The sequence below is a fragment of the Ruminococcus sp. AF17-12 genome, from assembly GCF_003479245.1.
Lineage (GTDB): Bacteria > Bacillota > Clostridia > Lachnospirales > Lachnospiraceae > Blautia_A > Blautia_A fusiformis.
The window spans coordinates 1-57,671 of sequence record NZ_QUGY01000015.1; the positions used below are offsets into that span (position 1 = coordinate 1).

Consider the following 57,671-nt stretch of genomic DNA (forward strand, 5'->3'; position numbering starts at 1 on the left):
GGGAATAGTCCCTTATAGGGACAGAGCAAGCCACCCGCTAAGCGGGTGGTCTTGACTTTTCTCTTTATTTTTATTATCCTGTCTTTTTTACCGGAAAATTTTGATCTGGCACATCTCCATGGCTTTCAGTGCATTCTCATGACTCTCCGGTGTAACGCCTGCACAGCATGCGGCATCTACACAAATCGGAACTTCAGGAAGAGAAGCCTTGATCAGAAGTGCATTGGAAATCACACAGATATCTGTACAAAGTCCTACCAGGGTAATGCTTCCAATTTCTTCATCCTCATTAATCGTAACCAGCTCCCCTGCAAGATCTGTAGAACCGAAAGTTTCTTTATCAATTGGCTCTGTTTTTCTCAGAACATCCAGTTCTTTCCGAATCTGCCAGCCATCTGTCCCCCGGATACAATGAGGAACCGGAAGATTTTTCCCCTCCTGTGTTTCCAGATAATATGTCTCATGGGTATCTCTCGTGAAGAATACTTTTCCGTCAAAATTTCGGATCTTCTCCTCCACCTTCGGAACAATGGCCACAGCCTCCTTCGTGCCAAGTGTGCCGTCAATAAAATCATTTTGCATGTCTACTACGATGAGAATGTTCTGCATGTTTGTCACCCCATTATTTTTATAACTTATTTCTGCCCGACAAATCTGTAATATCTTTATTGTGCATACTCTACCGGAAGATGTCAAGCGAAAGAACTTCATAAAAAATCTCTGTCACATCAGCTTTCTGCCAACATGCCAGACAGTTTCCTCCACTTACTGCAAAATTTCAATCCTTTCTGAAATAAGTTCCTTTACGTTTTCCTTCTGCTCCTCAGACAGATATGCTTCCTCTATTTGCTTCAGAAATTTATCTTTCTTAGAACATATTTTTTTCAGCATATGTTCTGCTGCATTCGATGGTATCCCACAGGCTTCTGCCAACAACCGGAATTCTTTTTTATGAATATTTCGTTTTTTTCCATTAATCGTAAGTGCAAGCTGTTCTTTATCTTCCGGCATGATTATATTTACAGGCAACATATCATATGCTTTTGACAGCTGAAACTTCCTGTTTCCAGGTTCCGTCTCTTTCAATGAAAAATTTTTCAAATGCATATCTGAATTTCCCATGACAAAAGAGCCCAATACACGTAAAAACAATTCTGACATATCCAGTCCCGGTGTCGTCGAATATTTCTTAATAATCCTGCCACATTGTTCATAAGAACCTTTGTACTTATCTTGCGTTAATCTACAGGATAACTGACAAAAATCTTCCATTGCATATAACTTGATTTCTTTTTCCGTTATCTCCCGATCAATCCGTTTTGTAATATATGCATACTCTCCATTCATTTTTATAAGTGCATGTGGCACTGTCTGTATCCCCATGATCTCAGCAAGTCGCATGGCAAGATCTTCAAATTCCGGCATATTTTCAAATTCTTCTGTCTGCGGCTTTAATATATAACCCGTCGGATAATCTACAATTGTAAGTCTTGCATCTATATCACTTGATAAATGAAGTGATAATTTCTTTTGAACACCTGGCACAGTTAATCCTTCATTAACCGTTTCATTTACAAGAAATTCCAGTTGTTCTTTTGTTATATCCAAAACAGGCATTTCTTTTGTATGAAAAAAATTTACCACACATTTTTTATGCCACTGCCACTTTTTTTCTGATTCTGCTGCATTTTGATTGATCGTTTTTCCACAACATAAACATTTCATGTTATTTCTCCTCTGATACAAACGTCTCCGATACAGTCTCTGCATGCCGCCAGTAAAAGACCAAATCTGTCCTTCTGATTAATTTTCCAGTTTCGACTGACTACGCCAAGAAGCCAGCCCTCAGGAATCAGTCCATCAAAAAATGGAAACAAAATGGTTGTTTCATATGGGGCTTCACGTAAAGGTAGAGTAAGGCTTACCGCCACCGCATCCTCTCTTTTTAAATATTTTTTATCATACGAAAAAATATATCCTTCTTCTGTTTCAGCAATTATTCCGGCAAAACAATTTTGAATATATACATAACCTTTTCTATATTCCGACTCCACCTGCTATTCCTCCCTTTCACCCGGTACAGCTTCTTTTCCGAACATTGCCAATGCCTGATTTACTTTATCCAGACGCACAGTTTCTTTTCCCTGCTCCAGCTCTCTTACAAATCTGAGCCCCAGGCCAGCACGCATTGCAAACTCTTCCTGTGTAAGTCCAGCTTTTTTTCTTTCTTCTTTTATATAATTACCAATCCTGTTCATAATAAACATATTAATCCCTATCGGGTATAATTTCAAGTTAAAATTTACAAATCAATCCCGATCGGGTATATTTATACTGATCACAGTTTACTTCATGAAAAAATCTCTGTCACATCAGCTTTCTGCCAACATGCCAGAGATTTTCTCTCATTTATATTTCTTCTTTATCTTAAGCCTCAATAATCCGCACATCCCAGGCAGGAATCTTCAGCTCTGTACCAGCCTTAATTTCCTTGCCGGTAATTACATCTTCTGCATCACCATATTTGTACGTAACAGCCTGTTCTGATCCTGAGTAATTCAGGAAATACCTGATCGTTTTTCCAAGATCATTCGTTCCTTTACGTACAATCACCGGATAGCTGTAACCGGATAACTCAACGCCTGCACTTCCAAGAGCATCTTTTATTACATTCTGAAGGGTGGCATCATCTGTCATACATCCCAGATAATATGCCGTACCTTTCCCATATTTATTTCTGGTTATGGCTGCATATCCCTTCCAATTATAATGCTCATATCCGGCAAGTACCTCTGCGCCTTCCGGTTTCAAAAGCTCCATAAATACCCTTGCTTCGCCATACAGCTTTCCGGCCAGCTTGACATCCCGCGGAAATGTAAACTGATTATAACTGATCCCCAGCGCATTTTTCAGAATATGCGGCTGTGCATCCACATGAACCTTCACATTCTCATTGGCAAAACTGCTCTTAAATGTCACAACCAGCGTACCGCCTTCTTCCACATAACGGTTCAGCCTCTGAAGCGTACTGTCCGGAACCGCATAAAGCGCCGGTACAAAAATCGCCTTATACTGAGAAAGCTCCTCAGATTCCGGCCATACAAAATCACACTCCACGTTCATCTGATACAGCGCATCATAAATCCAGCGAACCACATCATTGTAGCGGATTTCACCATTATCCCCGGAAGTCGCCTGAATGCCAAACCAGTTCAATGCAGTCAGAGCCTCATTGCTCACCATCACAGCCACATCATTTTTCTTCTTAAGATTCACCAGACGGCTGCCTTTTTCCCGAAATTCTTTTCCAATAATACAAGCCTCACGGTAAGTATCATTCTCCGCAAAATCATGGCTCAGAAGCCCCTTCCAGTAAGTCTCAAACGAATTATGGATAGAATGCCAGTGCCAGTACATCACACTGTTGGCCCCGGATGCCAGATGACTGTAGGCACAGAGACGAAGCTGACCTTTATACGGCGTCCAGCACGGAAATCCCTGAGCTTCCGTCTCTAGAACCAGATAGTTATCATGCTTCAGACTGCGGATCATATCCCCTCCAAAAGCAATCTCCGTACCGGTCAGATCATCCTGAGACGGATGATAAATATCCGTTCCCGCAATGGTCAGAGCCTGTGATGCATGAAGATGATTCACATCCGGCTGTACACCGTAAGAATATCCTCTCCACTCAAAATCCAGGTTGTGGGTAATAAACTGATCTTCCCTCTTATACTCGCTGACGATCCCGGCCTGCCAGCTTAAGAATTGATCCACCAGGGTCCGCTGGAACTTCTCAAACTCCGCACCCAGACTGCCATTAATCGTTCCCCTCACATCCGGAAAGTCTTCCCAGGCATCAATCCGGTTACTCCAGTAATCCAGCCCAAATTCATGGTTCATGGCATCCAGATCATCCTGAAATTTTTTTCTTAAATATTTTACAAAAGCCAGCTGCACATTTTTGCCCGCTGTGCCGTAATACTTGGTCTCATTATCCACCTGAAAACCAATGACACACTTCCTTCCTGCACTGACTTCCATCAGTTTCCGGATCACACGCTCCGCATAAAAAAGATACACCGGATTGGTAATATCCATAATCTGTCTGGCACCATAGATCCCCGCCCCATTTTTCGTCGTGGCAATCACATCCGGATGGGCCTTCACCATCCAGGCAGGAACCGCATACGTAGGCGTACCGATGATCACATGGATCCCGGCCTCCTCCATAGCATCCATCACACGCTCCACATGAGAAAAATCAAACACCCCATCCTGCGGCTCACAGGTACTCCACGTAGACTCCGCAATACGCACCGTATTGATCCCCGCTTTTTTCATCATTTCTATATCTTTATCAAGTCTGTCATACGGCATGTATTCATCGTAGTATGCCGCGCCAAAAAGAAGTTTTTTCATATCTTCCTCCCATGGTATATTTTGATAAATTTATCTTAACAGAAGTTTCCGATACAGGATATCATTTATTTGAATATTTTTTACAGATTATACCAACGTCCTCATTAACAGAAAAACCGCTCTTTTCTTTCATATTAAAATACGAGAAAAGAGCGGTCTTCCATTTATTTTTTACAGTTATTTATTTTATCTTATTTACCCTCAGCGATCTCCTTGGTGATCTTCAGGAACTTATCAATATCGTCTGTTCCATGGCAGTGAAGCGGAGAAACACGAAGCGCACCCTCAAGACCAAGAGTTTCTACGATACGTTTGGAATACGGGCTGCTCTTTACACGCTCGAACAGAGTAACACCATGCTCCAGATATCTTCTTGCACACTCTGCAAATTCAATACCCTCGATACCCATGGCAACAATGAGATCTTTGTATGTAAGATCCTCCATATCCACATAAACCTGAACACCCGGGATATGACGAAGACCCGGAACCTTATCGGTACCTTCCAGCATACGGTACAGAAGCGCTCTCTCCTGAAGATGAATGTGATTCATACCCTCAACAAAAAGCTCACGCTTATTATATTTATGTGCGGAATCGCCCAGGAAATGTTTACCGATACTGCAAACATAATCAATAACAGCCATCATAGCCGCAAAGTTAGCCGGAGCCGGAGTACCAAGAGCCCAGACATTATCATCCTTGCAGGTCAGTTTGATATGCGGCATCACAGCAACACGGTCAGAAACATAAGCATAACCACAGCCACGAACACCAAAGAACTTATACGGAGCAAAGTTGCAGACATCCACACCCCAGTCCTCAACATCGATCACTGCATGAGGAGCATGCTGAACCGCATCACTGACAATATAAATATCCGGATTGATCTCTTTTGCACGGCGTGCAATTTCCTTGATATCCATGATATTACCGGAAATATTGGAAGCAGCCATAATGCTGAGAAGAACCGTATCCTTATCCACATACTTCATAATCTCATCCGGATCAAGACCACCCGTCACCTTATTAGCCGGAACCTCACGGAACTCCCTGCCAGTCTTCTTGCAATAATACTCAACCGCATCATGAGCAGACGGATGCTCCAGAGCAGAAGTAACTGCATTCTTACCCCAGTCAACACCTTCCATAATTGTACCAACTGCATGGAACATAGTCTGGGAAGCAGTCAGTTCCGTAATCAGAGCACCACTCTTCGCACCAAAAATAACCTCCAGGATCTCCTGAGTACCATCCTTAACATAATCAGCCAGATCAAACCCTCTGCCACGGGCACGCTCCGGACAATCCGGAAACTCCTCAATCGCAGCCTTAGCCTCAACCGCCTTCTTCAGTCTCAGAGAACCACCAGAGTTCTCAAAGAAAAGACGCGCACCATACTGCGGATCCTTATCTGCATAACAAAACTGAGATTTCAGCTTCTTCTGATATGTATCTGAAAATAAAACTCCATGATTAAATTCCATAATGATATCCTCTCCTTCATCACACAAAGCCCCGGTCTCCCGGATAGCCATCAATTCATGAACACCCTCGTTTCACGACTGCGTTCATTATATCTCTTTCATCAGAAGATAGCATAACACATTTATAAATAGTTATAAAATGAATAATGTGAGTGTATTATATTAATATTGTTTATATTTTAACACAGCATAACAGCCATGTAATACTGCAAAAAAGTTGCTGTTGATACTTCCGTCAAACCACAAACAAACTCAGCCTTTCCTCCCAGCCGTCCAGCGCAGCGCTGACGGCTCATCCAACTCCCGGAAAACCACTCAACCTATCACCCTAAACCAACCTACCGAGCAGCCACCCTACCCTCCCGCCCTGAAAAGCCAGCCCGTGAGGCGTGTGCTGCCTGTCGCCGGACTCTGCAGGAGAGGTGCTGATTCTTGGCTGGCGGAAATCTGCGTTGTTTTTCAAAAGTTCGCTGTTTGAGCGAAGCGAGTTCGGACTTTTGGAAAACGCTTTTAGCAGATTCCCGGCAGCCTAGAAGCCAGCCCCCGACGAAGCCCCGGCGACAGGCAGCACACGCCTCGCGGGCGTCCCTTTCATGTGCGTCCCTTTTCCCACAAAAAAAGCCGAACCAGCCACACCACAGCCAGTTCAGCTTCCTCCCAGAAACTCACTCCCCATCAACCCAGGCAAGCAACTTCCCAGTAAAAACTCTATTAAAGAAATGGATCACCGGCCCCAAACCAAAAGCCGTCACCAGCGTACCAATTCCCACAACACCACCAGTCAGATAACAGATCAGTGCACAAAGCACATCATTAGACATCCTGTGCCAGAAATAAGGAATCCTCGGCCACTTCTCCGTCATGATCAAAGAAAGACTATCATAAGGCGCAACCCCCTCATCCGGCATCTGATACATCGACAACCCCAGACAGCAGATCACAACCCCAATACACAGCGCAACCAATCTCACCGGCAGCGCCACAAGCTCCAATCCCATAACTCCATGAAAAATATTATAAAAAAACGTAATAATATAAGCCAGGCACACCGCATTTACAACTGTACCAATCCCCAGAAACTTCCTTCCAAAAGCAATCTCAATAATCAACAGCACAATATTCACAATCAGCTGAAAATTACCATAAGCCATACCAAGCATATCCGCAACCGCCATATTCATTCCACTAAACGGATCCGTACCAAGCCCGGCCAGCTTAAAAATTCCAATCCCCATACCTGCAAAAACATTTCCGATGCACATGATCAGAACATGCTTCCAGTTAATATTCCTCAAATACTCCCCCATAGCATCAATTCCTCTCTCTTTCAAAACAATCATAATCAATATACACAACTTTTTTCATTTTACCACACCCAACCACCCCTGTAAAACACAAAAAGACACAAAAAGACACAAAAAGCCAAAAAAATCAACAAAAAAAGACATCCTGCAGACCGTTTAACCGAATCCACAGGATATCCTCTTTTTCATATCACGCCATTATTTTACGATCACCATTCAATCCCGACCCCCTCATGGCAGAGCTCCGGCACCTCAGATATCACGAAAACTTTTTTCAATATTATCCAAATATTATTTAATAAACTTAACCTCTGGATAAATCGCCTGCTTAGCAGCCTCTTTGCGCTCATTAAATACAACCTTATTCTCCTCAAACAGGTTGCGGCCCTGAGCATCGATAGACACGATCAGCGGACCAAACTCCTTAACCTTATTGCACCATAAAGTCTCAGGCATACCAAGCTCATCCCAGTGATGCTCAACGATCTTCTCAACCTCTGTAGCAGCCACAACTGCACATCCAGCCGGGAAAACACAGTGGATCGCACCGAACTCTTTGCAGGCACGCTCCGTATTCGGGCCCATACCACCTTTACCAACGATCACTCTGACACCAGTCAGTTTTGTAAACTCATACTCGAACTTCTCCATACGCATGGAAGTTGTCGGTCCTACAGAAACCATCTCATAATCATCCTCTGTACCCTCGATCTTACGAACGATCGGGCCGGCATGGAAAATCGCTTTGTTGCGGATATCATACGGAAGCTCTCTTCCATACTCAACCAGACGGCGGTGAGCAACGTCACGACAGGTCATCAGATCTCCGTCCAGCCATACAATATCGCCGATTTTGATATCAGCCAGGTCTTCTGCGCTTATAGGTGTAATAAGAACTTTTTTATCTCCTCTGATTTCGATCATGATTTTTCCCTCCGTTTATATTAAGCATTAAATTTCCATGTGGAATGAGTATCACAGGTTACTGTAAGATCCGGATTTACAACCAAATGTCCACGACGGTGAGACCAGCATCCAACGTTTACTGCAACACCGATGGTAGATGGATGACGCGCGGTATTCTCGATGTTAACACCCATTACAGAATACTTTCCGCCCATACCCTGCGGTCCAAGGCCGATCGCATTGATACCGTCCTCAAGAAGCTTCTCCATTTTTGCCGCGTTTGCGTTGTCATTGTGAGAACCGATCGGACGCATCAGCGCTTTCTTGGAGTTCAGGGCAGCTGTCTCTACAGATGTACCTACACCAACACCAACAAGAAGTGGAGGACACGCATTCAGTCCATAAGTTGTCATCTGATCCAGAACGAAATCTGTAACACCCTCATAACCGGCACCTGGCATCAGAACCATTGCTTTTCCAGGAAGGGTACATCCGCCGCCTGCCATGTATGCGTAGATCTCACATTTATCGCTGTTCGGAACAATATCCCACCATACAGTCGGAGTTCCTTTACCAACGTTTTTCTTTGTGTTGTACTCATCAAAAGTCTCAACGGAATTATGTCTTAACGGTGCTGCAAAAGTAGCCTGAACAACAGCATCTTTCAGAAGTGCTTCCAGCTCATTGATATACGGGAAATTTGTTCCGCATTTCAGCCAGAACTGAAGAACACCTGTATCCTGACAGCTTGGACGGTTCAGCTCTACAGCAAGACCCTGGTTCTTTGTCATTGTCTCATAGAGAACTTTTGGAAGTGCAGCTGTTTCCTGGGAACCAAGCTCTTCCAGTTTCTTAACTACGTCATCCGGTAATTTTTTTCCAATATGGGCAACAAAATCTGCTACCATGTCTGTTAATACTTTAACTCCATTTTCCTTAGTCATGATTTACCTCCTGATATGGTTCGATGGTTTAATGTTTTTTAGTTACATAGGTTTACATAAATTTGGTTGGTTGTTTCATCATTAATTTGGCTGATTAATGGTTAAGATGGCTTTTTAGGTTATTTATTGACTTATTTATTTCTTCCCCTGCGCTTTATGATCGGCACAGAGAGAACTAACTTAATTGATCAAAAGTTTCTCCCTTTATCCTCTTACGGATAAAACGGGAACAGGATCGGTAACAGGATCATACAGATCACAAAAGATACCAGGATCAGCGGCAGACCGGATTTTACGTAGTCTTTGAATTTGTATCCTCCAAGACCAACTACCATGGTGTTTGCCGGCATACCGATCGGTGTTGCATATGCACAGGAACCTGCGATAACCGTTGCGATAACAACAGCTCTCGGATCTGCTCCCAGGTTGTTCGCAAGAGATACCGCGATCGGGATCATCAGTGCTGTGGTTGCTGTATTTGACATAAAATTTGTCAGTACACAGGTTACAATAAAGATCACCAGAAGAAGAAGGATCGGACTTGGATCAGATCCAAGAAGTCCCACGATTTTATCTGCGATCAGCTCTCCGGCTCCGGTTGTATCCAGCGCTTTTGCAAGTGTCAGAGAACCGCCGAAAAGAAATACAACTTTCAGATCAATGGATTTCAGTGCTTCCTTCTCGGAAATAACTCCTGTCAGAACCAGGATGATCGCTCCGATACATGCAGAAACCTCAATGCTGATACCTATCTCTTTCTCAAAGATCATTGCAAGGATCACAAGGATCAGAACTACCAGAGAAACGGTCTGTTTCCACTTCGGTACATGGCTGAAATCCTGCTGATCTTCAAGCGCTTCCCCGGATGCATTCTTTCCGTCCGGAAGAAATTTATATCCGATAAGGATAAAGTAGAGGATTCCGATCAGAAGCATTGGAACTCCAACCGGTGCATACATAAAGAAGCTTGTGGAAAGCCCCATCTCCTGAAGTGCATTCACACCCATCAGGTTTCCCGGTGCACCAATGATAGAAAGGTTTCCACCAAGAGCAGCGGCAAATACCAGCGGCATCAGAAGACGGCTTCTGGAATAACCGGACTCATCAGCGATTCCACAGACTACCGGGATCAGCACTGCTGCGGTACCTGTGTTGGATAAGAATCCGGACATTACACCTACAATTACCATGATCGCGATGATCAGTGTTTTTTCTGTTCTGGCAAATTTTGTGACCAGTCCTCCGATCTTATTTGCCATTCCTGTTTCAAACAATGCCTGGCCAACTACAAACATGCCAACGCAAAGGATTACGTTACTGTTTACATACTGTGAAAACGTTGTTGTCGCATCCACAACTCCTGTAAGGGTCAGGCCGATCGCACAGATCGAAGCCGTCAGACCAAGAGGAATTTTTTCAAGGATGAAACTGATAATGGTGAACACAAGAAACAGCAATGTGATAGTTGTCTGAGACATTTCTGTACTCTCCTTCCATTAAGTTTTGGTTTTCTCCTGAAAAGTATAGGCCGTACACGTTTCTTTTGATGGTTCCATTATAACCGGTGTACATATAAAAAAACAAATTAATGAAACACATATCCCCATAAAAAATTTTTATACTCTCAATTTTTAATGATAATTTTTATGCACTATTACCACAAAACTTTCTCGTTTTCAAATGAATATGGAATTTTTCACATGTCCATGATATCTTTATAATGACAGTCAGCTCCAAAGAGCATGTCCTGTTCCGAATTTCTTTCGATAAAAAACAGCGAAATCTGTCAAAAATTTCATCTGATCATACACGGAGAGAAGGTATATTATGACACTGAATCAACTACGCTATTTCTGCACAGCCAGCCGCTGCCACAGCATCACAAAAGCAGCCGAAGAATTATATGTGACCCAACCAACCATTTCCATGGCCATTCGCGACCTGGAAATCGAATTCGGAATCAGTCTTTTTTCCAGAAAAGGAAATCAGCTGAGTCTGACCCAGGAGGGAGAATCCTTCTACAAAAAAGCTACTTATATTCTTCAATATTGTAATGAACTTCAGGCTGACTACTCCAGCATGTCCAGGGTAAAACCCCCTCTTCGCATTGGAATCCCGCCCATGCTGAGTACTGTATTTTTCCCGGAGCTGCTTATGGCATTTCATGAAAAACACCCGGAGATCGCCGTGGTCCTGGAGGAATATGGATCTGTCCGTGCCTGCAACCTGGTGCAGGATGACACCCTGGATGTAGCTCTGGTCAATATGGAACAGTATAATATTGATAAATTCCACAACGCTGTCCTGGCCAACGACCAGGTAGTTTTCTGCGTAAGCAATGACCATAAACTGGCAGAAAAAGAATCTGTCACAACAAAAGAAATGTCAAAAGAACAGCTGATCTTTTTTAACGCGGATTCTGTCCAGAATCAGATCTTGAAAATGCGTTTTGAAATGGACGGCTACAAGCCCAATATCGTGATGCGAAGTAGCCAGATCTACACTACTTTGCAGTTTGTAAAAACCGGAAAATACGGCTGTTTTCTCTATTCCAGCATGACCGATAAATTTTCCTCTTCCAATATTACCGGCATCCCTCTCAATCCACCTGTCCGCATAAAAATCGGCATGGTATGGAAAAAAAGTAAATACATCAGCGGCGATATGCTGACATTTCTGCATTTCACCCGCATGTATTACAAAGAACATCCGCTGATAGAAAAATAACAATTTACCAGATCCTGATTATATGTCGATTAATATTTCTAATAAATGGAATTTTTTTAATAAAACCCATTGAAATCCGTCAATTCATGTGATACTCTGTGTTACAGTGTATTTCTACACAAAACGAATGACCGCTACCACCGTACACAAAAAGGTCCTGGCATCATTCAAAAATAAAAAAACTCAGGAGAGTCTCTTCTGAAAAGAAGAGCGCCGAAGGTGTACGCAGCACACAAAATGCTGTAAATCTCTCAGGCAAAAGGATGGAGGAAAGAGTAATGTTTACACAAATCAACAACTTTATCACATGGTTTGACGGAGTCGTTTGGGGACTTCCGCTGATCATTCTGATCCTGTTCACAGGAATTCTGTTAACCTCTCGGTTAGGTCTTTTACAGGTAAGGCACCTCGGAAAGGCACTGAAATTCATGGTAAAAAATGAAGAAGGCGGCGATGGTGAGGTCACAAGCTTCGGAGCTCTGTGTACTGCACTTTCAGCAACCATCGGAACCGGAAATATCGTAGGTGTCGCAACTGCTATCGCAGCCGGCGGACCTGGAGCACTTTTCTGGATGATCGTAGCCGCATTTTTCGGAATGGCAACCAAATACGCAGAAGGACTTCTGGCGATCAAGTATCGTACCATTGACAAAGAAGGTCATGTTCTCGGCGGACCATTCTACTACATCGAAAACGGTATGGGAAAACAGTGGAGATGGCTTGCCAAGATCTTCGCATTTTTCGGAGCAGGTGTAGGACTTTTCGGTATCGGAACCTTCACACAGGTAAACGGTATCGCATCTGCAGTTACCAATTTCTTTGACCCGGATAAAGCACACACAGTAGCACTTTTCGGAAATACATATTCCTGGGCAACTGTAGTTGCATGTCTGGTACTTACCGTATGCGTAGGACTTGTCGTTCTCGGCGGAATCCGGAGAATCGCAAAGGTATCCCAGGTCGTTGTACCGTTTATGGCAGTTCTCTATGTTGCACTGGCACTGATCATCGTGATCACAAACATCACAGCAGTTCCTGCAGCGATCGTAACTATCGTAAAATCTGCTTTCACAGGAAGTGCACTTGCAGGTGGCGCAATGGGAACCATGGTCGTAGCTATGCAGAAAGGTATCGCCCGCGGTATCTTCTCCAATGAGTCCGGTCTTGGTAGTGCCCCGATCGCAGCTGCTGCAGCTCAGACAAAAGAGCCGGTACGTCAGGGTCTTGTATCCATGACAGGTACTTTCATTGATACCATCGTCATCTGTACCATGACAGGTCTTTCCATCGTCATTACAGAAACATGGAACACAGGTCTTGAGGGTGTTGCCATCACAACAGCCGCATTCCAGAAAGGACTTCCTTTCCCGCCGGTTGTAGCATCCTTCTCACTGATGCTGTGCCTGGTATTCTTCGCATTCACAACGATTCTTGGATGGGATTACTACGGTGAAAGATGTCTGGAATACCTGTTCAACAGAAACAAAGCCGCAGTTACAACATACCGCTGGCTGTACATCATCTGCGTATTCATCGGACCATATATGACTGTAGCAGCTGTATGGAACATCGCAGATATCTTCAATGCCCTGATGGCGTTCCCGAACCTGATCGCTCTTCTTGCCCTGAGCGGTGTGGTTGTAAAAGAAACAAAAGATTTCTTTAAAAGACATAAAAATTACGAATAAGAAACTGCAAACACGCACAAACCCATAAAAATCCCCCCTAATATCATACAAAAAAGACGCGTACCTCTTTATCATCCGATAAAAGGCCGCGTCTTTTTCATTATAAAACTCCTACGCCAACGTCAGGATTTCCATCTGATGTGTAAGCTCTGCCGCATCCAGAGACACATCACTTCGTATATCTTTTTTCTCAATCCGGATACACATTTCCTCTCCACCTGTCATATGGAAAAAATTATCCTCAAGAATTACATCCGCATCAGTAAATCCAACAGCTGTAAACGGGCTGAAGCAGCTGCTCTTCAAATGGATCACAAACGCATCCTCCTGCTCCTCCACCTCAGCGGCGATCTCCGGTTTATCCAGTTCCAGATATTTATATGGAACAAGAGTCTCCACATCACGGAGCACTTTTCCATCAGCAAGTGTCACTTCTGCCTCAAGGAAAATCTTATACTTCCTGTCTTCCCATTTGGAAACATCCACCGCCAGGATCTGCCCGGACTCCTGCACACCCACAGTGCCCTTTCCGGTAATCTTCTCAAGGATCTCGCATTCCATATTTTTCACATAAAAGACAACCTGATATGACTGTGCTTCCATACTTTCATTTGCCAGATACACCTGCATGGTATCCCCATCCATGCACATACTCACCGCCTGTGGCCCATAGAATTTTTTTGCCATATAATGAAGTGCCTTCCAGCGACCAAAATAGTCGATACTTGCCCAGGACGCCACCGGCCAGTTATCATTGATCTGCCAGTAAAGAGTTCCCATACAGCGGCCTCTGTGACGTCTCCAGTGATCTACGCCATACTTCATGGCCATTCCCTGAAGGATCTGGCTCACATAGAGAAGCTTGCGGAAATTCTCCGGATAACGGAAATTCTCCGAAAGGTAATACAGGATCTTTCCGTTGGCTGCCGGATTCTTCTGGTGTTTCTCCATCACCCTGGAAAAAATATTCCGGTCTTTTTCTTCCGTAAAGCTCTCTACTGTTTTCAGACACGGGAAGGACTGGAAACCAAATTCCGAACAGAACCGGAAATAATGCTTCTGATAATCCGTAAAAGGCTTCTGGCCATGCCATACATCCCAGTAGTGACAGTCCCCCCGGTTCTCATCATCCGGCTCATCAAAACAACCCCCGGAACTCGGAGAAGACTGCCAGAAAAAGGTCTCGCTGTCTGCCGCTTTCACTGCTTTTGGCACCACATGCTCAAACATTTTTATGTAGTCCGCACGAAGATATTTCGACTCACTCTGCACCTCCGGCCAGTGATCCCAGGCAGATTCCATCTCGTTATTTCCGCACCACAGTCCCAGAGATGCATGATGACGGAGACGTTTTACATTTTCTGTAATTTCCTTCGTGATATTCTCTTCAAATTCTTCTGTAAGATCATAAACATTACAAGCAAACATCAGATCCTGCCATACGATCAACCCCATCTCGTCACAGAGATCATAGAAATGATCCGAAGGATAATAACCGCCACCCCACACACGGACGCAGTTAAAATTGGCACGTTTACAGGATTCCAGAAGGTACTCCTGAAGCTCCGGCGTGATCCTGGAATAAATACAGTCCTCCGGAATATAATTTCCGCCCATGGCAAAAATCTTCACGCCATTGACACAGAACGCGAACTCTTTTCCCCAGAGATCTTTTTCCTGGCTGATGGTAAGGGTACGGAGACCAATGCGCTTCGTTATAGTTTCCAGAACTTCGCCATCCTCATCCAGAAGTTCCACCTTAACTTTATATAACGGCTGATCGCCGTAGCCGTTTGGCCACCAGAGTTTCGGGTTGTGGATCGAGGATGTCAGCACTGCTGGATTATTATTCGCTGATACAGTCTCCCCCACTTTGCATACATGGGCTTCCGTTTTTCGGTCGTTAGCACCTGTTCTATGTCCACAGACGCTCTCTGCATCCTCCTGGATCGTCACCCTCACCTGACACTTATCCACAGCATCTCCGCTTACAGCCACAGTTGTACACACATCCACAGCATTATCCCCATGCACCTGTATGATCTTCACATCCTCAATTCTCGGATGACTGTATGCTTCCAGATAAATATCCCGAAAAATCCCGGCATCAATGGTCTGGGGGCCCCAGTCCCATCCAAACATACAATGAGCCTTCCGGATCAGCTGGTTTCCTTTCATTCCACCGCAGGGAACATAGTGGATCTCTTTATTATCTTCATACTCATAAGCTTCGATATACTTGAATACCGACCGGAATACGATCCGGATCTGATTCTCCCCGGAATGAAGAAATTCTTTCACATCCAGCTTCCAGGTACGATGCATGTTATCTGCAGATCCGGCTTTTTGCCCATTGATATAAATATCTGCAAGAGTATCCAGCCCCTCACAGACCAGTATTATTTTTTCTTCTTTCAGGATATCCTCTGCAGCCACAAATGTTCTGCTGAATTCATAATCCTTCCGGAACAGTTCCCTTGTCACATCCTCATTTGTCCGGTAAAAAGGATCTTCGATCTTCCCGGCACCATAGAGCCCGGAAAGCACAGATCCCGGAACCTGTACCTCACATAATCTGTCATTTCCTGCTTCTGCCAGCTCCCACTGGCCATTTAACATTATTTTCCTCATAAAATATATCTTCTCCTGTAAAAATCCCCTTCGCACGATCTTATATACAGGGCTGTTGTATTAGCCGTACTGTATTTTATTTATAGCCTTCCCCCATAATTCCGGTAATTCTCAATATAATCCAGGATCTCCTCCGGGTCTTTCATGAACCGGCACATACCCACAACATCTCTGGACATAAATTTTTCCCCTGCTGTGTATTCCAGGAGTGCCTGCATGCTGTCGTAATATCCCTGAATATTATAAAGAACGATCGGCCTGTCGATCCGTCCCAGACTCTTCAATGTCAGAATCTCAAAAAACTCCTCATAAGTACCAATTCCCCCAGGTACCACGATAGTCGCATCCGAGCGGCTTTCCAGCAGGTGCTTCCTCTCACGCATATTTTCAGTAAAAATGAACTCTGTACAATGCTCATACAACACTCCCGGCTGGTCAAAAAATCTCGGTGCGATACCTAGGATATAACCTTTTTCTCTGTCAACACCCCGGGCTGCCGCCCCCATCAGCCCCTCTTTTCCACCTCCGAAAACAAGGCCGTGGCCACGTTTCCCCATCAGCTGTCCCAGCTCTTCCGTTTTCTCATAATAGATCTTTTTCAGCTCTGCGCTGGACGCTCCATAGATACAAATATTCATGCTTCCGTCTCCTTCCCTGCTGCCTCCGCAAATGCCCGGAGAAGCTTCAGCTGTTCTGAAGAATCATACATCATCTCCGGATGCCACTGCACAGCTACTGCAAATGGATGATCGTTTATCTCTGAATATAACTTTTGCCGGCCTCTGCACATGATACTGGCAAAGACCGGCTTTCCGTCATTTCCGATACATCTGGAATGCATCCGGAAATGCCTGTTATTTTATTATAATCTGACATACACATGGGGTCAAGCAATTGCCGCTGCCTAAAGCTCCCGTTTTATTATACGAGAACTTTTTCTACTGCGTTTTTCCATCCGCTGTATTTCTGGTTTCTTTCCTGCGGATTCATGGAGGGGATGAACTGATTGCGGTTCTTCACCTCGAAAATGCTCTCCATCTATAATTTAGGACTGATCAGTCATACAAGCCATTCTGCTCAAAATCTCTAAACAGGCTGGCTTCTCCATCATCAGCAAATGCATCTGCATCCCCCTGATCGGAATCATCCTGTCCTCCCTGGATATCTGGGATATCTGCATCCTGGGAATCCTGGGACGTGCTATCCTCAGAGCTGTCCTTGCTATCCTTGCTGGAACTGTCATCTTTACCAAGTTTTACAGTGAGTGTCTTCTCCTTATACTCATTGCCATCCAGAACTGCAACCGTCACATCGATCTTTTCCTTCGGCTCATAATACTGAAGCAGCTCAACCAGCTGATCGATACTGGTGATCGTTTTACCATCAAACTCTGTAATGACCATATTCTTGGTAATACCTGCATCATCGGCAGGGCCGCCCTCGGTTACCTTCGAAACAAATACACCCTGCGGGATACCATAAATCTGTACTGCCTCCGTACTTACTGTACTGCCTGTGATACCAAGGATACCATGATTATCCACTTTATCTCTTGCCTTGGCATTCATCATGTTCTCAAGAGAATCCGCAACATCAGAAATTGCAATGGCATACCCCATACCTTCAACCTCAGTAGAAGCAAGCTTGGAAGAGTTAATACCAACAACCTCACCATCCATATTCAGAAGCGCACCGCCACTGTTACCGGGATTGATAGCCGCATCTGTCTGGATCAGGTTCACGCCCTTGTTGATACTGCTGCTGTTATCTGTAGAATCACCCTCGATCTGTCCTGATGCATCTGTCTTACGGTTCTTAGCACTGACAATACCAGTAGTAACGGACTGGCCATAGCCAAGTGCATTACCGATGGCAACAACCTGCTCACCGATCTTCAGATCATCAGAGCTTCCGATCTTTGCAACAGAAATTGCATCCATTGTATCATCCGAAACATCCTTCGTTGCAACAGAAACAACTGCAAGATCCTCGCTTTCATCAAAGCCCTTTACCGTAGCCTCATAAGCATTACCATCTGCAAAGGCAACTGACAAGGTATCGGCACCATCCACAACATGATAGTTTGTGGCGATCAGTAGCTCAGAATCTGTTTTTCCGATGATAATACCGGAACCGCTTCCTTCAACTTCCTGCTCCTGGCTCGGCGCATACTGGGAACCAAACATGCTGTAATAATCCTGAACCTCCTGAACGGACTTGGTTGTGATGGCAACTACAGAAGGCATTGCCTTCTCAGCAACATCTGATACATCCAGACTGCCCTTTGTATCGGAGGATTTTGTAGCCTCTGTATCTTCGCTGTCTTTATTTGATTTTTTATCAGACTTCATAAGAGTCAGATTCTCGGAGCTATCGGTTGCCGCCTGTACGGACTGTGCACCGGAGAAATAATTTATACCTTCATATGCACCAACTCCAATGCCGCCGGCAAGTACTGCACACAGGCTGATGGTTGCACCCTTTTTCATCATTTTCTTTATTTTTAATTTTCTGTTGTTGTTCATGGTTAAGTCCTCCCTGGGAAAAAATTCTTCTCTGTTTCCTTTTGATGCTTCAAAGTATATGGGTTAATTGTGTTTACTTTGTGGGAAAAATGTGTTTTATTTGTTAAAACTTTTCACTGTCATCACAACTACAAACCACGCAACCTCAAGAAGAACGATCATTCCACCTGGTTTCAGTCCGGCATAATAGGAAAGAAACAGTCCGGCAATGGTGGTACATACCGCCACGATAATGGCACAGATCAGTGTACCCTTATAGCTTTTTGCCATCTGCATCCCACACGCCACCGGAACTACCAGCATGGAGGAAACGATCAGGGTTCCTACTGTTCGGGACGCAATGGAAACTGTCAGAGCCGTCAGAATAGTAAAAAGAAAATTAATATTCCGCACGGAAACACCGGAGATCCTTGCCGCATTTTCATCAAATCCGATATAAAACAGTTCCCTGTAAAAAAACAGCACTGCTGCCAGTACCAGCACACTGATCACAACTACCAGTGCCAGCTCTCCTTCACTGATGGACACAATACTTCCGAACAAAAAGCTGTTCAGACTGGCACCGTTTTCCACAAAGCCGGACAGCACACCAGCCAGTCCGATCCCGGCAGACATGACGATGGAGATCGCCACCTCCGAATAACGCGGGATTTTTTTGCGGATAGCCTCAATTCCAAGAGCAGCTACGATGCACATCACTACTGCACCGGCTACCGGATTCACTCCAAGTATCAGTCCCAGCACAACACCAGCCAGTGAAGAATGGGAAAGCGCATCTCCGATCATGGACATCCGTTTCAGAACAATGGTGATCCCGATGCAGGGCGTAATCACAGCCAGAAGGATTCCCACCAGAAAAGCCCTCTGCATAAATCCATACTGTAAAATACTCATACTTCGTCGATCCTCCCCTCTTCCGCTTTAAAGAACCGGTTTGCTCCTTTAAACTCACCGGAATTTCCATGAGTAACCATAAGAATCGTCAGCCCCTGTTCCTCATTCCGCTTCCTCAGAACTTCTGCAAGTGTTTTCACAGAAACCATATCCATTCCTGTGGTAGGCTCATCCAGGATCAGGATCTTCGGTTTTCCTGCCAGTGCACGTGCCAGCATAACCCTCTGCTGCTGTCCTCCGGAAAGATCTCCGATCCTTCTTTTCCAGAACTCTTCCATTTCCATTTCCGCAAGTGCGGCTTTCAAACGCGGGATCTCTTTTTTTGCCCGGAAACGTGCCTTCCAGGAAGAGGAATACACACCTGTCATCATGATCTCTTCCACAGTCGCCGGAAAATTCTGGTTTCTGCTGATACTGTTCTGTGGAACATATCCCAGATCTCCCTTTCCGAATGTGGCAGAAATATCTTTTCCATTTACAGTGATACTTCCCTCCTGCGCCTTCAGTTCGCCCAGAAGAAGCTTCAGAAATGTACTTTTTCCACTTCCGTTTTCACCGGTAAGGATGGCATAATCGCCATCCTTCACCTCCAGGTTCACCTGATCCAGCACAGGTGTCCCTGTATAGTGAAACGAAAGATTTTCTATCAAAATTCCCATAATTTCTCCTTTTTTGTTACAGCTGCTGTCCTGCACCTTCAGTTCAATGCCTTCCTGAGTGCCTCCAGATTCTTCCTCATCACAGAAAAATAATCCTCTCCGGCCTCTATATCCTCCTCACTTAATCCCTCGATCGGATTCAACACAGCAGTCACCGCATCCACTTCCTTCGCCACTGTCTTCGCCACCTTGGGACTTGCCAGCTCCTCAAAAAATATGGTATGGATGTCGTATTTTTTCGCATACTCGATCACTTCCTGCATCTTGGCAGGATCAGGCTCTGAATCCGGTGTCAGCCCTTCAATAGCCAGCTGCTTCAGATCATAGGCATTGCACAGATATCCAAAAGCCTCATGCGCCACTATGATATCCCGGCTCTTCGTACCTTTCAGACCATCTCTGAACTCCTGATCCAGCTCATCAAATTCACCGGCATATTTCTCATAATTTGCTTCATAATAATCACCGTTCCCAGGATCAGCCTTTACCAAAGCATCCCTGATATTCTTCATTTCCTGCTTTGCACGCATAGGATCAAGCCAGACATGAGGATCTTTTCCTTCATCACCATGAGCATGATCATGTCCTCCATCCAGAAGCTCCACACCATCCGATGCCTCAGACACAACCAGATCCTGATTCTCCAGAGTATCCAGTACATCCTCCGCCCAGTGCTCCAGATCCGCACCATTATAGACAAACACATCTGCATCCTCAAGATTCCGGATATCCGTTGCCGCCGGCTCCCAGTCATGAGGCTCCGTTCCCGCCGGAACCATATCCTTTACCTGGATCCTGTCGCCTCCTACCTTCCGGGCAAAATCATACATGGGATAAAAGCTGGCCATCACCTTCAGTCGGCCATCCTCCACAAATGGCTGTCCCACCGTTCCGGCCCTGTGCAAACCATATCCAGTCACACCGCCCACAACAAGAAGCGTCACCGCCAGAACTGCTGCCGCTGTCATCTTCCCTCTGTTAACATTCATTTTTTAAGCCTCCTGCAGCTGTCACAATATCCATAAAAGATCGTCCGGCTCTGATCGATCTCAAATCCGTGTTCATCCAGCACATGTCCCACAAAATGATCGATACATCCACACTGCAGAGGAATCGTATGCCCACATTCCAGACACACAAGCTTACCGTAATTCTTCCGCTCCTCATCACGTATAAAACGATACTGGGCAGGCGCTCCCTCCACAGACGGAACCTTCAGCACCGCTCCCTCCTTCTGCAGCCGCTCCAGTCCTCTGTATACCGTTGTCCTTCCGATCTGGATCTCTTTTCCACGAAGGAGCTCCATAAACTGATCTATGGTATAAAATGTATCTCCATATTCCTGCAGGCATTCCAGAATTATTTTCTGCTGCCTGGTGCTGTATTTCATTTTTTCTTCCATTATATTTCCTACTCTCTTCTATCGACTGCACCTTACATGGCAGATTTGAATTTGAAAACCGTTTTCATATTACATTCAAATAAGAATTTCGTCAAGATATTTTTGAAGGGAAATAATTTTTGGTATGTTCTTATAAAAGCACTTTATCTCTACCTTCTTTTATGATAAAATATAACCAAGACTTAACCAATAGAAAGAAGGTAGACCTCTATGAAATCACAGCGACTGGACATGATCGAAGAATATGTGCTGGAGCATAAGAACGCTTCTCTCGATACATTATGTGAGAAATTCAACGTATCCAAAAACACCATCAGAAGAGATGTCGATATCCTTCTGAAACGTGGCAGTATCATGAAAGTATATGGCGGTGTCGCAGCACTCGAAACTCCACAGACTCTTCCCCTTCTGTCTTACGAAGAGCGTGGCGGACGTTTTCCTGACGAAAAGAAAGAAATCTGCCGCCGTGCCGCAGAGCTTGTGGCAGAAGACGATACCATCTATATCGATACAGGTACAACCTGCCTGAACCTGGTTGATTTTATTGCAGATAAGCACTGTACGATCCTGACCAACAGCCTGCTTATTTTCAACAAGGCAGCATCCTATCCGAACCTGGATATCATTTCCGTTCCCGGAAAGCTGAACCGCAAGACCCTGTCCTTCACAGGACCGGATATCAATGATTATCTGCAGACCTACAACATTTCCATGGCTTTTATGGCCTGCACAGGTGTAACCATGAAGAGCGGACTTACCAATGCCAGCGCCGAGGAATACATCACCAAAAAAGCCATTGCAGAGAATGCCAACAGCATGATCCTTCTTGCAGACCATTCCAAATTCGGCCGGATCTCGCTTATGACCTATTCTTCCATGGAAAAGCTGGACGCCATCGTAACCGACCAGCCACTTCCCGAAGAATACGACAGCTTCTGCCAGGAGCACGGCATCCGTGTTATGACGATCGATTAAATCGGATATTGGCCCTAAAAAACGGTGCATCTGCCGGAAATCCAGCAGATGCACCGTTTTTGAATATGCTCATTTCATTAGAGGATTTTATCTGAAAGGCAGATCTTACCCGATCTGCCTTACAGTGTCATAAATTTATTTATGAAGCTTTCTTAAGCCTCAGTACTTCCTTCCCATGTGCCGACCTTTCTCTTTCCGGCAGCTTCATCGAACCAGTGTGTTGTAACTGTTTTTGCTCTTGTGAAGAAACGATAGCCATCTTTTCCGAGAACGTGCAGATCACCGAAAAAGGAATCCTTGTTTCCGGAGAATGGGAAGTATGCTGTCGGAACCGGGATACCTACATTGATTCCTACCATACCGCCATCTGTCTCCATAGCGAATTTACGGCTGTAATATCCGCTCTGTGTAAAGATACAGGAACCATTTGCAAATGGATTGGCATTCATGACTGCGATGCCTTCCTCGTAATCCTTTACTCGTTTGATACAGGTTACCGGTCCGAAGATCTCACGGTTTCCAACTGTCATCTCAGGTGTTACATGATCAAGAATTGTCGGTCCTACGAAGAATCCGTTCTCATATCCCGGAACTACTACATTACGTCCGTCAAGTACAAGCTCCGCACCCTCATCGATACCCTTCTGGATCCAGTTGCAGATCTTCTCCTTATGGCCTGCATTTACAACCGGGCCGAGATCGGTATCTTCATCATATGCACAGCCAAGTTTCATAGCCTCTGCTTTTTTCTTAAGAAGTGAAACAAATTCGTCTGCGATACTATCCTGTACGCATACAACCGGAAGAGCCATACATCTCATACCTGCGCATCCGTATGTAGAGTTGATGATCGCATTAACAGTAGCCTCAAGGTTGCAGTCCTCAAGTACAAGTGCATGGTTCTTTGCCTCACACTGTGCCTGAACTCGTTTGCCATGAGCTGCTGCCTTGGAATATACCTGTTTACCAACACCTGTTGTTCCTACGAATGTAACAGCCTTTACTCTCTCATCTGTAAGAAGGATATCAGCCTCTACACGGCTGCAGGTCACAAGGTTTACAACACCCTTCGGGAATCCTCCCTCTGTATAAAAGAGCTCCATGATCCTCATAGCTGTAAGTGGTGTCTGGGAGCTTGCTTTCAGTACTACTGTATTTCCACATGCAATGGAAAGCGGAACCATCCAGCCCCATGGGATCATTGCCGGGAAGTTCATCGGAACAATACCAGCAGTTACTCCAAGTGGTTTGCGATATGTAGCTGTATCATATCCTGTAGTTACCTGCATTGCAGCATCGCCCTGGATCATTGTCGGAAGTGCACATGCCTCTTCTGTAGGCTCAATTGCTTTCTGAACATCTCCTCTTGCCTCTTTGATGTTCTTTCCGAGCTCTTTTGCACAAAATACGGAAAGTTCTTCCTTATGAGCATAAAGAACATCTCTCCATCTGAACATATACTGCTGTCTCTTTGCAAGAGAAAGCGAGGACCATTCCGGGAATGCAGCCTGTGCGGAAGCGATCGCCTCTTCTACCTCATCCGGTGTACAGCAGGGAACCTGCGCGATCACCTCACCTGTACTGGAATCTGTAACATCCATGTATTTCTCTGCCTTTGACTCTTTCCACTCACCGTTTACACAGTAACCCATTTTTTTGATCTCAGCCATTTTAGGATACTCCTTTCGTGCTTACCTTTTTATTCTTAACTTCATAAAAATTTTAGTCATTCTCGTTTTGTTCTGGTCACAGATTATCATTTATTTTTAATTTTGTCAATATAGTATGGTTATATTTTGAGTATATTTTTCAAAATTATGTGTTAATTTATTCACATTTCATGATATTTCATGTTCCCTGTATAAACTCTTGAAACGTATGCATTTACAGCCATAAAACCGCATAGTGTCTTGTCGTTTTTTATTCCATTGTGAGAGCAAAAGTTACTCATTTTTGTTATTTTCATAACACACCATTCCACACACACTATTTATTGCCTCCAGCTACGCTGAGGCTTTTAGACCTGCGCAATCGGATTCACAGACAAGTAAGGGGTATCGTTGTTCTGTTACAATTACAGATTCCTCTGATCCCGGCATATTTCCTCTGTATTTTCCAGGAATAAAGAAATACATCTGTACGTCCCTTACGGACACGCTCATTTTTGCGATCGCTCACTTCTTTTCACGGCTTATTGCACCTTTACATACAATCCTGCGCCTGCTTATCTGATCTACAGCATTTTCATAAATTACTGCTGCAATCAAAAAACAGGATACGGTTATCGTATCCTGCCTTAGCTTTTCATTTTCTGTTTTTCGCATATTTCTGCCTAACCAAATATGGTCTGCACCAGCACCATATAAAACACCGTTCCCCCTCCTATGCTGAGCAATGTACTCTTCTTCCATTTATGTAATACCACAATGAACAGTATTGCGATCAGCTCTGGCAGTCAGTAATAAGTACTTTCCGGCACATCCTTCAGACAGAATACCACCAGCAATCCGATCACTGCACAGGGCAGCACTTTTCCCAGATAGGTGATCACAGCCGGCGGTTCCTTTCCTTCCGGAAATATGATAAAGGGCAAAAATCGCGTTGTCATAGTTCCCAGGACCACTACCACAACCGTTATGATCTGCTGTGTTATTGTCATAGTCATTCCTTATCCCTCCTGTCCGGCTATATATATCCCAACTGTCATGCCTGATATTCTCCTGACTTCTGTATACGTTCTTTTTTTCTCTTCTCCTCATGCTTCTTCATTCCCAGAAAGCATAAAACGATCGATGCCATTGACGGAAGGATAAACTTCCCTCTTCCAAAGATCACCAGGCAGATTACAGAGCATACAATTCCGACCAGCGCCGGCTTATGATCTTGTGCATCTTCCCACTGATCAATGAACATAACCACAAACAGTGCGGTCATGACAAAATCCAATGATGTACGTCCCTTTCTGTTTTACAATTTCCACAGCTGATGCTGCCCGTCCATGGTAACAAGATCTCCCTCATTGATATCTCTTTCATACAGAAGTCCGTCATCATGTCGCAGACTTGTTTCATTTCCATTCTCATCTTCCACCAGCACTACTGACATAAGTGCTTCACCCGGCTGCCGCTCTTCACAGCCGAAATCCATGTCTTCTTCTATCTTCAGAACCTTGTACTGCATGATCAGATTTCCTCCAGCAGCACATCGTTAACGGCCTCATAAGCGTCCTCAAGCGCATCCAGTGCCTCTGTCAGCGTGTCCATCTTCCGGCTGTCCGCATTTTCTTCCTCATAGGCTTCTATCACTTCAGCCATTACATCCTTCAGCTCTTCCAGTGAATTTGCAATGTCCTGCAACTTCTGATCTTTATCCTCTTTTGATGTGATATTTACGATCTTACTCATGATCCTTCCTCCTGTCGCTTTACTCTCATTCTTTATTCTGATCCTTTATCCTGCATATATCATGCTTTACATGTCATACTCCACATTTACCCATTGTACCATATCCTGCACGCAGATGCATCGGATATGTTTTCTATCTGCTTTATATAATACCACCAAAATCATAAAAAATTTGGTAAAATCTTACCAAATTACCCGTCTTAGTCTGTTTATACTGATTTTTCCACTCCGGTCTGGTATAATCGATCTAAAGGAGTTTTTCAATTTACAAACCACTCCTTTCCCATTACAAGGAGGCATATTGCCATGAAAGAAAAAACCGAAACCTTTAACCAGGGAAAAAGATATTTCTTTTATATTCTGATGTTCGCCATCCTTGGCTGGTTCATTTTTATGCAGATCTTTGGTGCGGATGAACGTTCTTCCGACACCTCAGCAGCCTCTGTGATCTATTCCGGTACCGTTACCTGGCAGAAACCGGATGGAACCACCCAGGAAATCTCCGTTCCGGGCACCTACAAGGTTCCCGTCGGTGACACGATGGTCCTCACCATCCAGCTTCCCGATGATCTTACAGATACCTGCTTTGCCATCCGTTCTTCCTTGCAGGATGTGGATTTTTATGTAGGGGACAACCTCAGGACCAGCTACTCCACGCATAAAACAAGGCTTGTGGGCAAAAACTCCGCCAGCCGTTATGTTTTCTGCCCGGTTTATGCTTCCGATGCCGGCAAAGAGCTCCGTATTGAACTGACCACCTACACCTCCAATTACACCGGAGTTGTCAATCCTGTTTACTGCGGAAACAAGGCAGATATCTGGATATATATTTTCAGCAGATACGGACTGGAAACCTACATTGCTTTTTTTATCCTGTTTGCCGGAATCGTCACGATCCTATTCAGTTTCGCTCTGGGATTGGTCTATCATACACGATTTGACACGGAATATCTTGGATGGTGCATGGTTATGGGCGCCGTCTGGATGCTGGGTGAATCCAAGCTCCGTCAGTTCCTGGTCCCCAACGCTTCCGCTCTCGGATCTCTGTGCTTTGTTATGATCCTTTTGTGTCCGCTCCCGATCCTGTTTTTTGCGGACAGTCTCCAGAAAGGGCTGCATCACAGATTTTATGTCTGTCTTGGAAGCATCGCAATGATAAACTTTGCAGTCTGTACGATCCTCACTGCTGCAGGTATCGCAGATTATATCGAAACCATGCCTGTAAGCCACGGAATCCTGGCGATCACCGTTGCCACAATATTTGTACACCTTTTCCAATATATACGCACCGAAAAAAACAAGGCCGACCGGCTTTTGCTCATTGGTCTGCTGGCAGCGATCCTGTGTATTGCCGTTGAAGCAACCTCCGTATACTTTGTCACATTGATGTCCGGACTGTTTGTGGGCGCCGGCATGCTGATCCTGCTCTTTGTCAATATTGTAAGAGCCATCAAAAATGTCCAGGATATAGAACTGAAACGCCAGCAAAGCGAAATCCGCAAAAACCAGGAACAGAATGAAAAAATGTCTCTGCAGATGATACAGACCCTTTCCACCACCATTGAGGCAAAGGATGCGTACACCCGCGGTCATTCCTACCGGGTTGCACAATATGCGGCCCTGATCGCAGAGGAGCTGGGCTGGACACCGGAGGAGATCCTGAATCTGAAACGGGCTACTCACCTTCACGACATCGGAAAGATCGGTATCCCGGATCCGTTCCTGAACAAACCGGCACAGCTGACCGATGATGAATACAACCTTATAAAAAAACACACCGTCATCGGTGCCGAGATCCTGAAGGATATAACCCTGATCCCGCATGCGGCAGAAATCGCAAGAAGTCACCATGAGCGTTATGACGGAAAAGGCTATCCGGATGGGCTGGCCGGAACAGAAATCCCCATCCATGCCCGGATCGTGGCTGTTGCCGACTGCTACGATGCCATGAACTCCCGCCGAATCTACCGTAATGCGCTTCCACCGGAGGTTGTTTACGAAGAATTCCGCAAAAACCGTGGTACACAGTTCGACCCGGAGATCACAGACATTTTTCTGAAACTGTTAAAGGAAAAGCAGCTGCCTCAGTGGGATCCTTCCCAGGAAGAACCGGACACCTATAACCTTCCGGATATGCAGCTTACCGTCAGCAAATTCATCTCGGACATAATGGCCACCACAAAAAGTCAGGAAGACGCAAAAAGCTATGATTTCCTTACCGGTCTTCCCATGCGTAACCTGGGCGAACGTCTTACCGCGGAATTTATGCAGACACATGATGGATGTCTGGTATTCCTTGATATGGACAACCTGAAAAAGATCAACGACATCTATGGCCACAAAGCCGGCGACCGTGCACTGAAATGTCTTGGAAAGCTGCTTCAGAAACGGGCAGATCAGGGAATTTCCTGCAGACTTGGCGGAGATGAATTCCTGATGTTCCTTCCGGACACAGATCCTGATTCCCTGTCTCTGCAGATGGACGATCTGTTCCAGAAATTTCACAACATCACTACCGATGATCCGGAACTCCGGTTTGCCACACTGTCCGCAGGCCTGTGTCTGTGCAGCACCGATGATTCCTTTGAAGACTGCTATTCCAAAGCAGATAAAGCTCTGTATTACGTAAAACAAAACGGCAAAAACCAGTTCTTTTTCTACCAGCAGATCGACCGCAGCACTCTTGCGGCATCCGGTTCCGGAAAGGATCTGGAGCTTGTGGCAGAGTCCCTTCAGAAAAGCGGCATCTATGTAGGTGCTCTTGATCTGAATTACCGGGATTTCGCACGCCAGTATGAATACATGAGTCAGCTTGTCACACGCAGCCAGTGCAGATGTTATCTGGCGATGATCACCCTCGAAACACTTGTGGATACAGTTCCTGATATCGAATCCATTGAGCAGGCTCTGGAGTATATGGAACAGGCCATTCGGCAGAATATCCGCCGTGTGGATATCTGTACACGCTACAGCTCCCTGCAGTATCTCATCATACTGTTTGAGCCTGACGAAACGCATATCCCGGACATCATAGAACGTATTTTTACCCAATATTACCGTCAGTGTGACAGCAATGATTTCCAGCCATCCTATGAATACCTGGAAATATCTCCACAGGAGTTATAAATACTCCCATGACATGATAAAGCCATAACAAAAAAGAGGTCGTACTTGACGGCCTCTTTTTTGTTAAAGTTTTGCAAAATATCATTAAGACGTGGCTCTGGAATTTTCCTGCATGAAACTTTTTCCGTATGTTCGATACAGATAAACCGCCATGAAAATAGTCACGGCTTCTGCCAGCGGCATCGTCATCCAGATGCCTGCAACCCCTATAAGCTTTGGCAGGATCAATATGAACACAGCCACCAGGATCAAAGAACGCATTGATGAGATCAATGCCGAAATAAAACCTTTTCCCAGGGCAGTAAAATATCCGGAAAGAAATACATTTAAACCAATAAACAGGAAAACCAGACTAAACAGCTTCAAGCCATCCCATGTCAATGTAAATACATTTCCCTCCCCAACGAATAAATGGATGATCTGTTTTCCAAATACAAGTGATACCGTGAGGATCAATACTGAACTGATGGCAATCGTAATAAAACTATATCGTGTTATCTCTCTAATCTTGTCATGATTTTCAGAGCCGTAATTATAGCTTATGATCGGAGCCGCTGCAACGGCAATTCCCATATAAAAAGCGATGAAGAAATAGTAAATATACATAATGATCGTCACAGCCGCAACTCCATCTTCACCAAAATATTGCATGATAATAAGATTAAATAAAAATGTAGTGATCCCGGTAGACATCTCCGTCAGCATTTCACTGCTTCCATTGGTGCAGGATTTCAGAAGAACACTCATGTCGGTCTTCGGTCTGCAAAACCTTATATGGCTGTATTTCAGAAAATAGATAAAGCCGATCAACATGCTTACTGTAATGGAGAGAAATGTTCCCCATGCAGCTCCAAGCGTTCCCAGTCTGAATACAGCCACAAAAATATAGTCGAAAACAATATTAAAAGCCAAACCTGTCAGAGACATGATCATTCCGATGTACGATCGCCCATCCGTCCTCACAAGATATTCGAAAAACAGCTTGAATGACATCGGGACCGATCCTAAAAATATGACAAATGCATATGGCACCACATGCTCCATCAGGCGCTCACTGCTTCCTAAAAAAATACAGATCGGTTTCAGAAAAAAGATTCCCGCAGCTGTAAAAGCAATCGAAAGCGCCAGCAGCACGATCGCGATAAAAGAAAATATCTCGTTTGCTTCCTGATCCCTTTTTTGTCCCATCCTCTCTCCTATGATAGCACCTGATCCCGTTGCAAGCATAACAGATGTTCCGAAAATAACACAGGTGATCGGAATAACAATATTAATTCCTGCAAGCGCGTCAGAGCCTGCATACCGGGATACAAAAAATCCATCTATCGTTGTATAAAATGATAAAAAGATCATGGTCAGCACTGATGGGACCAGGTATTTTAAAAATTGAGGATAAGACATTTTTGCCTCAAAGTATTTCATTTCTATAAGCCTCCTGCTTAGTTACATGATCAGTCAAAATCTCTGGTAATGTTCGTAAGCCATTTATTTCTGAAATAGTGGATGAACACCACAGGCATTTTTTCGAACTCATCCAGGGTCATTATAAAATATACCCAGACAGGCGGCAGTTTTAAAACATATGCTGCAAGGAAGGTGAGAGGAACTGCAACAAGCCACATAAATATGGAATCTACGATCATTCCGAACCTGGAATCGCCACCTCCTCTGAAGCATCCGCATATAAGACAGGTATTGATACCCTCTCCTACAAGACGCCAGGTTGTCATGATTATAAAAATACCAAGATAATAAATGGCTGTCTCTGTCAGTTTATCCCGGTAGAAGTCCAGTATCATAGGGCGGACTGCCAGAATAATGGCACATCCGATGAGACTTACGATAATTGTTATTCTCAGCATACGTTTTCCATATTCTCTGGCTGTATCCTTGTGATCTTTACCAAGCTCCTGGCTGATAATGATGGTAGTAGCGTTGGCAAAACCGCGACAGGCGATGGCACCAATGTTTACCACCATAACAGCAACGGCATTTGCGGCAACCATATCATCGCCAATGTGGCCAAGGATCGCTGCGAACGCCGAACTGGCAAAGCTCCAGACAACATCATTTATCACAGCCGGAGAAGCAATTTTCATAAAGTCCCTGAACAGAATACCGGATTTCGCACAGAAATATTTTATCCGGAATCTGACATCGGAGCTGTTTAATGAATAGATGAGACAGATCAATACCTCTGCGATCCTGGCAATAACAGTACCAAGGGCAACACCGGTAACACCAAGCTTTGGAAGTCCAAACAGGCCAAAGATAAAGGTGGCATTACAAAATACATTGACGCAAAGCGATACAATGTATGTAACAGAAGGCAGCATTATTTTTCCGACACTTCGAAGGGCACTCATGAAAACCTGAGAGAATCCCATAAACATAAAGGAAAATGAGATCACCTTCAAATACTCGCTGCCGGCAGCAATCGTATCCGGACTGTTTGTAAAAATCTTCATGATCGTAGTCGGCATGGAAAAGGAGATAACGAAAAATACAAGAGAAACGATCAGTGAGATCCGCTCCGCCAGGCCGAGAATCTTTTCTACTGTCTTTTTATCACCCTTTCCCCAGTACTGGGCACATAAAACCGAAGTACCTGTAGCCATACCATAATACAAACAGAAAAGAATAAATGTGTACTGGTTGGCAAGAGATGAAGCTGACATGGCAGTCTGGCTTACATATCCCAGCATTACAGTATCCGCAACATTTACTAATGTTCCGATCAGATTTTGGATCATGATCGGAAATGCTAATTTTGATGCATATTTAAAAAAATCTTTTTTATTCAGCATCGGTCAGATCCTCCGTGAATTCCGATAAGATATTTACTTATAAAGAACAGTATATCATATACCCTACAAAACCGCGAGGTTTTTTCAGTATTCTTTCCAATATAATCCTCAATTGTATACTATATTTCACCCTCTGGTCATATTTCCATTGTACATAAAAAAACAATATCACTTTAACACAAAAAATCATTCTATTTTTTTACTTCTATGATATAATATTTTATTGTGAAACTAATAAAACGAGGTGAACCAGGTGAAGAAAAAAACAATTGTACCTCTTATCGTTTTTTTACTGGGCATATGCCTTGTTGGTTTAATTGTATACAAAATAGACTCACATGAAACTGAACAACGACACATAACAGCACAATTAAATGCAACAACCTACGGCGAACGTATAAAAAATGAAATTACAAATGGAATTGCGATCACAGATACGCTAAAGCAGGTCCTGATCAGTGAAAACGGAAAGATCAGTCAGTTTGACACAATTGCGGAAAATATTATGTCTGACGTTATTGAAAGCATACAGCTTGCTCCGGATGGTAATGTAACAGATATTTATCCTTCTGAGGGAACGGAAGCGAGTAAGATCGATCTGCTCCAGGATAAAGATTGCAGCAAAATTTCCTGTTACGCAAGAGACAATCACGTGATCATTACACAAGGTCCTTTCGATTTAAAACAGGACGGCTGTGGAATTGCTGTCCGCAATCCAGTCTACCTGAAAGATGAAAACAACCAGGAATATTTCTGGGGATTTACCATTGTTATCCTGCGTGTTCCTGACATTTTTTCAGATGCGATCAGTGCACTTTCGGATTTCGGATATGAATACAGACTCTCAAAAACCGACGCTCCCTGGAGCGATACTTATAAAGTTGTTTATCAGTCAGACGACCAATTAACTCATGCTGTTTCTTATGGTTTTACGATAGGGGAAGAGAACTGGACATTAGAAGTAGCTCCTGAAAGCGGATGGAGAGACCTTAGATTACTGGTAATCGTCGGCGGAATGTTTACTACTGTCGTTTTACTTTTCTCAGGTCTTACCCGGGTATGGTTAGTATCGAAAGAAAATAAAAACAAATTTCAAATACTGGCACACACAGATTCTCTCACCGATATTTACAACCGCTATGGATTTGATGAATTAGCCGAAAGGATGATCACTAAAAATCCAAAAACGCATTTTGTGGCCGCACTCCTTGATATTGATGACTTTAAGTTTATTAATGATATTTACGGACATGTCTATGGAGACAGGGCACTAAAGAGTCTTACAGATAGCATGAAGGCTTTTTTCCCAAAAAACACATTACTGGGAAGAAACGGTGGCGATGAGTTCTGCATTCTTCTGCCGGATCATACCTATAAAGAAGCGGGAGAACTGCTGCTGCAATTTACCAAGCTTCCAAAGACATTTTCATGCAAGGGAAAAGAATATCCGTTTTTTATTTCTCTCGGATATGCAGAATATCCAACCTTTGCATCCAGCCGCTCACAGCTCATGCGCTGTGCAGATGCAGCACTTTATGAAATAAAGCTTCACGGAAAAAACGGATGTATGGCTTACAGGGAGGGGCTCCGGTCAGGAGTCCGCAAACAGCTCGGATTTGCATTCAAGGATATCTCTGAACACCTTCCGGGTGCATTTATCATATACAGAGCGGACAAAGATGATGATGAACTCCTGTATGCAAACCATGAGTTCCTTCAAATGACCGGATATAAAACTATAGATAACCTCTTCAGCCTTACAAATAAAAGCTTCCACAACCTGATCCGTGAGGATGAACAGCAGCAGATAGAAGCAAGCATCTGGAAACAGATCGATGCCGGCAATAAAAATGATTACATCCACTTTCATCTTCGAAAAGCGGACGGCACTTACCTTTCTGTTCTTGATCACGGAAGGATTGTAGACAGCCAGCAATACGGAAGAGTATTTTATGTATTGTTTATGGACTGGGAAGCTATGCATATTCATTACAGTGATAAATTTTCCGGCTAAGGTACAGACATCTCAGTCTGTATCTTAGCCGGCTGTTTTTTTCCTAAACAATTCAACATCTTATAATATGTATTCCATCTGCCTTTCTTTTGTCCGCATTCCCATTTTTTCATAAAATTTTTCTGCTGAAGTATTTCCTGCCCACACATTCAATGTCACTTCATAGCATCCCAGCTGCTTTGCTTCTTTTTTTACATATTCAAACAGGCTTTCCCCAATATGCTGTCCTCGTGTCTCCTGATCGACACACAGGTCATCTATAAAAAGAGATTTAAACGGTACCATATTGTTTGAAAAAGGCTGCTCCTTTAATTGACAAAATGCATACCCCACACAAACATCAGCCTCATCCGCTGCAACATATACTGGCTTTTCTTCATTTTTCAAAAGCTCTGTCAATTCGTCTGTCGTATATTTTGTTGTGCCCGGAATAAAAATATCAGGCCTTATATCTGCATGGATCTGCAGCACCTGTCCTAACAATTCCAGGATCCTCGGAATATCTTTTTCTTCTGCTTTTCTGATGAACATTTTTTTCCTCCTATTTTTCAATAACTGATTTCATAGATTCTTTATACATACACCATAATACCATCGTGTGAACGCTTATAACAATAGAATCACTTTAAGCAGTCTCACTTTCCTTTTGTATTATAATGAAAAAGTTTATCGTTTTCCGTAATGTATATCACATTTTTATTCCTGAATCCGTATCATTACAGACAGTCAGCTCAAAATGGTTTCTGTTTGTTTTTATAAGTCCTTCTTTTTGCAGCTTTGATATCTCCGAAGACATTGCCGCACGGTCAATGCAAAGATAATCTGCCAGCTGCTGCCGGTCAAAAGGAATATCAAAGGATAACGATGCCTGTCTGATAGATACCGACGACAGATAGGACAACAGCTTATCCCTTGTCGTTCGCTTGCCCACATGTGTGATCTTATCGTTGAGGATCAGGATCTTATTTGCCAGGACACCGACCAGGTTACGGATCAGCTTCTGATGATGCTCACATACTATTGGGCAGGAAACCAGAAGCCTTTGAACATTTAATAAAATAATCTCACAATCTTCGTCTGCTACCACACTGACATTCAGAACAGCTCCCGGACTTGCTGCATATGGTTCACCAAAAAAATCTCCCGCATGACATTTTGACAGAATATTCCGATGTCCCCACAGGTCTTCCTGAATAACAAGAACACAGCCTGCCACCACAAGTCCCATTACTTCGGTAGAGTCTCCGGCTCTGAAAATATAAGAATCCCGTTTTCTTGAGATCGTTGCTGCATTTACACAATGCAGTATGGATAATATTTCATTGTCAGTAAGACCTTTAAAGAAAGGACTGGTTCTTAAAATGGGTAAATATTTTTTCAAAATTAATCCTCCTGTTGGAAATCAAACATACACGTTGTAATTATTATACTATACTCCTAACAGAAACCAAGGATAAATACTACTAGTCGAGGATAAAATAATAAGAAAGATCCTTCGAAAAAATCACAGAATAAAAGGAGAATACAATAATGGATAAAAAAATGTTTTGTTTTCAGTGTGAACAGACAGTCGGATGTACCGGCTGTACCGGAAATGCCGGTGTCTGTGGAAAAAAAGCAGATACAGCGAAATTACAGGACGAACTGACAGGTGCATTAATCAGTCTGGCTAAAGCTGCCGACAGCACGGAAACTATTTCAAAAAGAACCGGACAGATCATAATCGAAGGACTGTTTACTACAGTTACAAATGTAAGTTTTGACAATGCAGCAATCGAAAACATGATACAAAAAGTCAGAGCTGAAAAAGAAAGACTGGCTCCTGACTGCAGAACAGAGGAATATGATCTTCAGCAGCTGTGGAATGCCAATGAAGATATCCGCTCCTTGAAATCTCTTATTCTCTTTGGTATCCGCGGAATGGCTGCCTATGCCTATCATGCAAATGTTCTGAATTATGAAGATGCCGAAGTGAATCAGTTCTTCTGCGAGGCATTATCTAAGATCGGTTATGAAGAAAGCACAGAAGCACTGCTTTCCACAGTACTCAAAACAGGAGAGATCAATCTGAAGTGCATGGCACTTCTTGATAAGGCAAATACAGAAACCTATGGAACACCAGAGCCAACTGATGTTACACTTACGGTAGAAAAAGGGCCTTTTATTGTCGTGACCGGACATGATCTGAAAGATCTGCAGCTTTTGCTTGAACAGACTGAGGGAAAAGGAATCAATATCTATACACATGGTGAAATGCTCCCTGCCCATGCCTATCCATTCTTAAAGAAATACGCTCACCTGAAGGGCAATTTCGGAACTGCATGGCAGAATCAGCAGAAAGAATTTGACCATCTTCCGGCCCCGATCCTCTACACTACCAACTGTCTGATGCCTCCAAAAAGCAGCTACGCTGACAGAGTATTTACAACAGAAGTGGTTGCCTTCCCGGGAGCTGTCCATATTGACGAGAAGAAAGATTTCACACCGCTTATTGAAAAAGCACTGGAGCTGGGCGGTTACAAAGAAGATCGTATGTTCTCCGGTATCAACGGCGGAAAAAAAGTGACAACCGGTTTTGGTCATGCAGCCATCCTGTCCCATGCAGGTACTGTAGTAGAGGCTGTAAAATCAGGTGCGATCCGCCATTTCTTCCTGGTTGCCGGCTGTGATGGTGCCAAGCCAGGTCGAAACTATTATACGGAATTTGTAAAGCAGACACCTTCTGACAGTATCGTTCTCACCCTGGCATGTGGAAAATTCCGTTTCAATGATCTCGATCTGGGAGAGATCGGTGGTCTTCCACGACTGATGGATATGGGTCAGTGTAATGATGCTTATGGTGCAATCCAGGTTGCTGTGGCACTTGCAGATGCATTTGGATGTTCTGTAAATGAGCTTCCGCTTTCCTTCGTACTCTCCTGGTATGAACAGAAAGCAGTCTGTATCCTGTTAACCCTCCTGCATCTGGGTATCAAAAATATCCGTCTTGGTCCTTCTCTTCCGGCGTTCCTTTCTCCTAATATTCTGAACTTTCTGGTTGAAAATTATGGTATTGCACCTATCACCACACCGGAAGAAGATATCAAAGCACTGATGAACCAGTAAAAGTAAATTTCTCAAAGCCTTTACAAAATCAACAAAGCCGATACAGGATTCCAAAAGTCCTGCATCGGCTTTATTTACAGGTCTGAAGACTCGGATCAGCCGACAACACTTTTAAACATGTGCAGCGATATTCTGATGGAGTTAAATGATAACGTTTTTTAAACAATCTGCAAAAATAATCAACGTTATGAAATCCGCTTTCATAAGCGATCGTTTTTACTTTTTTATTCGTATTTTTCAATAACCAGGAAGCTGCCTGAAGTCGATATCCTATCAGATAATTAACCGGTGTAGTATGTAAAAAACGGTGGAACAAATTAAGTGCAGTACTTTTGCTGATTCCTATATGCGAAGCAATTTCATCCAGAGACAAATTGCGATTATAGTTTTCATGTATATATTGCATGATCAACTGCACTCTTTTCTGTGCAACTTCATCCACTGTCTGTACATCTCCTTTATCAGATAACTTTACATTTTCATAAAAAGTCAGCCATAAATCCTGCAGCAATGCCAAAGTAGCAAGTTCTCTTATTTTCTCATTCCTCTGTATTTCCATTATTTTTATCATAGTTTGTATGATCTTTGTTTGCCATAGTTCATCAGGCTGAAAACGCTGGAAATATATATTCGATGAAATGATTGGCAAGATATATTTCTTATAGATCAGGCTGTTCTCCGGCGCAATAAATTCCGGCATACATACAAAGTTAGGAATGATACCACCTGATGATGCGTAAAAGCGGTGCAATATTTTAGAATTAATAAAAATTGCTTCTCCTTCTGACAATATAATCTGTTTTTCTCCTATTCCGCATGTAACTTGTCCGGACTCGACATATAAAAACTCAAATTCTCTGTGCCAGTGCCACTCAATACAATGAAAATCAAACAATTCCAGATTATCATAATAATACTGGAATGGATAATCACTGCTTCCATGCTGTTTAATTTCCATGAACTCCTCGTCTGTAAGTATTTTATTATAATCCATCCCATATCACGTTCTTTCTTTTTTTACGATATTATACAGTATTTCTATAATTTAATTCAATGTATATATCTGATATTTGCTATATAATCAAGTAAAAAAAAGAAAAGAGGTATTCTTATGATTTTTAAATGGATGAATGAAAGTGAGATCAACATTGAGGGCGACAAAATTGAAATAACCGCACCACCCAGAACAGACTTTTTTGTGGAAGTATTGATGAATGTGAAGATTGAACATAAAACTGTTAAAAACATTCGGAGAGGAAAATAAAAAATGAATGCTATAAAAAAAACTAACTACCATAAGACAAAAATAGCCTGTTATATGGGATTTATCACACAGGCTATTGCGGCAAACTTCGCACCGCTTCTTTTTTTGAAATTTCATAGTGACTACCATATTTCTCTCGGTAACATTGCTCTGATATCCACTTTCTTCTTTTTCACACAGCTTCTGGTTGATCTGTTCTGTGCCAAATTCGTAGATCATATCGGATATCGTGTGTGCATTGTTGCATCAGAAATATTTGCTGCATTGGGTCTTCTTGGACTGGCATTTTTACCTGATTTTTTACCTGATCCTTTTATTGGAATTATATGTAGTGTTATTGTTTATGCCATCGGAAGCGGTTTAATAGAAGTACTTTGCAGTCCTATTATCGAGGCCTGTCCGTTTGAAAACAAAGAAGCAACTATGAGTCTGCTCCATTCGTTTTACTGTTGGGGAGCTGTTGGGACAATTTTGATTTCCAGCTTATTTTTCCTGATATTTGGAATAGACAGTTGGAAGTGGCTCGCCGTAATATGGGCAATCATTCCTGCAATTAATACTTATAACTTCATGACCTGTCCCATTGAATCTCTGGTTGACAATGGTTCTGGAATGGAAATTAAGGATCTGTTTTCCAAGCCATTTTTCTGGGTTGCAATATGTCTGATGATCTGTTCCGGAGCTTCTGAACTTGCAATGGCTCAATGGGCATCTGCTTATGCAGAATCAGCACTGGGATTATCAAAAGCTCTGGGAGATCTAACAGGTCCATGTATGTTTGCAGTAACAATGGGAATCAGCCGTATAATTTTTGGTAAATATGGAGAGCAGTTAGATTTAATGAAGTTTATGAGTGGTTCAGGCATATTATGCGTTGTCTGTTATCTGCTTACTGCTTTGTCATCCAACCCGATCATCGGACTGATCGGTTGTATTGCATGTGGATTTTCAGTTGGAATCATGTGGCCTGGAACCATCAGTATTTCCTCAAAAACTTTTCCAACAGGTGGAACGGCTATGTTCTCTCTTCTTGCCATGGCAGGAGATTTAGGTGGCAGCATTGGACCTGGAATTGTTGGTCGTATCACTCAGAATGCTGGAAATAATATTAAGATCGGCATGGGATTCGGACTTATTTTTCCAGTAATTCTATTGTTTATGTTATTCCTGCTGTATCGGAAGAAGATATCAAAGCACTGACTTATTGATTGTAATTATATTTTTTCACTCTGCAAACCCGGAAGCTGTATCATCACTTGTTGCCAGATACTATAGACCTGATACAGCATTGAGCGGAACCTGAAGATTTCTGGTAAAATTGTCATGATTTCCGCATGCCAGCATCTTCATCTGTACCCGCATTGCAAAACTCAGATTTAATATCATCATGATCGCAGTACGTGCCACACGTTCTGTGCTGTATGCCAGGATATTACAAACTGTAATCCCCTTCTTCCGTGCTGCTATCAGTCGGCCATGATCTCCGAAGAGCCACATAGGATATTAAAAAGTTCGCAAACCAACCGGCTGGTACAGCAAGCCAGACAAATACAATGCCAAAACGCGGTGCACAGATCAATGCAACAGACAGGCGGATCGCCAGGTTCACCATATTTGCAATGAGGAATGGGCGCATGATCCCAAGACCACGAAGAACCCCATCGGTTGCCATTTTGATTCCCATAAAGATGAAGAAGTAACCAAGCCATCTCATATAGCCCTCGGATACCTGATAGGCCAAGGCAGTTCCATCTTTACCAAGGAATAGCGTGGAAATCTGCGTGTGCAGTGTTTCAATGACTATAAAAGCAAGAACTGCAAAACATACATCTAACACCAGTGCAGCGTGATATCCTTTTTTGATCCGTTCAATTTTCTTTGCACCAAGATTCTGGGAAACATATGGGGAAACCGCATTGCCAATAGAAACAAAAATCAATGAAAAAACATTCTCTACCCGCATCGTCGCCGCATACCCCGCAAGTGCCTGTGTACCGAAGGGATTTACAACAGCCTGTACGATCATCATACCGATGGACACTGTAGACTGCTGAAGAACCGAAGGTACAGCAATTTGAAGCATGGAATGTAACTCCTGCCTGTCAAACCAGTCAAAGCGACTTTTATATCGACGCATCCGGCTAAGGAAAAGCAAAAGTGAAAACACCGCAGAAATTCCCTGTGCTATAAGAGTCGCAAGGGCTGCACCAAACACACCGAGACCAAGTCCGGCCACCATCCAGAGATCCATAAAAATATTTAAGATTGACGAAAATATCAGAAGCCCCAGCGGGATTTTTGATTCGCCTATGGAAGTAAACATATTGGAAAGAATGTTATACATAAACAGAAACGGAAATCCCACGAAATAGACCCTCAGATATAACACTGCATCATCCAGTATATCGCCAGGGGTTTGTAACACACTCATCATCCAGTGGGAAAAGCAAAATCCAAAAACCCCAAGGACTATACTTAGAATTAAAAAGCTAAACAAGGATGTTGACACGATGGTCTTCATTTTCCCATACTCCCTGGCACCGAAATAGCGGCTCACCAGCACACCGGCACCGACACCTGCCCCCAGTGCCACACAAATGAAAACATTGGTCAGCGCTGCACAGGCCCCGACAGCTGCAAGTGCGGAGGAACCAACAAATTGGCCGACGATGATAGAGTCAGCCATATTGTATATTTGCTGAAAAAAGCTGCCCAAAATCATTGGCATTGCAAAAACCGTCAGCGCTTTAAGAGGCGCATCTGTGATCAAATACTCATCTTTTGACATTATCATATTCCTCCACAGGTTTCATAATTTCACTTATTGCTACACTGCCCGGCGTTATCAGCTGCAGCTGCAATACAATCTTATCACGTATTAAAGATATTAAAGGATTACGGCTATAGAAATCAGACCCCAAAGCCGAGACATTCTCTCAATGAATTTCCCGACCGATCCATTCCATGATCACATTTACAATATATTCCTGCTCCGCTTCTGTCAATTCCCGTCCTTTCGGAATACGATGCCATTTTTCCAGACATCCCCTGCAACAGGTAGCTGTGGCATGCTGGGCTACAAAAACCGGATGCCCTCTCATCGGTGTCTGTTTTCCATCATTTGGTATTTCTGACGGTGCAAGACGCTTTCTGATAAAATCGCAGGCATGCTCACGTACTTTCTCCATTCCCTTTTCTGATACATAACTCCGATCGTTTGCCTTCAGGGAAAAACTGCTTCTGAACTTTGACTGCGACAGGCGTTTCCAAAGATTTCCCTCATAAACTGCCGGTGTCTCACATACCATAGAAGGCTGGATGCTGCCCTTATAGACGATCATCTTCTTACTGTCGCTTCCGTTCTCATTTGCGGTCTCGTCTACTGCTTCTTTCAAAAGCTGTGCCTTCACTTCCTGTGCTTCTTTGCTGTCCAGCTGCAGACGTCTTGCCAGACATGTATTTCTGCCAGTTGTCGTTTCATTTTTTATCGCATAATACACAGCTTTCTTCTCTCCGACAAGTACCAGGATCTTTTTCGCCCTGGTCACACCCGTATAAAGGAGATTTCTCTGCAGCATGACAAAATGACTCATGGTAAATGGCATGACAACGATTGGATATTCGCTTCCCTGGGATTTGTGGATCGTTACTGCATAGGCAAGCGCCAGTTCGTCCAGCTCTGTCACATCATAGACTACTTCCCGTTCATCAAACAGAACTGTCAGTTCTCGTTCTTCCACGTCAACTTTTGTGATAGTACCAATATCTCCGTTGAATACTTCCTTATCGTAATCATTCCGGATCTGCATCACCTTATCCTTCAGCCGGTACTGTGTGCCGCCTCTCCGCAGAAAGATTTTTGACGGATTCATGGCTTCCTGCAGCACCTGGTTCAGATTTACTGCCCCACATTCGCCTCTCTGCATCGGAGTCAGCACCTGAATATCCTGCAGTGGATCTACATGATAGTATCTCGGCAGGTTCGTCTTACAATATTGGACGATAGTATCCACCACTTCCTGATTACTCTCTTTGGTGGCAAAGAAAAAGTCGGCATCTTTTCCGCCTCTCATATCAATGCCTTCCCCTTTATTGATCCGGTGTGCATTCATGATGATCCGACTTCCCTGTGCCTGACGGAAAATCCGTGTCAGACGAACTACAGGAACACATCCGGAATCAATAATATCTCTGAGAACATTGCCCGCTCCGACACTTGGCAGCTGATCAATGTCGCCTACCAGAATCAGAGACATCTGCTGCGGCAATGCTTTTAAAAGATTATACATCAGCATAATATCGATCATGGAACATTCATCCAGTATCAGCACATCTCCTTCCAGCGGATGTTCTTCATTTTTCTGATAGCCTTCCGGAGGTTTATATTCCAATAACCGGTGAATCGTTTTTGCTTCCATTCCAGTTGCTTCTGACATTCTCTTTGCTGCTCTTCCAGTCGGTGCAGCAAGAATGATCTGACATCCAGCCTGCTTATATGCAGAAATAATTCCCAGAGTTGTTGTAGTCTTTCCGGTTCCAGGTCCACCGGTCAGCACCATGACCTTAGAAGAAACTGCTGTCTTTACCGCCTGCCACTGAATCTCGTCATAAGTAATTTCTGATGAAGCTGCTACTTTCTTCAATATTTCTTCCGTATCCTCAGATTTCTTCTTTCCACAGGACATCAACCGAAGCAGCCTCTTTGCACAGCCACTTTCTGAAAAATAATATGGGGGCAGATAGATTGCTTCCCGATCTTCTGCTTCATCTCTGATCACATCATTCGTGCGGATCATCTCATCCAAGGTGATCTCCAGCTCCGGTTCTTCCACTTCCAGAAGTTCCTTTGCCCTTCCAGTCAGCTGTTCTCTTGTTGTATAACAATGACCTGCTTCTGCCAGCTTATTCAATGTATAAAAAATACCACTGCGCAGACGGACAAATTTGCCTTTGTCAATCCCCATCTTCTGTGCAATGGAATCCGCTGTCTTAAATCCAATTCCCCAGATGTCATCTGCAAGCCGGTATGGGTTCTCCTTTACGATCGCAATGCTCTCACTTCCATACGTCTTGAAAATCTTTGTCGCATGAGAGGTGCTGACCTCATGACTCTGCAGAAAAAGCATGATATTCTTGATCTCTTTTTGCTCCTGCCAGCTTGTTTTGATCCGGTCTACACGTACTTTTCCTATACCTGATACTTTGAGCAGTTCATCTGGTGTCTCTTCAATAACATCCAGTGTATCCTTCCCGAATTTTTCCACAATTCTTTTTGCAAACTTTGGACCAACGCCCTTCACCAGACCGGAACCAAGATATTTTTCGATTCCATATACTGTAGCAGGAAGTGTCTCCTCAAATTTCTCCACCAAAAACTGCCGCCCATATTTGGCATCCATCTTCCACATACCTTCCAGAGACAGCACAGAACCAACATGGGTATCCGGCATCGTGCCAACTACTGTGACAAGATCACTGTAATTCTTCACCGCACATTTCAGAACCGTGTAGCCATTGTCGGCATTCTGATATGTAATTCTTTCAACTACACAACGTAAGTGCTCCATGCCCGTCTCCTTCTCTCATACTTCATCACAAATGACCACAAAATAAAATGCTCTGATCCATAAAAGATCACCAACATACATCCGCTTTACGGCAGAATCTCAAGCCAGTAGCCATCTGGGTCTACGATGAAATTTCTTCTCCTTTTGTACATTCTGTGTTTCTAATGCGTGACTTATATTGCGGATATTCAGTAATAAACCGCTTAATTACATTGGCATCATTCCAGTAATGCATTGGAAAAATGACATTGCAATCTACATTTTTAAGGAAATACAGGATCCCGTCAGCATAGTGATCTCCCTGTCTCGGATCCAAGGGAACAAATGCAGCGTCAAAATGCATACCCTTGATTTTCCTGATCGCCGCGCGATATGCTGAAGTAAGTCTCTGGTTATCAGCTTTCGACCCACCATCCCAATACCAGTCGTTTAAATCACCGGCATGATAAATGGTACCTTCCTTTGTTTTGACAATAAATGCAACACCACTATCGTTAGATAGCAATGTGTCAACTTTGGTTTCATTATCCAAACTATAAGCTTGATCATGATAAACATATGTGATCTTCATATCCGACAAATGATTCCTTTTTCGTATATCATTCGCCAGGATTGCCTGATAAGTCATTCCCATATCATCAAGGATCCCAAAAATTTGTGGGTTAAAATGATCCTTATGGAAGTGACTGCAAAAAACGATCACTTCTTTCTCCTTGTCAAGATTCGGTAATTCACCCTTGTAATAATCAAAAATATAGTAGCAGTCTCTGGTCTCAACCAAAAATCCACTGTGGTTAATGTAAGTAATTTTCATAATATCACCTATATAAATTAACGCCGGTACCGGATAGCAAATCTTTCTTTGCCATGTTTATTTTTCCTTTTTCGAGCGTTTGTAAATTTCACGACAACAGCATTTCTAATGCAGATTTTATCGTATTTTTTAGATTCCGTCCATCCTTTATCCACAGCTGGTAGAAAAATGTGAAATGATACTTTTACAAATTCTATTACTTGTTGTTAGTTCATAATTTATGTATAATCCTGTCTTTGACAGTCCTCTTTCACAGTGTTAATATCCTGCACCAGTGTCCGTATTTTTCAGGATCTTAATAAGACGGCTTGTTCCAAGACGCTCTGCGCCAAGACTGATAAATTTTTCTGCATCATCGAAGGATGAAATTCCACCTGCTGCCTTAACTTTTACATCTTTTCCAATATATTTCTTCATCAGCTCTACATCTGCAAAAGTTGCTCCCGCTGTAGAAAATCCGGTAGAAGTTTTGATATCATCCAGGATTCCTCGAATATCATCCCATGTTGCAGTCTGTCCAAGTAATGTGTGATCCACCTTTTTTAATATATCTTTTTTATCCATTTTACCTTCCTTTTACTTCAGTTCATCCAGAAGAGAACTTCCAATTGTTCCCTCCGGCATCTTAACTTCAAAATTATCTGCGATCGTTGCACCGATTACTGCAAAAGTATTCTGATCTTCCAGTTTTCCGTATCCCTCCATAGATGGAGAATAAGCAAAAAATGGTACTTTTTCTCTTGTGTGATCAGTTCCTGTATGCGTCGGATCATTTCCGTGGTCAGCTGTAATGATCAGAAGGTCATCCTCACGAAGCTCATCAAGAAGTTCACCAAGTTTTACATCAAATCTTTCAAGTTCCTCTGCATATCCCTTTACATTGCGTCGATGTCCCCAAAGAGCATCGAAATCTACAAGATTTACAAAACAAAGCCCCTCAAACTCTCTTTTCGCAATGTCAATTGTCTGCTCCATTCCATGAACAGAGCTTTTTGACTTATTGGACTCTGTCAGTCCCTCGCCGTCAAAAATATCAAAAATCTTTCCAACGGAGATCACATCATAACCTGCATCCTTCAATGCATTAAGCGCAGTTTTTCCGTAAGGCTTCAGTGCATAATCATGGCGGTTGCTGGTACGTTTGAACTCACCTTTTTTCTTGCCAAGGTAAGGTCTTGCAATAACACGTCCGACTTTCCACTCATCCCTCATGGTGATATCACGGGCGATCTCACAGCAGCGATACAGTTCATCCAGTCCGAAAGTCTCCTCGTTTCCGCAAATCTGCAAGCGCGGCATGACCACCAGCTCCACGGCCATTTTCGTTCCCTTTATGACGCAGGAGCTCCGCATGGATGGCGAAGCCGTCTATTACGGGCTCAACGCCCTTTCCCATAACGTCATCATGGCAAACCGGAAAAAGCTCAAAAACCCCAACGGCCTGTTCCTCGGTGTGCCGGGCTCCGGTAAATCCTTCGCCGCAAAGCGGGAGCTTGTGAACGTGTTCCTTGCCACAAAAGACCGCATTATCGTGGTGGACCCGATGGGCGAATACTCGCCCCTTATCAGGCGGCTGGGCGGACAGGTCATCGAGATCGCACCGGACAGCCCCCACCACATCAATCCGATGGACATTGATTTGAGCTTTGACGAGGAAAACCCGATGGCACTGAAAGCCGACTTTATCCTGTCGCTGATGGAGCTGATCGTCGGCGGCAAGGACGGCTTGCAGCCGGTGGAGCGTACCGTCATTGACCGCTGTGTGCGCCAGATGTACCGGGAACACTTGCAGGACCCGGAAACAAGCAAAATGCCGACCCTCCAAACCCTGTATGACCTGCTCTGTTCCCAGCCGGAGGGCGAGGCGGTGCGGCTGGCGACGGCCCTTGAAATTTATGTGTCGGGCTCCCTTAACGTGTTCAACCATGAAACCAATGTGGACTTAAACCGCCGTCTGGTATGCCTTGACTTAAAAAAGCTGGGGGCCGGGCTTCGGACGATTGCCATGCTCATTATGCAGGACTTGGTAAACTCGCAGGTGTCCATGAATTTCCTCCGCGGTATCGCCACATGGTGTTACTTTGACGAATTTCATGTGCTGCTCCGTGACCGTCTGACGGCAAGCTATTGTGTGGCGATCTGGAAAATGCTGCGAAAAAAAGGGTGCGTTCCGAGTGCTTTAACGCAGAATGTAAAGGATTTTCTGGCAAGCCCGGAGATCGAGAACATCTTTGAAAACTCGGACTTCCTTGTGCTGCTCTCGCAGGCACAGGGGGACCGGCAGATTTTAGCCAAACAGCTTGGGATCAGCCCCCACCAGCTTTCCTATGTGACCCATACCAATTCCGGCGAAGGGCTGCTGTTCTTCGGGAATACCACCATCCCGTTTGTTGACCGCTTCCCGCAGAATACCGAGCTGTACGCCATTATGACCACCCGCCCGGAGGACAAAAAACAGGAAATGAACCGGGCGTAACACACTTCGGGCCATGATGGCCCGAGGTTTGGAAAGGAGGGATACATTATCGGAAAGAAACCGGACAAACGGAATTTTCAAAGGCCGGGGCCGACGGAGGATACCGGGGACAATCGCCCCGGACCGGCAGAACGGGAAGGACCTTCCCCCGCACCGTCCCGACGTCTGCGGTTTGAGGACGAGGATGCCGGGCAGGACAGTCCTTCGGGCCATGATGGCCCGAAGTCCAAAAGCGGCAAGTTTCAAGAGGACAGCCGCAAAAGCCGTCCCTCTGACCGCATGAGGCAGGAGGATGAAGCGAGCAGGCCGCAGGATACCGGCAGGGCACAGGAGCCGGAGGGCTCCGCCGAGAAGGCCGGGAGTAAAAAGGACAAGTACCAGAAGGCGCAGGCCAAAGCGGAGCGCGCCGGGGAAAAGCTGGGAAAGGCCCGGGAGAAGCTGGATAAGGTCGAGGCGAAACGGGCGGCGCAGAAGCCGCCGGGGCTTGCGAAGAAAGCTGTCCGGGGAGCCCGCACCGAGGCATGGTTTTATCTCCACAACAAGATACACGAGGTTGAGCATGAAAATGTGGGTGTGGAAGGAGCCCATAAATCCGAGCTGGCCGCAGAGGCCGGAGCCCGGAAACTGACCCGGTATGCCAAACGCCGCTGGCGGGAGCACCCGGCCCGGAAGGTGGCAAAATGGGAACGGAAGGACATAAAAGCCCGGGCCAATATGGATTTTCAGAAGATGGCCTCCGAGCACCCGGAGCTTGCCAGCAATCCGCTTTCCCGTGTGCAGCAGAAATGGAAACTGAAACGCCGGTATTCCAAAGAAGCAAAGGCGGCTGCAAAACAGGGCGCAAAGACCGCAAAGAAAACCGCTGCCGCTTCGGGAACTGCGACCCGTCGGGCGGCACAGTTTGTGACCCGTCATCCTGTGGCGGTGCTGATCCTGCTCCTGCTGTTGCTGCTCTGTTTTCTTGTGTCGGCGGTAAGTTCCATTTTTCCCACGCTTGGCAGCGGCCTTGCCAATGCGTTATCCGGCACCTCCTACGCCTCGGAGGATACGGACCTGCTGGGGGTGGACGAGGACTACACGGCGCTGGAAAACGAGCTGGCGCAGACGGTAGCGAACATTGAAAGCACCCATCCCGGCTATGACGAGTACCGCTATTCCGTGGACGAGATCGGCCATAACCCCTATGAGCTGGCGTCCTATCTCTCGGCAAAGTACCATGTCTATTTCCGTGAACAGGTGCAGGACGAGCTGCGGGAGATCTTCGAGGCACAGTATGAGCTGACCTTGACGGAGGAAGTCGAGATACGCTACCGCACCGAAACCAGCACCGACCCGGAGACCGGGGAAACCACCACCGAGGAAGTCCCCTATGAGTATTACATCTTAAATGTGACCCTCACAAACAAGACGCTGCCCGCCGTGATCCTGCCGAGGCTTGACGAACAGCAGAGGCAGATATACACCGTTATGCAGCAGCTCAAAGGCAACAAGCCCTATCTGTGGGAGGGGATTTACAACGGCGGCGAAGATACCGGCCCCAGCTATGAGATACCCGGCGAGGCGCTGGATGACCCGGCTTTTGCGGCGCTCATGGAAGAAGCCACAAAGTACATCGGCTGGCCCTATGTGTGGGGCGGCTCCAGCCCGTCCACCTCCTTTGACTGTTCGGGCTTTGTCTGCTGGGTGTACACGGCCAGCGGCGTCCACAACCTGCCCCGTACCACGGCACAGGGCATTTATAACCAGTGCGCTATCATTTCCCCCTCCGAGGCAAAGCCCGGCGACATTATCTTTTTCACGGGAACCTATGACAGCCCCGGCCCTGTGTCCCATGTGGGGATTTATGTGGGCGACGGGATGATGCTCCATTGTGGTTCGCCCATCCAATACGCAAACATCAATTCAAGCTACTGGCAGACACATTTCTATGCCTTCGGGCGTTTGTGAGCCAGAGGAAAGGAGTCCTTGCATGAACAAGATCGACAAGCTCGATAAGGAACTGGAAAAAGCCCGGGAGAAGGCTGCCGAGTGGCAGGCCAAAATCCGGGAGCTGGAAAAGCAGAAACAGGAGGAAGAAAACAGCCAGATCGTGCAGGCGGTGCGCTCCCTTAAACTGACGCCCGCCCAGCTGATGGCATTTCTGAATGACCCCAAAAACAGCCTTACCGCTTCGGACCATACTGACCCGAAGCCGGAGGCACCCGAAAAGGAGGACACAGCCCATGAAAAAAACTAAATACCGCAGGCTGGCGGCGATGGCTGCCAGCCTTTTGTGTTGCCTGATCTTTACGGTCCCGGCCTACGCCCAGAGCAGCGAGCCGCAGCCGGAGACAGCTCCCGCCCCGGCGGAAACCGAAGCGGAGCCGGAAACACAGAACCCCTTTACCCCGGACGGGACGGGAACCGTGGTGGACAACGCCACCGACGAGGACGGTAAAGAGTTTTACACCATTACCACAGCAGACGAGAGCGTGTTTTATCTGGTGATCGACAAACAGAAAACCAGCGAGAACGTCTATTTCCTCAATACCGTTACCACAGACGACCTTCTGCCTCTTGCCGAACAGGGTAAGGAACCGCCCAAAGAAGTGACCCCGGAGCCAGAGCCAAAGCCCACCGAACCGGTGGAGGAAGTACCGGAACCCGAGCCGGAGAAAAAGGACAGCCCCCTTCTCTCTCTGCTCCTGATCGGTACGGTGGTGCTGGCCGGCGGTGGAATTGGTTACTATTTCAAGATTTACAAGCCGAAGCATGAGGCCCCGGATTTGGAGGATGATTACTGCGAATATGAGGACGGGGAGCTGGAGGAGATCGCAGAGGAACCCGAGGACGAAGATACCCCGCCGTGGGAGGAAGATACGGAGGAATGAGAATGAATTTTACAAGCAGCCCTTTTGAACGAATGATGAAGGAAGTACCGCACCCCGGCTGGGACAATGACGACCCTTGTAAGGGATGCCGTTACTACAAGGAGTGCAAAGGAAAGAAAAAACAGTGCCGGAAGAAGTTCCGGGCGCTGATCGTGGAGCCCCGCCCTTCGGGCCATCGTGGCCCGAAGTCTTAAATGGACGCCCGGGAGCTGACCCGTGACGAGAAGAAGAAAATCCGTTCTCTTGTCACGGGGATGTGTGCCAACTATGACCGGGAAAGCGGCCTGTGCCTTCCTCTTGACTGTGCCTGCTATATGCTGCACAAGTGCTGGACAGGGGCGTACTGCCGTTATTTCCGTGAGGCTGTCCTGCCTCTTAACCCGGAGCTTCAAGCGTCGTTGACAACGGAAGGCATCTCCCCGGAGCTGCGAGCCTGTGCGGTCTGCGGAAAGGTGTTTTTGCCCGAGGGGCGTCAAGCCTACTGCTCCGACGCCTGCAAGGCCGAAGGGAACCGCCGGAAAAGCCGGGAACGCATGAGGAAAATGCGGGAGAAAAGGCCGGGCGGCTGTTACGATTTGCCGCCTCCAAAGGCTTGACATTCCGGGCTTTTTTGAGGGTGTTTCCGGGGTGGGAATATCTTATTACATTCCTCCCCGGTCTACCCTCTTATTTCGTAACATCCAGCACTTCGGGTCATGTTGGCCCGAGGCACAGAAAGGAGGAATCTCTTGGAGATCGTACAAGGATATGTGATTTTGAAAGCTGCCGCCTTTGAAACCGGACACGGCTTTGCGCTGGGGCATAATCCGGGAGCGCCGAGCCCCTTTGTGACCTGGCAGTTTACCGAGGGGGAAAACGGCCATCGGGATTACTACTGGGGCCGCTATGGAAACAGCCAGGCGTGGGCGCAGCGGGACTTTGACCGCCGGGTGGACGACTATCAGCAGCTTTACCATGCGGCGGTCAGGCATACCGAGCTGGGACCGGAGGGCGTTTACCGCTATTATTCCACCCAGCGGCCCGTGGACATAGGAACTTACCCGAAGCCGCCGGATAACCAGCCCCTTTCTATTGTCAACTACGACGATGACAGGCGGCGTCCTGTGGCAGACGGCAGGCTGATGGCATGGGGCGAACTGACCTATGCAAAGCCGCTGACCGAAAAACAGATGGAGGACTACGAGCTGAAACCAGCACCGGGCAATCCTGACCGGGTGCGCCCATCCATTACCGCCCGGCTCAAAGACGGAACCAGAGGACAGGAACCCCCGAAGGAGCCCGGCCAGAAGCGGAACCATAAAAACCATGAGGAACGATAAAGGAGGATCGCCATGCACGAAAAAGACAACTATCTGAAAACCGCCGAGCTCTCCACGGAGCTGAACTGCAACATGATCGACGGCGTACCCAACAACACGCCCATCCCGCCCACGCCCCCGGAACTGGACGCAAAACCGCTGGATAAGGTAAAGGAGCCAAAAGAGCGCCGGAAAGGCCGGGAGCTGGAACGCTGATGGAGAACCGCAAGCGGAATGTCCATCTGCACGTCATGGTAACGCCGGACGAGCTGGCAGCCATCCATGAACGGATGGCCGAGGCGGGCATTTCCAACGCCGGGGCTTATGTACGGAAAATGGCTCTGAACGGGTATATCCTGCACATCGACCTTGCGCCCGTAAAAGAACTGATCTCTCTGCAACGGCGCTGTTCCAACAATCTCAATCAGGTCGCCGTACACGCACACACCTATGGCGTGTACCCGGAGGAAATCGACGGATTGAAGCGGGACTATGAAAAGCTGTGGGGCGAGGTGTCAAAGGTGCTGCGGGAGCTCTCCGAGCTGGTGGCAAAGTAAGACGAGGGCGGCAGGCTTCCGTTGCGGGGCTTGCCGCCCTGTTCTTTTTTTACCACTTCGGGCCAGCATGACCCGAAGATTGACTAACATAAAATTTTGAGATAGACTAAAGAAAATGAGAAGTTAGAGGTGTTAAATGAAATATATATTTTTACATGGAATGGGACAAAATGCGTCTAGCTGGGATAAAACAATATCGTTTTTACCTGACAATATTGAAACAGTCTGTTTGGAATTAAGTGATTTTTTTACAAAAGGAAACTGCTATTACGATAAAATATATTCTGCTTTTTGTGATTACTGTAATAAATTTTCTGATCCACTAAATCTGTGTGGTCTTTCTCTTGGTGCAGTTCTTGCATTGAATTATGCTATTGACTTTCCACAAAGAGTAATGTCACTTGTACTGATTGCACCCCAGTATGATATGCCTAAATTTTTACTCAGAGTACAGAATTTAGTGTTCAAATTCATGCCTAAAAGTCAATTTCAAAATATTGGATTAACAAAAAATGATTTTATTACACTCACAAATTCAATGGTCAATATGGACTTTACTAAAGATATTGAAAAGATTTTTTGTCCTGTTCTTGTTCTTTGTGGGGAAAAAGATAATGTAAATAAAACGGTTGCTGTGAAGCTTACAGAAAGATTACCGAGAGCTAAATTCATAACCATCAATAATTCTAAGCATGAGGTTAATCTTGATAATCCAAATGAGCTTGCTAAGGCGATAAAGGAATATATAATTGAAGATGAAGAATTTGTTTGCGTAGAATGCGAGAAAACTTCCGGTTTGTTAAACTAACATGAATTTTAGTTTATGGTTAATGAGATTGATGTTATCAATATGGGACGACGGCAGGACATAAAAAGTGTCCTGCTTTTTTCATACCTTTGGGACAGGATTTACTAATCTTTCGCAACATTTATGTCCCCGGGCAGGCATGATAAAATAGAGGTAGGAAGGATAGATAAAGGAGGTTTTGAAGATGAAGATACTGCTGAAAATGTTGGTTGCTCCATTTGCTTTAGCGTTGTCCCTTCTGGCGGCTCTGCTGGTGTTCCTGTTTGATATTTGTGCCGTCCTGTTGACGATTGCCTCTGTGATCCTGGCGGTGCTGGGTGTCGCTCTCTTTTTCACGCCGACGCCCATAGGAGGGATTGTATTTCTGTTTCTTGCCTTCCTTCTTTCGCCGTATGGACTGCAAGCGGCGGCGGGCTCCCTTCTTTGGGCACTGGACGGAGGCAAATCCGCTCTGTACCGGTTTCTGGCAAGTTAAGCAGCCTCGGGCCATACTGGCCCGAAGTCGGGGCGGTCTGAATGGGCCGCCCCTTTCTCATGGAAAGGAGGGATGATTTCTGGCTACCACAACTTTGTTGCAGCGCCATGCGGGCGAAGGCGAAACGATTGCTGAGGCAATCCGGGATTGTCTGGACTATGGCAAGGACCCGGAAAAAACAGAAAGCGGAAAGTATATCTCCGCTTATGAATGTGATCCGGCCACCGTGGCGGACGAGTTCCTTTTGGCAAAGGCCAGCTATGCCGCTATGACGGGCCGGGAACAGAAAAAAGAAAATGATGTGCTGTGCTATCAGATACGACAATCCTTCTATCCGGGCGAGATCACCCCGAAGGAGGCGAACCGTATCGGCTATGAGCTGGCTATGCGCTGGACGAAGGGGCGGCACGCTTTTATCGTTACCACGCACACCGATAAGCAGCACATCCATTGTCACATTTATTACAACTCCACCACCCTTGACTGCACCCGGAAATTCCGAAATTTTTGGGGCTCCAGCTTCGCCCTTCGGCGGCTCTCTGACAGGCTGTGCCTTGAAAACGGGCTGTCCATCGTGGAGAACCCGAAGCCCCGGAGCAAGGGTAAGTATCGGAATTATGGAGAATGGCAGAAAGACCGGAAAGGGCCGCTTTCCTATCAGGACAGGCTGCGCCTCGCCATTGATACTGCACTGGCGGAACGCCCCGCTGATCTGGACGAATTTCTCAATCTGATGAAGCGGGCCGGATATGAGGTCAAGACGGTTCGGGGCGGCGGTATCAGCTTCCGACTGACCGGGCAGGGACAGGAACGCTTTACCCGTCTGCGCGCCTCCACACTGGGGGACGGCTACGACTTGCAAGATGTTCTGGTCGCCATTGAGGGTAAAGAAAAACGCCCCGGACATTCGGAGCGGAAAATCAGTCTGGCAGTGGATATTCAAGTTAAACTGGCTGCCGGTAAGGGACCGGGATATGAACGCTGGGCGAAGGTATTTAACATTAAGCAGATGAGCTGTACGAGCGAAAAGTTACCATGCAGGAACTTCACGCAGCGATTGCCAGTCTGCCGGACAAACAGGCAAAACGGATTTATGCTCATTTCATTCTCGGCATGACCAAACAGGACATTGCCCGGGCAGAGGGCGTCCATGAAAAAGTGGTTCGTGTCGCAATCGAGCGAGGTCTGCGGCGCTTAGAAAAAATTTTGAAAATTTCTTTGTAAGGCGTACCGATTTAGGCCGGAAAATGAAATGGCTTATGAGAGGTAAAACACTTCGGGTCACAATGGCCCGAGGTTCAGACAAGCCTCATGCAGATTGAAAATTGAATAAAAAGACACCCGGATACGAAGGGGAACGCGCTGTGTGACAGACCCGCCATGACCTCGGATTTCAGAGAATACAGTCTTTGTAAAACTGAGCGAGCGAACAGGTCCATGCCATAGGTGGGGCAAGGCTGGCTCCACCGGAACAGGTGCAGGCCCCGGATACTTGCGTTTAGTCACAGTCCGAGCGTTGAAGCGGCCTTGCAAGCCGTGAGCCGTCGCAGGCAATGAGAACGCCTTGCCATCAGAATGGGGAGAGTTGAAATACTATGGGGCATGAAGCCTATGTCCGTCCGGTGTGTCTGAAATGAAGTGAAAACCTATGGGGAGCCCCCGGCAATGCTGTCTGATGATAGGCCAACCGATCCGGCGCGGCTCCCCATCTTTTCAAAAAAGGAGCACTTTATGGGAAATGCGTTTGGAATGATCCCCGGCTTGGAACCGGACGAATGGAGCAATGACGCTTGCCGTGGTTATGTCATTATGGCAATGGAGAACTGCGGATTTTCAAAGAAGGATATACGGCGTGTTGTGGGGCAGCTTTATGAAGTATTTGACCTCAACAGCGTGGAGGACGCCAAAGAAAAGTACCATTCCAGTCCTTACTGACCTCGGGCCACATCGACCCGAAGTGGAGAAAACTCAAAGGGCGGCACCTGCCGGGTGCCGTCTTTTGACATTTCCCCACGGGACAAGTGGGAAAGGCTGGCATATACACGCACTTTCGCAAAGGAGGTTTTCAATGACGCAAGCTGTCACTTATGAACGAGAAACAAAGTCTGTCGCATTTCAAGGGAAGATCATTGTGCTGGAAAGCCTCACGCCGGTACTTCCCCCGAAGGAGAAAGAACAGCGCAGAAAAGAAATTGAGCGTTGTCTTTACGAGGTGTTCAGCAAATATGGAGACAGATTTCCCTAATCATTCGCAACATTGTTGTCCGGGGCTGCTGATGGTATAATATAGTTGTAAGGTTGGTAGCTCCATTCCAACAAGGAAAGGAGCCCAATATGGAATTTATCAGAGAAGATTGTATTTACGCAAGACAGTCAGTAGACCGCAAGGACAGTATCAGCATTGAAAGTCAGATCGACTTTTGCAAGTATGAATTGAAAGGTGGGAGCTGCCGGGTATTCAAGGACAAAGGCTATTCCGGTAAGAACACGGACAGGCCGGAGTTTCAAAAGCTGCTGGGCGAGATCCGCAAGGGAAAGGTTCGGCGGGTCATCGTGTACAAGCTGGACCGTATAAGCCGCTCTATTCTGGACTTTGCAACGATGATGGAGCTGTTTCAAGAGTACGATGTGGAGTTTGTATCCTCCACGGAAAAGTTTGATACTTCGACACCGATGGGCCGGGCCATGCTGAATATCTGCATTGTATTCGCCCAGCTTGAACGTGAGACAATTCAGAAGCGTGTCACAGACGCCTACTATTCACGGTGCCTGAAAGGCTTTCACATGAGCGGACAGGCGCCATACGGTTATCAGTTAGAGCCTACTGTGGTAGAGGGTATCCGCACAAAGAAAATGGTTGCCGACCCCGTAGCCGCCGACCATGTTCGGCTGATGTTTGAAATGTACGCTGAACCGGAAACCTCCTTCGGAGATATTACCCGATACTTCGAGGAACATGACATAAAAATTTATGGCAAATCCATGTTCCGTACATTTCTTTCCCAGCTTTTAAGAAACCCGGTTTACGCACAGGCCGATTTGGAGCTGTACGAATTTTTCAAGAGCCAGGGCGCAGCGATTGTCAATGACGCTTCTGACTTTGCCGGAACAAACGGCTGCTATCTCTATCAGGGGCGGGATGTGAAGGAGGACAAGGACAGGTGCTTAAAAGACCAGATACTTGTTATCGCTCCCCATGAAGCACTCATTTCCTCTGACACATGGCTGAAATGCCGGAAAAAACTTATGGCAAATACCACCTTCCAACAGGGACGGAAACCGAAGAACACTTGGCTGGCCGGAAAAATCAAATGCGGTCATTGTGGGTATGCGCTGAAAGCCACCCATGTACCAAACAGCACCGGGTATTTCCGCTGTACCAAACGGACGGAAAATAAAGGCTGTCCGGGCTGCGGGAAAATCCGCAAAGAAGAATTTGAGCAATTCATTTTCTCGGCCATGCAGGAGAAATTCAAAGACTTTCAGATACTCCACGGCAGGGAGGAAAAAGTCAATCCGAAACTGACAGCCTATCAAGTGGAACTGGCACAGGTGGAGGCAGAAATTGAAAAGCTGCTGGATACGCTGACCGGAGCCAATGCGACCTTGCTTGCCTACGCTAACAAAAAAATTGAAGAACTGGACACCCGACGCCAGACTATTTCAAAGGCAATCGCTGAATTGAGTGTTGAAACCATATCGCCCCAGCAGATAAAGAAGTTGTCCTATTATCTCGACAACTGGGACAGCATAGATTTTGACGACAAAAGAAAAGCCGCCGATGGTTTGATCTCTACGATCAAGGCCACCAGCGACCGTGTTCAGATAGAGTGGAAAATCTGATACTTCCACTCTATCGACCCTCATTTCTATTTTATCTCGTTTGTACCCCTTGTACACCGATGTTTATGATCTTTTTTCACCTAAAAAGAAAAAATGCGCCAGATATTCGTTCCTTGATAAAGGGAAAAAGAAAAGAATATCGCCGAAAGAGAAACCCAAAAGAGTAAAAAAGGAACCTACGTTTCCATGGGAAACCCCGTAAAATGTATCTGATAATTTGCAGAAAGAGTAAAAAATGGAAGATAAATCAGTGGTAGCTCAAAGATCGATTAGATATTTGGATGATAAAGTTTCTTTGTTAAAGAGAAATCAAAGCTGATGGAGGATAATCGTTATGATCAGAAAGATGCAGAACATAGATATTGATAGAGTTGCTGACATATGGTTAAAGACCAATTTAAAAGCGCATTATTTTATTCCTGAGCAATATTGGACAAGTAATTATGAATTAGTGAAAGAAATGATGTCACAAGCGGAAGTCTATGTGTATGAAGATGATAAAATGATTCAGGGGTTTGTCGGATTAAGTAACGAATACATGGAAGGTATTTTTGTTTCTGATGAAATGCAGTCATGTGGTATAGGTAAACTTTTATTAGAGTATATCAAGAATAAAAAAGTTAGATTGCGATTAAACGTATACCAGAAGAATGCCAGAGCCATCTCTTTTTACCAAAGA

The 57,671-nt window shown here is 45.2% G+C and carries 53 protein-coding genes, 7 pseudogenes and 1 riboswitch (1 of these 61 running past the window's edge); of the genes and pseudogenes, 26 read left to right on the top strand and 34 right to left on the bottom strand.

The annotated features are described in order from the left end of the window. Positions 1 to 87 precede the first annotated feature (87 nt). From DWW77_RS14430 to DWW77_RS14475, 10 genes are all read right to left on the bottom strand, one after another. Positions 88 to 609, bottom strand: a complete 522-nt coding sequence (locus tag DWW77_RS14430; RefSeq protein ID WP_118608983.1) for a cysteine hydrolase family protein — start codon at positions 607 to 609, stop codon at positions 88 to 90. Between the two features lie 156 nt (positions 610 to 765). Then, positions 766 to 1,725, bottom strand: coding sequence for a HipA domain-containing protein (locus tag DWW77_RS14435; protein WP_118608984.1), 960 nt, complete (start codon positions 1,723 to 1,725; stop codon positions 766 to 768). Further along, the gene (locus DWW77_RS14440; RefSeq protein ID WP_118608985.1) at positions 1,722 to 2,054 is read right to left on the bottom strand and encodes a HipA N-terminal domain-containing protein; all 333 of its coding nucleotides are present in this window, start codon (positions 2,052 to 2,054) and stop codon (positions 1,722 to 1,724) included. Before DWW77_RS14440 ends, DWW77_RS14435 begins: the two co-directional genes overlap by 4 nt. Before the next feature lie 3 nt (positions 2,055 to 2,057). After that, positions 2,058 to 2,258: a helix-turn-helix transcriptional regulator gene (locus DWW77_RS14445; protein WP_118609019.1), complete on the bottom strand. Its 201-nt coding sequence runs from the start codon at positions 2,256 to 2,258 to the stop codon at positions 2,058 to 2,060. Between the two features lie 169 nt (positions 2,259 to 2,427). Continuing rightward, entirely contained in the window at positions 2,428 to 4,422 is a 1,995-nt protein-coding gene (locus DWW77_RS14450; protein WP_118608986.1) for a beta-galactosidase, read from the bottom strand. A gap of 191 nt (positions 4,423 to 4,613) precedes the next feature. Beyond that, a complete protein-coding gene (locus DWW77_RS14455; protein ID WP_118609020.1) occupies positions 4,614 to 5,909 on the bottom strand; it encodes an aminotransferase class V-fold PLP-dependent enzyme in 1,296 nt (431 codons plus the stop codon). A gap of 665 nt (positions 5,910 to 6,574) precedes the next feature. After that, positions 6,575 to 7,216, bottom strand: coding sequence for a YczE/YyaS/YitT family protein (locus DWW77_RS14460; protein WP_118608987.1), 642 nt, complete (start codon positions 7,214 to 7,216; stop codon positions 6,575 to 6,577). Between the two features lie 288 nt (positions 7,217 to 7,504). After that, the gene (gene ttdB, locus DWW77_RS14465; protein WP_021977663.1) at positions 7,505 to 8,137 is read right to left on the bottom strand and encodes a L(+)-tartrate dehydratase subunit beta; all 633 of its coding nucleotides are present in this window, start codon (positions 8,135 to 8,137) and stop codon (positions 7,505 to 7,507) included. Positions 8,138 to 8,157: 20 nt separating this feature from the next. Then, on the bottom strand, positions 8,158 to 9,063 hold the full coding sequence (ttdA, locus tag DWW77_RS14470) for a L(+)-tartrate dehydratase subunit alpha (RefSeq protein WP_021977662.1): 906 nt from the start codon (positions 9,061 to 9,063) through the stop codon (positions 8,158 to 8,160). A 212-nt stretch (positions 9,064 to 9,275) separates the two neighbouring features. After that, positions 9,276 to 10,541 (bottom strand): SLC13 family permease, encoded by a 1,266-nt coding sequence (locus DWW77_RS14475; protein ID WP_118608988.1) that lies wholly within the window; start codon positions 10,539 to 10,541, stop codon positions 9,276 to 9,278. A gap of 349 nt (positions 10,542 to 10,890) precedes the next feature. Here DWW77_RS14475 and DWW77_RS14480 point away from each other — a divergent pair, with 349 nt between their 5' ends. Next, positions 10,891 to 11,790: a LysR family transcriptional regulator gene (locus DWW77_RS14480; RefSeq protein ID WP_118608989.1), complete on the top strand. Its 900-nt coding sequence runs from the start codon at positions 10,891 to 10,893 to the stop codon at positions 11,788 to 11,790. A 174-nt stretch (positions 11,791 to 11,964) separates the two neighbouring features. Continuing rightward, a riboswitch (glycine riboswitch) is annotated at positions 11,965 to 12,067 on the top strand. Between the two features lies 1 nt (position 12,068). After that, positions 12,069 to 13,478, top strand: a complete 1,410-nt coding sequence (locus DWW77_RS14485) for an alanine/glycine:cation symporter family protein (RefSeq protein ID WP_182431227.1) — start codon at positions 12,069 to 12,071, stop codon at positions 13,476 to 13,478. Between the two features lie 111 nt (positions 13,479 to 13,589). On the opposite strand, the gene DWW77_RS14490 is transcribed toward DWW77_RS14485, so the two are convergent. The 8 genes from DWW77_RS14490 to DWW77_RS14525 all read right to left on the bottom strand — a co-directional run bounded on the left by DWW77_RS14490 (position 13,590) and on the right by DWW77_RS14525 (position 21,589). Further along, positions 13,590 to 16,109 (bottom strand): beta-mannosidase, encoded by a 2,520-nt coding sequence (locus tag DWW77_RS14490; protein WP_118608991.1) that lies wholly within the window; start codon positions 16,107 to 16,109, stop codon positions 13,590 to 13,592. Between the two features lie 80 nt (positions 16,110 to 16,189). Beyond that, entirely contained in the window at positions 16,190 to 16,747 is a 558-nt protein-coding gene (locus tag DWW77_RS14495) for an LOG family protein (RefSeq protein ID WP_015526428.1), read from the bottom strand. Next, a complete protein-coding gene (locus tag DWW77_RS18195; protein WP_202031308.1) occupies positions 16,744 to 16,950 on the bottom strand; it encodes a hypothetical protein in 207 nt (68 codons plus the stop codon). The genes DWW77_RS14495 and DWW77_RS18195 overlap by 4 nt, the downstream gene beginning before the upstream one ends. 214 nt (positions 16,951 to 17,164) lie before the next feature. Continuing rightward, on the bottom strand, positions 17,165 to 18,634 hold the full coding sequence (locus DWW77_RS14505) for a S1C family serine protease (RefSeq protein WP_021651215.1): 1,470 nt from the start codon (positions 18,632 to 18,634) through the stop codon (positions 17,165 to 17,167). Between the two features lie 96 nt (positions 18,635 to 18,730). After that, positions 18,731 to 19,528, bottom strand: a complete 798-nt coding sequence (locus DWW77_RS14510) for a metal ABC transporter permease (protein ID WP_015526431.1) — start codon at positions 19,526 to 19,528, stop codon at positions 18,731 to 18,733. Next, entirely contained in the window at positions 19,525 to 20,187 is a 663-nt protein-coding gene (locus DWW77_RS14515; protein WP_015526432.1) for a metal ABC transporter ATP-binding protein, read from the bottom strand. Before DWW77_RS14515 ends, DWW77_RS14510 begins: the two co-directional genes overlap by 4 nt. 38 nt (positions 20,188 to 20,225) lie before the next feature. Further along, on the bottom strand, positions 20,226 to 21,176 hold the full coding sequence (locus tag DWW77_RS14520) for a metal ABC transporter substrate-binding protein (protein WP_114002488.1): 951 nt from the start codon (positions 21,174 to 21,176) through the stop codon (positions 20,226 to 20,228). Then, positions 21,173 to 21,589 carry a Fur family transcriptional regulator gene (locus tag DWW77_RS14525; protein WP_015526434.1) on the bottom strand — a complete coding sequence of 139 codons (417 nt, stop codon included), beginning with the start codon at positions 21,587 to 21,589 and terminating at the stop codon, positions 21,173 to 21,175. Before DWW77_RS14525 ends, DWW77_RS14520 begins: the two co-directional genes overlap by 4 nt. A gap of 210 nt (positions 21,590 to 21,799) precedes the next feature. On the opposite strand from DWW77_RS14525, the gene DWW77_RS14530 reads away from it, so the two are divergent. After that, entirely contained in the window at positions 21,800 to 22,564 is a 765-nt protein-coding gene (locus tag DWW77_RS14530; RefSeq protein WP_015526435.1) for a DeoR/GlpR family DNA-binding transcription regulator, read from the top strand. Between the two features lie 152 nt (positions 22,565 to 22,716). Here DWW77_RS14530 and DWW77_RS14535 read toward each other — a convergent pair whose 3' ends face one another. From DWW77_RS14535 to DWW77_RS14555, 6 genes and pseudogenes are all read right to left on the bottom strand, one after another. Next, a complete protein-coding gene (locus DWW77_RS14535; protein WP_118608992.1) occupies positions 22,717 to 24,234 on the bottom strand; it encodes a CoA-acylating methylmalonate-semialdehyde dehydrogenase in 1,518 nt (505 codons plus the stop codon). Positions 24,235 to 24,738: 504 nt separating this feature from the next. After that, positions 24,739 to 24,975 carry a hypothetical protein gene (locus DWW77_RS18130; protein WP_182431233.1) on the bottom strand — a complete coding sequence of 79 codons (237 nt, stop codon included), beginning with the start codon at positions 24,973 to 24,975 and terminating at the stop codon, positions 24,739 to 24,741. Further along, positions 24,897 to 25,229, bottom strand: a pseudogene (locus tag DWW77_RS14540) (branched-chain amino acid transporter permease). Before DWW77_RS14540 ends, DWW77_RS18130 begins: the two are co-directional and overlap by 79 nt. Before the next feature lie 38 nt (positions 25,230 to 25,267). Then, entirely contained in the window at positions 25,268 to 25,510 is a 243-nt protein-coding gene (locus DWW77_RS14545; protein WP_110103053.1) for an ABC transporter permease family protein, read from the bottom strand. Positions 25,511 to 25,531: 21 nt separating this feature from the next. After that, positions 25,532 to 25,744, bottom strand: a complete 213-nt coding sequence (locus DWW77_RS14550) for a hypothetical protein (protein ID WP_118608993.1) — start codon at positions 25,742 to 25,744, stop codon at positions 25,532 to 25,534. 2 nt (positions 25,745 to 25,746) lie between these two features. After that, entirely contained in the window at positions 25,747 to 25,968 is a 222-nt protein-coding gene (locus DWW77_RS14555) for a hypothetical protein (protein ID WP_015526439.1), read from the bottom strand. 306 nt (positions 25,969 to 26,274) lie between these two features. Here DWW77_RS14555 and DWW77_RS14560 point away from each other — a divergent pair, with 306 nt between their 5' ends. After that, positions 26,275 to 29,094 (top strand): bifunctional diguanylate cyclase/phosphohydrolase, encoded by a 2,820-nt coding sequence (locus tag DWW77_RS14560; RefSeq protein ID WP_118608994.1) that lies wholly within the window; start codon positions 26,275 to 26,277, stop codon positions 29,092 to 29,094. 84 nt (positions 29,095 to 29,178) lie between these two features. Here DWW77_RS14560 and DWW77_RS14565 read toward each other — a convergent pair whose 3' ends face one another. Together DWW77_RS14565 and DWW77_RS14570 are read right to left on the bottom strand one after the other, a co-directional pair. After that, entirely contained in the window at positions 29,179 to 30,516 is a 1,338-nt protein-coding gene (locus tag DWW77_RS14565; protein ID WP_118608995.1) for an MATE family efflux transporter, read from the bottom strand. Between the two features lie 29 nt (positions 30,517 to 30,545). Continuing rightward, complete coding sequence (locus DWW77_RS14570; protein ID WP_022427009.1) at positions 30,546 to 31,901, bottom strand: MATE family efflux transporter; 1,356 nt, start codon at positions 31,899 to 31,901, stop codon at positions 30,546 to 30,548. A 253-nt stretch (positions 31,902 to 32,154) separates the two neighbouring features. Here DWW77_RS14570 and DWW77_RS14575 point away from each other — a divergent pair, with 253 nt between their 5' ends. Beyond that, positions 32,155 to 33,915: a diguanylate cyclase domain-containing protein gene (locus tag DWW77_RS14575; protein ID WP_118608996.1), complete on the top strand. Its 1,761-nt coding sequence runs from the start codon at positions 32,155 to 32,157 to the stop codon at positions 33,913 to 33,915. 60 nt (positions 33,916 to 33,975) lie between these two features. Here DWW77_RS14575 and DWW77_RS14580 read toward each other — a convergent pair whose 3' ends face one another. Both DWW77_RS14580 and DWW77_RS14585 read right to left on the bottom strand, forming a co-directional pair. Then, the gene (locus tag DWW77_RS14580; protein WP_022427007.1) at positions 33,976 to 34,446 is read right to left on the bottom strand and encodes a GNAT family N-acetyltransferase; all 471 of its coding nucleotides are present in this window, start codon (positions 34,444 to 34,446) and stop codon (positions 33,976 to 33,978) included. A 157-nt stretch (positions 34,447 to 34,603) separates the two neighbouring features. Next, a complete protein-coding gene (locus DWW77_RS14585) occupies positions 34,604 to 35,296 on the bottom strand; it encodes a Crp/Fnr family transcriptional regulator (RefSeq protein WP_022427006.1) in 693 nt (230 codons plus the stop codon). A 149-nt stretch (positions 35,297 to 35,445) separates the two neighbouring features. On the opposite strand from DWW77_RS14585, the gene hcp reads away from it, so the two are divergent. Continuing rightward, positions 35,446 to 37,020, top strand: coding sequence for a hydroxylamine reductase (gene hcp, locus DWW77_RS14590; protein WP_110103050.1), 1,575 nt, complete (start codon positions 35,446 to 35,448; stop codon positions 37,018 to 37,020). Positions 37,021 to 37,090: 70 nt separating this feature from the next. Here the strand turns inward: hcp and DWW77_RS14595 are convergent, their stop codons facing one another. Then, positions 37,091 to 37,978: an AraC family transcriptional regulator gene (locus tag DWW77_RS14595; protein ID WP_022427004.1), complete on the bottom strand. Its 888-nt coding sequence runs from the start codon at positions 37,976 to 37,978 to the stop codon at positions 37,091 to 37,093. Positions 37,979 to 38,131: 153 nt separating this feature from the next. On the opposite strand from DWW77_RS14595, the gene DWW77_RS17875 reads away from it, so the two are divergent. Both DWW77_RS17875 and DWW77_RS14600 read left to right on the top strand, forming a co-directional pair. Beyond that, the gene (locus DWW77_RS17875) at positions 38,132 to 38,284 is read left to right on the top strand and encodes a hypothetical protein (protein WP_015526448.1); all 153 of its coding nucleotides are present in this window, start codon (positions 38,132 to 38,134) and stop codon (positions 38,282 to 38,284) included. A 3-nt stretch (positions 38,285 to 38,287) separates the two neighbouring features. Then, positions 38,288 to 39,484 carry an MFS transporter gene (locus DWW77_RS14600; RefSeq protein ID WP_118515752.1) on the top strand — a complete coding sequence of 399 codons (1,197 nt, stop codon included), beginning with the start codon at positions 38,288 to 38,290 and terminating at the stop codon, positions 39,482 to 39,484. A 232-nt stretch (positions 39,485 to 39,716) separates the two neighbouring features. On the opposite strand, the gene DWW77_RS14610 is transcribed toward DWW77_RS14600, so the two are convergent. After that, positions 39,717 to 41,072, bottom strand: coding sequence for an MATE family efflux transporter (locus tag DWW77_RS14610; protein ID WP_118608998.1), 1,356 nt, complete (start codon positions 41,070 to 41,072; stop codon positions 39,717 to 39,719). Positions 41,073 to 41,107: 35 nt separating this feature from the next. Between DWW77_RS14610 and DWW77_RS18370 the strand changes: the two are divergent. Then, a pseudogene (locus DWW77_RS18370) lies at positions 41,108 to 41,191 on the top strand (AsnC family transcriptional regulator); the annotation flags it as partial. Positions 41,192 to 41,220: 29 nt separating this feature from the next. On the opposite strand, the gene recD2 reads toward DWW77_RS18370, so the two are convergent. From recD2 to DWW77_RS14635, 4 genes and pseudogenes are all read right to left on the bottom strand, one after another. After that, positions 41,221 to 43,851 (bottom strand): SF1B family DNA helicase RecD2, encoded by a 2,631-nt coding sequence (gene recD2, locus DWW77_RS14620; RefSeq protein ID WP_118608999.1) that lies wholly within the window; start codon positions 43,849 to 43,851, stop codon positions 41,221 to 41,223. Positions 43,852 to 43,972: 121 nt separating this feature from the next. Then, a complete protein-coding gene (locus DWW77_RS14625; RefSeq protein ID WP_114002500.1) occupies positions 43,973 to 44,665 on the bottom strand; it encodes an MBL fold metallo-hydrolase in 693 nt (230 codons plus the stop codon). Positions 44,666 to 44,923: 258 nt separating this feature from the next. After that, positions 44,924 to 45,145: pseudogene (locus tag DWW77_RS14630) on the bottom strand (deoxyribose-phosphate aldolase); the annotation flags it as partial. A 96-nt stretch (positions 45,146 to 45,241) separates the two neighbouring features. Further along, positions 45,242 to 45,955: pseudogene (locus DWW77_RS14635) on the bottom strand (phosphopentomutase); the annotation flags it as partial. On the opposite strand from DWW77_RS14635, the pseudogene DWW77_RS14640 reads away from it, so the two are divergent. The 17 genes and pseudogenes from DWW77_RS14640 to DWW77_RS14720 form a co-directional block, all read left to right on the top strand. Next, positions 45,954 to 47,141, top strand: a pseudogene (locus DWW77_RS14640) (VirB4-like conjugal transfer ATPase, CD1110 family); the annotation flags it as partial. The pseudogenes DWW77_RS14635 and DWW77_RS14640 sit on opposite strands and share 2 nt — an antisense overlap. 279 nt (positions 47,142 to 47,420) lie before the next feature. Continuing rightward, the gene (locus tag DWW77_RS14650; protein ID WP_117855351.1) at positions 47,421 to 49,088 is read left to right on the top strand and encodes a C40 family peptidase; all 1,668 of its coding nucleotides are present in this window, start codon (positions 47,421 to 47,423) and stop codon (positions 49,086 to 49,088) included. Positions 49,089 to 49,110: 22 nt separating this feature from the next. Then, positions 49,111 to 49,377 carry a DUF4315 family protein gene (locus DWW77_RS14655; protein ID WP_117506432.1) on the top strand — a complete coding sequence of 89 codons (267 nt, stop codon included), beginning with the start codon at positions 49,111 to 49,113 and terminating at the stop codon, positions 49,375 to 49,377. After that, positions 49,364 to 50,011 carry a DUF4366 domain-containing protein gene (locus tag DWW77_RS14660; RefSeq protein ID WP_055150056.1) on the top strand — a complete coding sequence of 216 codons (648 nt, stop codon included), beginning with the start codon at positions 49,364 to 49,366 and terminating at the stop codon, positions 50,009 to 50,011. Before DWW77_RS14655 ends, DWW77_RS14660 begins: the two co-directional genes overlap by 14 nt. A gap of 2 nt (positions 50,012 to 50,013) precedes the next feature. Further along, positions 50,014 to 50,205, top strand: coding sequence for a hypothetical protein (locus DWW77_RS14665; RefSeq protein ID WP_003500082.1), 192 nt, complete (start codon positions 50,014 to 50,016; stop codon positions 50,203 to 50,205). 60 nt (positions 50,206 to 50,265) lie between these two features. Next, positions 50,266 to 50,607, top strand: coding sequence for a cysteine-rich VLP protein (locus DWW77_RS14670; protein WP_502696235.1), 342 nt, complete (start codon positions 50,266 to 50,268; stop codon positions 50,605 to 50,607). 132 nt (positions 50,608 to 50,739) lie between these two features. After that, entirely contained in the window at positions 50,740 to 51,330 is a 591-nt protein-coding gene (locus DWW77_RS14675; protein ID WP_270492417.1) for a defense against restriction DarA-related protein, read from the top strand. A gap of 12 nt (positions 51,331 to 51,342) precedes the next feature. Then, a complete protein-coding gene (locus DWW77_RS14680; RefSeq protein ID WP_117506423.1) occupies positions 51,343 to 51,525 on the top strand; it encodes a DUF4316 domain-containing protein in 183 nt (60 codons plus the stop codon). Further along, on the top strand, positions 51,525 to 51,866 hold the full coding sequence (locus DWW77_RS14685; protein WP_015553878.1) for a plasmid mobilization protein: 342 nt from the start codon (positions 51,525 to 51,527) through the stop codon (positions 51,864 to 51,866). The genes DWW77_RS14680 and DWW77_RS14685 overlap by 1 nt, the downstream gene beginning before the upstream one ends. 136 nt (positions 51,867 to 52,002) lie before the next feature. Beyond that, entirely contained in the window at positions 52,003 to 52,674 is a 672-nt protein-coding gene (locus DWW77_RS14690; protein WP_117506416.1) for an alpha/beta fold hydrolase, read from the top strand. Positions 52,675 to 52,858: 184 nt separating this feature from the next. Further along, a complete protein-coding gene (locus DWW77_RS14695) occupies positions 52,859 to 53,149 on the top strand; it encodes a CD1845 family protein (protein WP_117506417.1) in 291 nt (96 codons plus the stop codon). A 97-nt stretch (positions 53,150 to 53,246) separates the two neighbouring features. Further along, a pseudogene (locus tag DWW77_RS18655) lies at positions 53,247 to 53,657 on the top strand (relaxase/mobilization nuclease domain-containing protein); the annotation flags it as partial. Positions 53,658 to 54,160: 503 nt separating this feature from the next. Continuing rightward, a pseudogene (locus DWW77_RS14705) lies at positions 54,161 to 54,373 on the top strand (RNA polymerase sigma factor); the annotation flags it as partial. A 507-nt stretch (positions 54,374 to 54,880) separates the two neighbouring features. Beyond that, positions 54,881 to 55,084 carry a hypothetical protein gene (locus DWW77_RS14710; protein WP_117506436.1) on the top strand — a complete coding sequence of 68 codons (204 nt, stop codon included), beginning with the start codon at positions 54,881 to 54,883 and terminating at the stop codon, positions 55,082 to 55,084. A gap of 133 nt (positions 55,085 to 55,217) precedes the next feature. Next, positions 55,218 to 55,394, top strand: a complete 177-nt coding sequence (locus DWW77_RS18135; protein WP_182431228.1) for a hypothetical protein — start codon at positions 55,218 to 55,220, stop codon at positions 55,392 to 55,394. 89 nt (positions 55,395 to 55,483) lie between these two features. After that, positions 55,484 to 56,992: a recombinase family protein gene (locus DWW77_RS14715; protein ID WP_005927564.1), complete on the top strand. Its 1,509-nt coding sequence runs from the start codon at positions 55,484 to 55,486 to the stop codon at positions 56,990 to 56,992. A gap of 334 nt (positions 56,993 to 57,326) precedes the next feature. Then, positions 57,327 to 57,671: the 5' portion of a GNAT family N-acetyltransferase gene (locus DWW77_RS14720; RefSeq protein ID WP_092071130.1), read on the top strand. Its footprint extends 81 nt past the window's final position; 345 of the gene's 426 nt are visible here — the first part of the coding sequence; its start codon is at positions 57,327 to 57,329; its stop codon lies off the right edge, out of view.

Bases quoted from the DNA above. Each gene is read 5' to 3' on its own strand.
- DWW77_RS14565 (WP_118608995.1), bottom strand. From the start codon at position 30,516: ATGAAATACTTTGAGGCAAAAATGTCTTATCCTCAATTTTTAAAATAC.
- DWW77_RS14455 (WP_118609020.1), bottom strand. From the start codon at position 5,909: ATGGAATTTAATCATGGAGTTTTATTTTCAGATACATATCAGAAGAAG.
- DWW77_RS14475 (WP_118608988.1), bottom strand. From the start codon at position 10,541: ATGTCTCAGACAACTATCACATTGCTGTTTCTTGTGTTCACCATTATC.
- DWW77_RS14550 (WP_118608993.1), bottom strand. From the start codon at position 25,744: ATGCAGTACAAGGTTCTGAAGATAGAAGAAGACATGGATTTCGGCTGT.
- DWW77_RS14495 (WP_015526428.1), bottom strand. From the start codon at position 16,747: ATGAATATTTGTATCTATGGAGCGTCCAGCGCAGAGCTGAAAAAGATC.
- DWW77_RS14695 (WP_117506417.1), top strand. From the start codon at position 52,859: ATGAAGATACTGCTGAAAATGTTGGTTGCTCCATTTGCTTTAGCGTTG.
- DWW77_RS18130 (WP_182431233.1), bottom strand. From the start codon at position 24,975: ATGGAAGAAGAGTACATTGCTCAGCATAGGAGGGGGAACGGTGTTTTA.
- DWW77_RS14715 (WP_005927564.1), top strand. From the start codon at position 55,484: ATGGAATTTATCAGAGAAGATTGTATTTACGCAAGACAGTCAGTAGAC.
- ttdB (WP_021977663.1), bottom strand. From the start codon at position 8,137: ATGATCGAAATCAGAGGAGATAAAAAAGTTCTTATTACACCTATAAGC.
- DWW77_RS14580 (WP_022427007.1), bottom strand. From the start codon at position 34,446: ATGTTCATCAGAAAAGCAGAAGAAAAAGATATTCCGAGGATCCTGGAA.
- DWW77_RS14430 (WP_118608983.1), bottom strand. From the start codon at position 609: ATGCAGAACATTCTCATCGTAGTAGACATGCAAAATGATTTTATTGAC.
- DWW77_RS14505 (WP_021651215.1), bottom strand. From the start codon at position 18,634: ATGAACAACAACAGAAAATTAAAAATAAAGAAAATGATGAAAAAGGGT.
- DWW77_RS14530 (WP_015526435.1), top strand. From the start codon at position 21,800: ATGAAATCACAGCGACTGGACATGATCGAAGAATATGTGCTGGAGCAT.
- DWW77_RS14655 (WP_117506432.1), top strand. From the start codon at position 49,111: ATGAACAAGATCGACAAGCTCGATAAGGAACTGGAAAAAGCCCGGGAG.
- DWW77_RS14510 (WP_015526431.1), bottom strand. From the start codon at position 19,528: ATGAGTATTTTACAGTATGGATTTATGCAGAGGGCTTTTCTGGTGGGA.
- DWW77_RS14480 (WP_118608989.1), top strand. From the start codon at position 10,891: ATGACACTGAATCAACTACGCTATTTCTGCACAGCCAGCCGCTGCCAC.
- DWW77_RS14680 (WP_117506423.1), top strand. From the start codon at position 51,343: ATGCACGAAAAAGACAACTATCTGAAAACCGCCGAGCTCTCCACGGAG.
- DWW77_RS14600 (WP_118515752.1), top strand. From the start codon at position 38,288: ATGAATGCTATAAAAAAAACTAACTACCATAAGACAAAAATAGCCTGT.
- DWW77_RS14555 (WP_015526439.1), bottom strand. From the start codon at position 25,968: ATGAGTAAGATCGTAAATATCACATCAAAAGAGGATAAAGATCAGAAG.
- DWW77_RS14660 (WP_055150056.1), top strand. From the start codon at position 49,364: ATGAAAAAAACTAAATACCGCAGGCTGGCGGCGATGGCTGCCAGCCTT.
- DWW77_RS18195 (WP_202031308.1), bottom strand. From the start codon at position 16,950: ATGCATTCCAGATGTATCGGAAATGACGGAAAGCCGGTCTTTGCCAGT.
- DWW77_RS18135 (WP_182431228.1), top strand. From the start codon at position 55,218: ATGACGCAAGCTGTCACTTATGAACGAGAAACAAAGTCTGTCGCATTT.
- DWW77_RS14625 (WP_114002500.1), bottom strand. From the start codon at position 44,665: ATGAAAATTACTTACATTAACCACAGTGGATTTTTGGTTGAGACCAGA.
- DWW77_RS14650 (WP_117855351.1), top strand. From the start codon at position 47,421: ATGAGGCAGGAGGATGAAGCGAGCAGGCCGCAGGATACCGGCAGGGCA.
- DWW77_RS14610 (WP_118608998.1), bottom strand. From the start codon at position 41,072: ATGTCAAAAGATGAGTATTTGATCACAGATGCGCCTCTTAAAGCGCTG.
- DWW77_RS14690 (WP_117506416.1), top strand. From the start codon at position 52,003: ATGAAATATATATTTTTACATGGAATGGGACAAAATGCGTCTAGCTGG.
- DWW77_RS14435 (WP_118608984.1), bottom strand. From the start codon at position 1,725: ATGAAATGTTTATGTTGTGGAAAAACGATCAATCAAAATGCAGCAGAA.
- DWW77_RS14560 (WP_118608994.1), top strand. From the start codon at position 26,275: ATGAAAGAAAAAACCGAAACCTTTAACCAGGGAAAAAGATATTTCTTT.
- ttdA (WP_021977662.1), bottom strand. From the start codon at position 9,063: ATGACTAAGGAAAATGGAGTTAAAGTATTAACAGACATGGTAGCAGAT.
- DWW77_RS14710 (WP_117506436.1), top strand. From the start codon at position 54,881: ATGGGAAATGCGTTTGGAATGATCCCCGGCTTGGAACCGGACGAATGG.
- DWW77_RS14450 (WP_118608986.1), bottom strand. From the start codon at position 4,422: ATGAAAAAACTTCTTTTTGGCGCGGCATACTACGATGAATACATGCCG.
- DWW77_RS14535 (WP_118608992.1), bottom strand. From the start codon at position 24,234: ATGGCTGAGATCAAAAAAATGGGTTACTGTGTAAACGGTGAGTGGAAA.
- DWW77_RS14490 (WP_118608991.1), bottom strand. From the start codon at position 16,109: ATGAGGAAAATAATGTTAAATGGCCAGTGGGAGCTGGCAGAAGCAGGA.
- hcp (WP_110103050.1), top strand. From the start codon at position 35,446: ATGGATAAAAAAATGTTTTGTTTTCAGTGTGAACAGACAGTCGGATGT.
- DWW77_RS14460 (WP_118608987.1), bottom strand. From the start codon at position 7,216: ATGGGGGAGTATTTGAGGAATATTAACTGGAAGCATGTTCTGATCATG.
- DWW77_RS14445 (WP_118609019.1), bottom strand. From the start codon at position 2,258: ATGAACAGGATTGGTAATTATATAAAAGAAGAAAGAAAAAAAGCTGGA.
- DWW77_RS14525 (WP_015526434.1), bottom strand. From the start codon at position 21,589: ATGGAAGAAAAAATGAAATACAGCACCAGGCAGCAGAAAATAATTCTG.
- DWW77_RS14685 (WP_015553878.1), top strand. From the start codon at position 51,525: ATGGAGAACCGCAAGCGGAATGTCCATCTGCACGTCATGGTAACGCCG.
- recD2 (WP_118608999.1), bottom strand. From the start codon at position 43,851: ATGGAGCACTTACGTTGTGTAGTTGAAAGAATTACATATCAGAATGCC.
- DWW77_RS14515 (WP_015526432.1), bottom strand. From the start codon at position 20,187: ATGGGAATTTTGATAGAAAATCTTTCGTTTCACTATACAGGGACACCT.
- DWW77_RS14595 (WP_022427004.1), bottom strand. From the start codon at position 37,978: ATGGAAATTAAACAGCATGGAAGCAGTGATTATCCATTCCAGTATTAT.
- DWW77_RS14670 (WP_502696235.1), top strand. From the start codon at position 50,266: ATGTGTGCCAACTATGACCGGGAAAGCGGCCTGTGCCTTCCTCTTGAC.
- DWW77_RS14485 (WP_182431227.1), top strand. From the start codon at position 12,069: ATGTTTACACAAATCAACAACTTTATCACATGGTTTGACGGAGTCGTT.
- DWW77_RS14520 (WP_114002488.1), bottom strand. From the start codon at position 21,176: ATGAATGTTAACAGAGGGAAGATGACAGCGGCAGCAGTTCTGGCGGTG.
- DWW77_RS14570 (WP_022427009.1), bottom strand. From the start codon at position 31,901: ATGCTGAATAAAAAAGATTTTTTTAAATATGCATCAAAATTAGCATTT.
- DWW77_RS14665 (WP_003500082.1), top strand. From the start codon at position 50,014: ATGAATTTTACAAGCAGCCCTTTTGAACGAATGATGAAGGAAGTACCG.
- DWW77_RS17875 (WP_015526448.1), top strand. From the start codon at position 38,132: ATGATTTTTAAATGGATGAATGAAAGTGAGATCAACATTGAGGGCGAC.